Raw genomic sequence first — 55,800 nt, forward strand, 5'->3', positions numbered from 1 at the left:
CGCTCAGGACGGCGCTGGCCGACGCTCAGGACGGCGCTGGCCGACGCTCAGGACGGCGCTGGCCGACGCTCAGGACGGCGCTGGCCGACGCTCAGGACGGCGCTGGCCGACGCTCAGGACGGCGCTGGCCGACGCTCAGGTCGGCGTCGCCGCGGCTGAGGCCGTCCTGACCGGCGGCTCGGGTGCGGCGGCGGGCTTCAGGGCTGGCGGGCCGCCTGCAGCACCGGCTCCAGCGAGTTCACGACCCGGGTCGCGCCCGCGCCCCTGAGTGCCTTCTCCTTGCGCTCGTTACGCGCGTAGCCGAGGAAGGGCACGCCCGCCTCCCGGGCTGCCAGGAAGTCCGAGGGGGTGTCGCCGATCATCAGGGCGGTGTCGGGCGCGGAGCCCATGGCGCGCAGGGCGCGGTTCAGACAGTGCGGGTGCGGCTTGAGGTGACGCAGCTCCTGCGTGCGGCCGTAGATGTGGGGGGCGAAGCAGGAGGTGAGGCCGCGGGTGTCGAGGTAGGTGTCGACCACCCGCGGGGAGTTGTTCGTGGTGATCGCCAGGCGCAGGCCACGGGCCCTCAGCGTGCGTATCAGGGGGTCCGCGTAGGGCGTGGGCATCGCCTTGGACGTGGCCTTCAGCTCCTCCTGGGTGAGGCGTTCCTCCAGCTCCGTGACCAGGTCGCTGCCCTGGTGCCGGCGGTCCACCGCGCGCAGCACGACGTGCGGGTCGAGCGACTCCCGCTCGGACTCCGTGAGCAGGCCGTGCAGGCCCCGGCCTTCGAGCCACCGCACCAGCCCCTCGGCCACGCTCTCCGCCGAGTGACCGGCGAAGAGGCGACAGATGGGCCCGTCGAAGTCCCACAGGACGACCCGCGCCTGCCTGATCACTTCCCGCAGATCCGCCGCCTCGGTCTCGGTGACGGGGGGCGCGGGAAGCGCCTGTTGAGTCTGCTGCGTATCAGAGGTCACTAGGAGAGTGTCAGGTCCGTGGTGATGGTTTCCCAGAGGGCGTCGAACCACTTCTGGGATTCCTCCACGAACGCGGCGTCGCGCTGACCGGCTGCCTTCTCGAAGGAGAAGAGGAGGGACTCGGTGCCCAGCACGTCGTACATGTCGAGCGTTCCGGTCTCGGTGGGCTCCTCCCGGCGCGCGATCGTGTAGTACGCGATCAGCGCCTCCCGGCCGTTGAGGAGGTACAGCTTCATCGGCGGGGTGAACGGCAGCGCGCGGAAGGTGACGTTGACCTCGATGCCGTGCGTGCGCAGGGTCTGGAGGTTGTGGCGCAGCACCTGCCCCTGGGCGTTGCGCATCGACAGCCAGCGCTGGTGGACGGGGTCGTCCTCGCTGCGGCCGTCGACCGGGACCGGGAAGGCGAGGGCGATGTTCCGGGACGGCAGCAGGATCCGGAAGTCGATCTTCCGGGGGCGGGCCTCGCCCCCGTGGACCAGGCGCAGGGGCTCGCTCAGGGCCAGCAGCAGGCTCTCGGCGGTGAGACAGGCCGCGTCGACGCGTACGTCGGCGGCGGCGAAGGCCGCGGTGAGCCGGGGGGCCAGGCTGACCATCGTGGGCTGGGGCTCGTCGCGCCCCGGGGCCGGCGGTTGCGCGACCCGGGGCGGGCTGCCCTTGCTCACGTTGCTGAGGAGCCCGTCGTTCTGCAGTTCGCGCAGGGCCTGGCGCACGGCGCCGCGTTCCACGCCGAACTCGTCGGCGAGCTCGGCCTGGGTGGGCAGGCGGTCACCGGCCTTGAGCTCCCCGGCGCGGATGCGTTCGCGCAGGGCGTCGGCGATCTGCTGGGGCGTGACGCTTCTGCTGCCGTTCACTGCCACGTTCTCCTGAGTCACGACCAAACGTTACAACTTCCACCCATCTGACGGGAGTTGCTTGAAAGTTGTTTAGCTGTTGCTGCCAAGTGGGGACAACATAGTTGTAGTTGGTTGCCAACTTTATCAAGTTGGCGGAAGGTTTGCTTCCCGCTCCCCACCTCCGAAGGGGGGAACCACCCATGCCCGTCCTCGTCCTCCTCTGCGCCGCCTTCGTCGTCGGCGTCGAGCAGACCATCCAGTGGAAGTACGGCACCGCCGGCGCCGTCGGTCTGCTCCTGCTCAGCGTCGGCATCAAGGCCAAGAGCCCCGTGATCAGCTCTGTCGGGGCCGTGATCCTCGCCCTCCTCGCCAGCGGGCCGGCCGTCAGCTCGTGAGCACCAGCTCCGAACTGATCGTCTCCCACAGCGCGTTGAACCACAGGCGGGACTGTTCCACGAACGTCGTGTCACGCGGTCCGGCTCCCTGTTCAAAGGCGAACAGCACCGACCGCGTGCCCTCGGCGTCGTACATCTCCAGGTGCTCCTGGTCGATCGTCTGCTCGCCCCGCTTCACCGTGTAGTAGGCGAACAGCGCTTCCGTCCCGTTGAGGAGGTACAGCTTGACGGGCGGGGTGAACGGCAGTGCGCGGAAGGTGACGTGCACGTCGATGCCGTGCGTGGAGCGCAGGGTGAGCAGGTTGTGCCGCAACACCTGACCCTGGGCGTTGCGATGGGCCAGCCAGCGGCGTTGCAGCCGCCCGGTGGCCGAGGTGTCCACCGGTACCGGGAAGGCGAGGTCGATGTCCCGGGACGGCAGCAGGACACGGACGTCGATCTTGGCCGGTTTCAGTCGCCCCGCGTGGATCTGACGCAGGGGTTCACCGAGCGCGGCGGTCAGCGAGACCGCTGTCAGACACAGAGCGTCGACCCTGACGTGCTCGGCCGCGAAGGCCTCGGTGATACGGGGCGGAAGCCCGACCATCGCGGGCTGCGGCGCGGCGCCGGAACCGACCGGGGGGACGAGCGCGCCCGGCCGCACGGCGACCGTCGCCGGGCTTCCCTTCGAGACGTTGGTGAGAAGCTGCTCGGACTGCAGAATGCGAAGCGCCTGGCGTACGGCACCCCGCTCGACGCCGAACTCGTCCGCCAACTTGGCCTGGGTGGGCATGCGCTGGCCCGGCCGCAGCACCCCGGTTCTGATCCGGGTGCGCAGCTCGTCGGCCACCTCGCGGTGTGACCGCTGCGGCCGCTCCGCCCCCCTCCGTGCAGTGACGGAGGCAATTTCCGGCTCCACGTCCGCACAGTACAACTTCCCGCCATCTTTGGGCAGTTCAAAGAGAGATGGTTATAGGACGCTTCCAAACGGACATAAGTACAGTGAAGTTGGTCACCAACTTCAACGACATGGTCAAGCTTCCAGACGGTTGGCCGGTCGGACTCCCTTCCGGAGGGGAGCCGGGAGCCCGAACAGCCGACACCGACGTACAGCCACAACTGAACATCCCGCACAGCCACAACTTCAGAGCGACCGCACAGCCACAACTGAACAGCTACGGATACACGAACAACACGTACATCCAGATCACGGACACTCGCTCGAAAGGAACCGTCAGAACATGTCCGGGCACCATGGACGCCCGGACGCGCGCAGCAGGGCGTCGGCCTTTCGGGCGGCGCCCTCTCGTTCTTCCCGGAGCCGGCCCAGCGCCGCCAGCCGTCCCGCCGACTCGTCGCCCAGCCACAGCGTCGCCAGCTCGGCGACGTCCAGGGTGAGGTCGGCGCTGCGGGTGGTCGGCGTGCAGGAGGCGCCGTCGGGGGTCGCGTCCAGCAGGAAGCGGCCGTCGGCCAGGCCGGCCCGGTCCACCACCTCCAGCACCAACGTGCCCGCCGCGTCGTACGTACGCGTCTCGAGGGCCCGTACGACGTCCAGGATCCGCACCCACAGCCAGTCCGCCTGGGTGGTGACGCGCGCCGCACGCGGGTCGGGCAGGTAGAGGGGAACCAGGTCGTCGGGGCCACGCCACCCCGTCTTCACCCGCGTGATCCAGTCGATGGAGCACAGGTAGTTCCACAGGGCGCGCTCCGCGGCCGGGTTCACGGCGATCAGCCAGTGCGCCTTCGCCGTGTTCACCGGCTGCTTGCCGTCACTCCACTCGTCGTCCGTCTCGTACGAGACCAGACCCTCCACCGTGCCGTCCGCCGCGCGGTACACCGCGAAGAAGGGCTCGGTCCAGGAGTCGTCGTACTGCCGCAGCAGCCCGGTCTGCGCCGTCCACCAGTGCTCGTCCCGGCTGACCGCGCCGGGCTGGGCGCGCCGCAGCCGCTCGTGCAGCTCGGGGCCGACCTTGCGGACCTCCTCGCCGTCCACGAGGTCGATACGGCCGCCGTCGCCGGGGACCGGCCGGCGTGGGTCGAAGCCGGCGCGCGGCACGTCGATCGTCCACTCGGTCATCGTGGTGGCCGGGCCGAAGCCGTACCGCCCGTAGATCCGGTACTCGGCGGCGATCAGGGTGGCGACGACGTCCCCGCGTTCCTTCGCGGCCGTGAGGTCGTCGTTCATCAGGCGGGTGAGGAGGCCGCGGCGGCGATGGGTGGCCACGACGGAGACGTTGGAGATGGCGTCGGCGGGGACGGGGGCGCCGCCCACCGCGGTGAGCTCCTGCGGGAACGAGCGGAACGTCGCCACGCACCTGCCCTCGTCGAAGGCGCCCGAGGTGCGGGAGTCCACGGTGGCCGTCCGGCGGTCGGCCACGGCTCGGTCGGTGACGGTGGGTGGGCGCAGGAAGCCGGTGCGCAGGGCGCGTATCCAGTCGGGGAGCTCGGCGTCGGTGATGAGGCGTACGTCGGTCATGAGGCCACGGTAGGCAGGTGGTGGGTGAGTGTGCGGGGATTTTTTTCCGCCCCCGCCGCCCCTGCCCGTCCCGTCCCTGGGGGCTGCGCCCCCGGACGGGCTGGAGCGCTCACACCAAGAGGTCCTCCACCTGGGCCTCGCCCTCCCGGTATCGCCTGCTGATCTCCGCGCCCGATTCGTCGGCCGTTCGCTGGAGGTGCTGGCGGCGGCTGGAGACCTGCTGTTCGTAGCGGATCAGGCGGGCCATCGCCTCGTGCAGCTCCGGGTCGGTGCGCGCGTCGAGGTCGGAGAGCTCGACGTCGGCGAGCATGTCGGCGGCCAGCCGACGGTACTCCTCGCTGTGCGGGGTGCCCAGCGTGACGTGCCGGGCCGAGGAGCGGTGCCGGGCCGGGGCGTCGGTGAGGATCTCCGGCAGCCGGTCGACCACGGAGGCCGCACCCGTCGGAGACCGCCTGGCCAGCTCCGCGCGCAGGATGTCGATGCGGCCCTGGAGCAGCCGTCGTACGTAGCTCAGGTCGGCCTCGTCGCGCTGGGCGTCCCGGCGCAGGGTGCGCACTTCGGGCAGGCTCAGCCGGGCCAGGTCGGGCTCCGATGGTTGTGCGGGCAGCACGGGGCTGTCGCTGCGCTGTGCCGGCGGCCTGTGGGTAGCAGGCCGCCCGGTACTCGGTGTGCTCATGTGCCTCTACCGTCCCCTCGACCGGCGTGTGGTGGAAGCATCGTGCCACCCCAAGTCGCCGCGATGTGACCGAGACCCCCCGAACGGCCCAGACAGGGGCTTAAGGATCAAAAATGGGCCCCCTTCGAGTGCGCGCCGGGGACCCTGCATCATGGTCCGCATGCGAGCGGTGGTGCAGAGAGTGGACGGCGCGAGCGTCGTCGTGGACGGCGAGACGGTCGGGGAGATCGACGGCGAGGGCCTGTGCGTCCTGGTCGGGGTCACCCACGAGGACACCAAGGAGAAGGCGGCCCAGCTCGCCCGCAAACTCTTCTCGATCCGCATGCTGCAGGACGAGAAGTCGTGCAGCGACATCGACGCCCCACTGCTGGTGATCAGCCAGTTCACGCTCTACGGGGACGCCCGCAAGGGCCGTCGCCCCACCTGGAACGCGGCCGCCCCCGGCGAGATCGCCGAGCCCCTCGTCGACGAGGTCGTCGCCCAGCTGCGCGCCCTGGGCGCGACGGTGGCCACGGGCCGGTTCGGGGCGCGGATGCGCGTGTCACTGACGAACGACGGCCCGTTCACCGTCCTGATCGAGATGTAGCGAGCGGGATGCGGCGAGCCGGCGGACCGGGCTCGCAGGGCAATACAACTAGGGCCTGTCCGGCGGATCAAGTCGCAGGAAAGCAGCGGTGCCTGATCGATGCAGGTGAGCGGGGGATGGTGCGTCCACCTGCAAGGCGGAGGAGGGCGTCGACGCGATGGGGGTCCCCCCGCTCGAGCGCAGCCGAGAGTGGGGGAGTCGGCAACCGACGACAACGCCGGTGGGGGCACCTCCCGCTCGAGCGAAGCCGAGAGTGGGGAAGGGCGTGCCATCCCCCGCGTCTGCGGCATGATCCGCCGGACAGGCCCTAGGGTTCGACGACGACTTCCTGGGCCGCCGCCGTCGTGCCGGCCAGCAGCGGGGCATCCACCGGAACGTTGCGCTTCACCAGGGCCAGGGCCACCGGGCCCAGCTCGTGGTGGCGGGCGGACGTGGTGATGAAGCCGATCTTGCGGCCGTCGGGGTCCTCGTCGGCGACCCGGAGCTCGGTGCCGGCGACCGGAAGGTGCACCTCGCTGCCGTCGAGATGCAGGAAGACCAGGCGCCGGGGCGGCTTGCCCAGGTTCTGCACCCGGGCGACGGTCTCCTGCCCCCGGTAGCAGCCCTTCTGCAGATGCACCGCCGAGCCGATCCAGCCCAGCTCGTGCGGGATGGTGCGGTGGTCGGTCTCGAAGCCGAGGCGCGGACGGTGCTGCTCGACGCGCAGCGCCTCCAGGGCGAGGATCCCGACCGGCGGACCGGCCTGGCCGGCGTACGACTCCAGGTCGACGCGGGGGAGGAAGAGGTCGCGGCCGTAGGCGGTCTCGCGGACGACGACGCCGGGCGGGACCGGCACGATGGACCCTGCCGGGAGGTGGACGACCGCGAAGTCCGCCGTCCGGTCGGCGACCTCGACCCGGTAGAAGAACTTCATCGACTCCAGGTACGCGATCAGTGCGTCCTGGGTGCCGGGCTCGACGTGCGCCCAGACCGTCTCCCCGTCGTCCACCAGGTAGAGCGCGTGCTCGATGTGGCCGTGCGCGGAGAGGATCAGCGCCTCGGTGGCCTGGCCTACGGGCAGGTCGGTGACGTGCTGGGTGAGCAGCAGGTGCAGCCAGCTCAGCCGGTCGTCGCCGGTGACGGCGACGACCCCGCGGTGCGAGAGGTCGACGAAACCGGTGCCGTCGGCGAGGGCACGCTGCTCGCGGAACAGGTCGCCGTAGTGACCGGCGACGCCTTCGTCCACACCCTCGGCGGGGACGGCGCCGGGCAGGGACAGCAGAGGGCTCTTCATACGCCTAAGCCTACGACTCGGTAGTTGAAGCCTTGAGGGAGCAGTCCTTGCAGCGGCCGAAGATCGCGAAGTGCTTCATGTCGGTCTCGAAGCCGAACGTCCCCCGCAGCTTGGCCGTGAACTCGGCGGCCACCTGGACGTCCGCCTCGATGACGTTCTGGCAGTCCCGGCAGACCAGATGGAGGTGGTGGTGCCGGTCGGCCAGGTGATAGGTAGGCGCGCCGTGCCCCAGGTGGGCGTGGCTGACCAGCCCGAGCTCCTCAAGCAGCTCCAGGGTCCGGTACACGGTGGAAATGTTGACCCCCGACGCCGTCCTCCTCACTTCCACGAGGATGTCGTCGGGGGTCGCGTGCTCCAGGGTGTCCACGGCTTCGAGCACGAGTTGCCGCTGCGGCGTCAGCCGGTAGCCACGCTGCCGCAGATCGCTCTTCCAGTCGGTGCTTCCAGTGTTCACCACACCGAAGAGTCTAGGACCGTCCAGGACTACTTGAAGAAGGCGATTCCGTCGTCCGGCATGTCGTCCGGGAGGGCCTTCGCCCAGCGTTCGACGTCTTCCGGGGTGACGACCTTCTTCAGGTGGGCCGACATGTAGGGGCGCAGCTCGACCTCGGGGGTCTGCTTCTCGCCGACCCACATGAGGTCGCTCTTGACGTAGCCGTACAGCCGCTTGCCGCCGGTGTAGGGGCCGGAGGCGGCCGTGCGGGCCACCGCGTCCGTGACCAGGTCGATCTGCGGCTTCTTGGCGGCCAGGTCGCCGTACCAGATCTCGACCACGCCGTCGTCGCGGACCATGGTCACCTCGACCTTGCGGTCGGCGTCGACGCGCCAGAAGCCGGACTCCGACTCCAGGGGCCGGACCTTGTTGCCGTCGTTGTCCAGGACCCAGGTGTGGGAGTGGTACTCCAGGAAGTCCCGGCCGTCGTGACCGAAGGCGACCTCCTGCCCGAAGTTGCACTTCTGCGAACCGGGGAAGTCGTGGACGCCCGCGCCCGCCCAGGTGCCCAGCAGAAAGGCGAGGGGGACGAGGTCCTTGTGGAGGTCGGACGGAATCTCGATCATGAGTGGCAGTTCCTCGGGGTGGATCAGCGCTGGCCCTGGTACAGCTTCTTCACGGTCAGACCGGCGAAGGCGAGAACACCGACGCAGACCAGGACCAGCAGGGTTTCGAAGAAGATCTCCACGGGGTGCTCCTCGGATGAGCGTGTCGGTTCCGTACGTACAACAAGGCCGGGCCCCAGCTTACGCGGCCGGGAACCGGCCCTCCTTGTGAGGTACACCCTCGCGGTGGTCGCGGGGTTGGCCGGCGGGGTGGGTCGGCGGGGTCAGTCCAGCAGCTGGCTCTGCAGGGCGACGGTCTGCTGGAAGGGGATGGCCGCCGCGGCCCCCTTGCGGGACTGCAGGACGACGGCGACGACGTCGCCCGCGCGGAGGTAGGCCTGCCGGAGGTGCTCCGCGCCGTACGGCTTCACCTCGTTGTAGACGTAGCGCGTGACGTCCGGGAGGTCGGCCTCGGTCGGGTACGTCTCGTCGAACTCCGTCTCGGCGGCGCCGCGGGCCGGGTGCACGGGAGCCGCGAACGAGGTGAGCTCGCCGTACACGTGTTCGGCCACCGTCCCCGTGCCGAACTGCAGCAGGTAGATGCCGGTGCGGGTGCCGTCCGCGGTGGTCCAGCCCCGGGCCGCGATGTGCCGCAGGCCGTTGTCGGTGAGCAGCCGGGCGACCTGGTCGCGGTCGTCCTTCGCCTCGAACACCGTCAGGAAGTCCTTCGTCGGCAGCCAGCCGTCGGCGCCGCGCAGCGCCTTGTCGTCCGTGCCGCCTTCGGGCCCGGGCAGCAGCAGGCCGCGCAGGTCCGCGTAGTGGGCGGCGGCCCAGTTCCCCTTGCTGAAGGGGCCGGGGCTGCCGGAGGGCAGCGGCGGCCGGGTGATCTCCGGGTAGGCCCAGCGGCCGTCCGACTCGGTGGCGAGCCCGGGCAGGTCCGTGCGCTCCATGCGCGTGATCCCGTACGCCGTCCCCGCCCCGAGCGCGGCGAACACCGTGACGACGGCGGTCCAACGCAGCACGGCACGCAGGACCCGACGGTCCTTGGGAGGGGCGGGGGGCGAGTCGGGGGCCGCCTCGGGGAGAGTCCCGGGGGCGGCCTCGGGGGTCGCCCCAGGGGTCGCCTCGGGGGACCGGTCGGGGGCGTCGTCCGTCGACTGCGGGGCCTCCGGCTGGGGCTCCTGCCGGGCCTCCGGCTGGTCCTCCGGCTGGGGCAGCAGTTGCGGGTGCTCGGTGGTCATACGGCCTGTCCCGGGTCGTCGATGCGGTCGAGTTGCGCGGCGAAGAACTTGGCGACGAACGTGCCGTCGATCGGGTCGGGGGCCTCCGAGGTGACGCTGACCAGGACGTCTCCCACAGCGGCGATGCAGAGCCCGAGGGCCAGGTCCTCGTCCTCGCCCTTGGGCGTCACAAAGCACTGGGCGTCCGGGTGGCCCTTGATCTTCGGCCCCTTCCGGAAGACGTCCGTGGCGGCGAGGAAGCCGCTGAAGGTCTTCGCCGACTGATGTACGGCGGTCCGGTTCTCCTGCCGGGACAACGTGACGTCGAAGGTGATCGCGTCCGTGGTGTTGTAGTCCGGCCGGCCGACGACGTAGCTGCGCATCGCCATGCCCTTGATGCGCTCCTTGTCGATCTCCTTCTCCAGCTTCCGGCGCGAGGCGCTGGGCAGGTTCTTGATCGACTCCTTGCGCAGGGCGATGGCCTGCGGCCCGCTGAACTCGGAGTCCGGGCCGAACTCGTCGAGATCGGGGCCGCGTTGGTAGCCGTCGGTGCCGAAGGGCAGCATCAGGCCGCTCAGCCCGGACCCCGCCGCACCGGCCTTCTTCCCGGCCTTGTCGTCGCCCTCGGCGGCCGCGGCCGGGAACTTCCAGGTGGGCTTGCCGGAGGCGCGGTCGGCGTCCTGGACGGTCACGACGGTGTACCCGACACCGCCGACGACCGCGCAGGCCAGCAGCACGGAGCCGGCCACGGCGACGACCCGACCGGCCCGACGGGCACCACGTGCCTTGGGAGCGGCGGGCTCCACGACGACGGCCTCGGCGGCCTCGGCGGCCTCGGGCTTGTCAACGCCCTCGGGGTTCTCAGTACTCTCGCTCACAGCTTCCCCACCTGCCGCTGGGCCAGGTCCATGATCTTCGCCTTGGAGATCGGCTTGGTGTCGCTGACGTAGATCGCCATGTAGATGTCCCCCCGCCAGGCGTGCGCCTCGGCCGTGTACACCCCGAGGTAGCCCTTCGCGCCCTCCGGGGTGTCGTGCACGTACGCCATCCCGTTGCCGTCCCCGGTGCCGGGGACGGGCCAGCTGCGGGTGTCGTCCTGCTCCTCGGCCCAGTGGCGGCCGTTCTCGGCCCACTCGGTCGCCGCCGGCTTACTCTCCTGGCGGAACTGCACGAGCTGGATCTTGACGAAGTACGACTCCCCCACCCGCCAGGCGGAGGTGGCCGCGCGCCGGAACTCGTCGTCCACGAGGTTGTCGAACGTCGTGGCCGGCCGGTTGTACCCCTCCGCGAACCGTGCCAGGTCCTCCCAGCCGTCGCCGCCCCTCGCGAGCGGGCTGTCCTTCGCTCCCTTTGGTCGCTCGACCAGCAGCTTGCGCAGGTCGCCGTCCGTCCTGACCCGCCGGTCCTGCGCCGCCGACAGCGGCTCGACCTCGCCCTTGGCCTGTCCGACGACGGGCTGGGAGAGCGGCGGCAGTGCGGTGGGCGCGCGGCCGGCCTGGATCAGGTAACCGGTGCAGGCGCCGGCGACGATGCCGAGCACGGCGGCTCCGGCGATCATCAGCGTCGTACGGCCTCGGGGTCGGGGACCGGGGCGAGGGCTGGACGGTTCAGCCCCTTCGACCCTTTCCGGACCTTCCACAACATCCCCCTCAGAAGTGTGAAGCGCGCGTTCCGCGACGCGCTTCACCGGAGACTCATGGTCAACACCGGCAGTTGTAAGGGAGTTGATTACGATTCAGCCATGTCGAAGAAGCTCGTGATCAAGGTGACGGCGGGGGCCGATGCCCCCGAGCGGTGCTCTCAGGCGTTCACAGTGGCGGCGGTGGCCGTGGCCAGCGGGGTCGAGGTCTCCCTGTGGCTGACCGGGGAGTCCTCCTGGTTCGCGCTGCCGGGGCGGGCCGCCGAGTTCGAGCTTCCGCACGCGGCCCCGCTGCCCGACCTGATCGACTCGATCCTCGCGGGCGGCCGCCTCACCCTGTGCACCCAGTGCGCGGCCCGCCGGGACATCACGGAGAAGGACGTCATCGAGGGCGTACGGATCGCGGGCGCACAGGTGTTCGTACAGGAGGCGCTGGGAGACGAGACGCAGGCCCTCGTGTACTAGGCCCTGTCGTCAAATTCCCGTCGTCCGCCCGGAGGGCGGGCCTCGCGGCGTCAGGTGTGTGCTCTCGGCGTGCCGGGCGCAGGCCCCCGTACTGGTTGTACGTGGGTCTGCGCCCGGTGCGGCGAGAGTGCGTGATGGCGTCGCGAGGCAGGCGGGAATTTGACGACAGGGCCTAGGGCCTGTCCTGGGGGCGGCGTTTCTTGCCGTCCAGCTCGTCCCACCACTCGTCGGACTTGGGGTCGCCCGAGGGGTCGTCCCACCAGCGGTCCTCGGGCCCTCGCCGGTTGGCGATCACCGCGGCGACCGGCGGGATGACCATGGCCACCACACACATCCCGACGGCCACGGGGATCGACCAGATGCGCACGACTCCCCAGGCCAGGACGAACAACCCGATGCAGGTCCCCATCATGGCGAAGTAGACGTGCCGACGGCGGGCGTACATACCTCCAGGGTAGGCCTGTACACGCCGGAAGGGCCGTACCCCGGGGTGTCCCACCCGTGGGTACGGCCCTTCCGTCGTGCTCAGACCGCGATCGCGACCTCCGCGAGGCCGCCCTGCTGGGCGACGACCGTGCGGTCGGCGGTGGCGCCGGGAACGAGGGCGCGGACGGTCCAGGTGCCCTCGGCCGCGTAGAAGCGGAACTGTCCGGTGGCGGAGGTGGGGACCTCCGCGGTGAACTCGCCGGTCGAGTCCAGGAGGCGGACGTAGCCCACCACCGGCTCGCCGTCGCGGGTCACCTGGCCCTGGATCGTGGTCTCACCGGGCTTTATCGTCGAGGCGTCGGGGCCGCCGGCCTTCGCTCCACACATGTGCTTCTCCAGAGGTCGTTGAAAAGGGGCGGTCTTACTTGTTGGCGCCGAGCTCGATCGGGACGCCGACCAGGGAGCCGTACTCGGTCCAGGAGCCGTCGTAGTTCTTGACGTTCTCCACGCCCAGCAGCTCGTGCAGCACGAACCAGGTCAGGGCCGAGCGCTCGCCGATGCGGCAGTAGGCGATCGTGTCCTTGGCCAGGTCGACCTGCTCGTCGGCGTAGAGCTCCTTGAGCTCGTCGTCCGACTTGAAGGTGCCGTCGTCGTTGGCGTTCTTCGACCACGGGATGTTGCGGGCGGACGGGACGTGACCCGGACGCTGCGACTGCTCCTGCGGGAGGTGGGCCGGCGCGAGCAGCTTGCCGCTGAACTCGTCGGGCGAACGCACGTCGACCAGGTTCTGCGAACCGATCGCCGCCACGACGTCGTCGCGGAAGGCGCGGATGGACTTGTCCTGCGGCTTGGCCGTGTAGGAGGTCTCGGCGCGCTCGGGCACCTCTTCGACCAGCTCGCGGGCGTCCAGCTCCCACTTCTTGCGGCCGCCGTCGAGAAGCTTGACGTTCTCGTGGCCGTACAGCTTGAAGTACCAGTAGGCGTAGGACGCGAACCAGTTGTTGTTGCCGCCGTACAGGATCACCAGCGTGTCGTTGGCGATGCCCTTCGCCGACAGGAGCTTCTCGAAGCCCTCCTGGTCGATGAAGTCACGGCGGACCGGGTCCTGCAGGTCCTTGGTCCAGTCGATCCGGATGGCGTTCCGGATGTGGTTCTTCTCGTACGCGGACGTGTCCTCGTCGACCTCGACGATGGCGATGTCGGCGTTGTCGAGGTTGGCCTCGACCCAATCGGCGTCGACCAGGACGTCGCTGCGGCTCATGCTCGTTCTCCTCCGGGGCAGTTGCGGCGGGGGTGTGCAAGAAAGGGGGTGCGCGACCGGGTCTCGCCGGCGGCCGGCGCACGGATGCCCTCGGGTGAGGGCGCCGGGAGGCGCGGAAGGCCGGCGGCGCTTCCGCTCAGAAGGGGCGACAGAGCATGGCGGCGACGCGGCACAGGTCTACTGCCCGCCGCTTCGTGAGATCCGCCTGTCGCTGCATCATGCCGTCGATCGTAGGGACGGACAGGCGGGCGTGTCACCAGTGCTCCGAATGGTGAGATGCGATCGTCCGGATAGTGGGACACGAGAAGCGCCCGGGCCGTCGGTGCACGGCTTCCGGGCGCTTGCATCCGTCATCACATCTACGGTGCGGACGACCTCGTCTCGCCTGTCGGACACCTGCCGTCCACCAAGGGGTCGGCCGGGCATCGCTCCGTCAAGCATCGGCCGGACGAGGATCAGCCTTACCCGGCCAGCCTGACGTTCGAACCCTTCACCGAGATCTCCACACCGTTCTTCGCGGCCACGACCTTGTCGAGCTTGATCCCGCCGGGCAGGTCGTCGATCTTCTGCTCGAAGTCGGTGATCGAGCGCACCTCGTTCTCGGCGGCGCGGACCCCGCCGAAGCTGGGCAGCGAGTCGGCGTGCACCCGGACGGTGTCGCCGGAGACGGTGACCGTGCTGAGGACGTACACGGGCTGCGGCAGCCTGCTGCCGAGGACGGTGGCCTCGACGGCGACCTTGATCTTGCCGTTGCCGCCGTCGGAGAGGCCGATGACATTGGCGGTGACGCCCTGCACCACCTGCGTCGGCTCGGACTTCGCCGTCTTCAGCAGCTCGGCGTAGGTGATGGACGCGGTGCCGGTGGCGCTGGCCGCGGTGGCGGAGCTGTAGTCGCCGGAGAAGTCGACGCCCTTCATGTCGGCCTGGAGGTCATCGATGCGGATCGTCCGGGAGCTGGTGCCGGTGGCCGCCTCGTAGTCCTTGATGCCGATCTCGACGTCGTCCAGCGAGCCGCCGACGACCTGGGTGAGGAACGGGAAGCCCTTGATGGACACGTCCGGGGTGGTGGCGAGGCCCTCGTGGGCCTTCAGCTTGTCGGCCACCTCGCCCTCCGCGAAGTTCACGGCCAGCCGGTCCGCGAGCACGAACAGGCCGCCCAGAATCACGACGACGACCAGCAGTATTCGAAGCGCACGCATGCGGTGGTTCCCCCTTGACATCACTGACATCACTGACTCGGGTTCAAGGTAACCCGTCATGGAAGGGCGTCCGCCGCCGAATTGTCGATCACCTTTGAATCCTCCCCCTCGTGAGCGAGGGGGATTCCTGGCTCAGGCAGCCTCCGGGAGCGGCGCTCCCGGGGGTCTTGTGCCCTCTGCGCCAGCCGGGTTGAGACCAGCCCGGACGAGCATCACGCGGGCGGAGTTCTTGTCTCGGGGTGAGACGGTTCCGCACGCGGTGCAGGTGTAGGTGCGTTCGGACAGCGGCAGGGCGTGCTTGGCTCTCGCTCCGCAGTTGGCGCAGTCCATGGTGGTGTGGGCCGGGTGCACCAGGTGCACGATCCGGCCGTGCTTGCGGGCCATCTCCAGCATGGCCTTTTTGGTGGCGCCGATCGCCGCGTCGGCGGCCTTGCGGGCCATCGCCGACTTCGCGAGGAACCTGGGCCTGAAGTCCTCCACAGCGATCGCGTCGTGGTCGCGGACCACGCTCTTGGCCCATTTGCGGCCGGTGTCCTGACGCTGCCGGGCGATCTTCGCGTAGGTCTTCGCCCGCCACTTCTTCGCCTGGCAGTAGCCCTTCGATCCGGCCTGCCCCTTCTTCGGCTTGCGGCGGGCCATCATGCGGTCGTACCGGCCCAGCTTGGCCTGGGCCTTCTTCCCGTGCTGCGGATGCGGGAGATCGTGGGCGTCGGACGTGGTGGTCGCGATCTCGCGTACGCCCCAGTCGATGCCGAGCACCCGGCCGGTCTCCGGCAGCGGCCGCACCTCGGCGGGGACCACGAAGCTCGCATACCAGTGCCCCAGACTGTCCTGGTACACACGCACCGAGGAGGGCTCGGCGGGCAACTCACGGGACCACACCGGGGTCAGGACGATGCCCCCGGCCAGATGCAGACGGCCCTCCTTCAGCCGGAACCCGCGCCGGGTGTAGTTCAGGCTCGCCAGCGCCTCGCGCTTTGTCTTCCAGCCCGGCATCCCGGCCCGCTGCCGCTGCGCAAGCCCCTCACGGATGTCCTTCAGCGCCTTCGCCCGGGACTTCCCGAAGTCGCGGATGATCTGCTGCTGCGGCACCGAACTGCCCGCCCGCAGCCACGGCGTACCGGCACGGGCCTCGGTCAGCATCCTGTCGAGCTGGGCCGGACCGCACGTCTCCTTGTCAGCACCGTCGGGCCGGGTCTGGTTGCGGGCGTGGACCTGCTTGGACTTGGCCACACTCTCGTTCCACAGCCACCGGCACCGGCCCCACTCCGCCGTCAGCGCGGCGAGCGCGGTGGACGACACACGCAGCCGGAACGTCCACCGGGCATGGCCGGCCTCCTCCGTCACCGCCCCCACTACTCCGGCCACGCCCTCACCCCCTCACGCCCCCGGACCGAACGTCCGCAGCCTGCCCACGCCTTGGAATGAGACCGTACGTGCGACGGCCGCACATCCGTACCCCGATCACGCGATCAGGCACTCCAACCGGCGATCACCGGCACACGCGTTCGTATCCATGCGGCTCCGCCGGCAGCCATACGGGCGCTCCGCACCCCACGGACCAGAAGCGGCGGCGCTCCGCGCCGCAACACCAGGAGGCGATTCTCCCCCGCAAGCGGGAGGTACCCCCACCCCGGCGTGAACGCCGGGGCATCCTCGCAAGAAGGAGGTGACAGACCCTTACCGCCTCTTGCTTCCCTACGCCAGCGCGCGCCCCAGCACGTACACCGCCGGCGCCGCGGCGGCCAGCGGCAGGGCCACGCCCGCCGTGAAGTGGACGAAACGGGAGGGGTAGTCGTAGCTCGCGACCCGGTGGCCGATGAGCGCGCAGACCGCCGCGCCCGCGCCGAGCAGCGCACCCTTGGCCCCCAGCCCGGTCATCTGGCCCACCGCGATGCCCGCGCCCGCCGCGGCGAGCAGGGCCACGACGACGGAGGCCGGGGTGGGCAGCGGCAGCGCACGGGCCAGTACGGCGACGGCGACCGCGGCCGCGCCGACCGTCACCGCGTCCGGCTCCGCGCCGAGGTGCCCGGTGGCGAGGATGGCGAGCGCGGAGGAGGCGACGGTCGCCATCAGGCCGTACATGCGCTCGTCGGGGTCGGCGTGCGAGCGCAGTTGGAGGACGAGACAGAGCAGCACCCAGACGCCGAGGGAGCCGAGGATCGCGGCGGGCGCGTTCTCGCGGCCGGCCACCAGGAGCGCGACGTCCGAGACCAGCGCGCCCAGGAAGGCCAGCGCGATGCCCTGCCGGGCCGGCCACATGCCGTTCAGCCGGAACCAGCCCGCCGCCGTGACGGCCTGTAGGACGACGAGCGGGACGAGCAGTGCGTACGAGCCGATCGCCGCCGTGCCGGAGAGGAGCAGTCCGAGGAGCGCGGTGAGCGCCGCGGGCTGCATCCCCGGCTCGATGATCGGCGAACGGCCCTCCTGGCGGGCCCGCTGGGCGTCGGTGATGCGGGCGTTGCCGGCGAGGGTGGCGGGACCGTAGGTCGCGGCGGTATCGCCGGGCGCCTGCGCCTGTGCCTGTGCGTGTGCCTGTGCCTGCGGGGGTGCAGGTGCCGGTGGTGTGTAGGCGGACGGTTGCTGTGCCTGGAGGGGTGCCTGCTGTTGCCAGTTGCCGTCGGGCGGGTAGCCGTCGGCGTAGTCGCCGTATGCGGACTGCGGGTTGCCGTAGGCCGTCCGGGCCGGGTCGGCCGCGGTGACCGGCGGCTGGACGCTCGTCTCCCAGGTCTGGCCCTGCCACTGCTGCGTGTACTGGAGGTGGGCCTGCGGGCCCGGGTCGCCGTAGCCCTGTGCCTGTGCCTGTGCCTGCGCCTGTGCCTGCGCCTGTGCCTGTGCCTGCTGATGCCCGGGCCACTCCGGCTGGTCGTAGCCCTGATGGGCCGGGGAACCCTGGTAGTCCTGGTAGCCCTGTTGTGGCTGGTGCTCCTGATGCGGCTGGTGCCCCTGGTGCCCCTGGTGTGGCTGATACGGCTGATACGGCTGCTGGTCGGTCATCGTCACCCTCCTGCGAACGGCGGGAGCACCTCGACCGTGCCGCCGTCGGCCAGCCGTACCGTCTCATGTTCGCGGGTGCCCACGGGGTCACCGTCGACGAGGAACGAGCACCGCTGCAGGACACGCACGAGTTCGCCGGGGTGTCGCGCACGCGCGGCGTCGAGGGCCTCGGCGAGGGTGTCCGCGTCCAGCGGCTCCTCGGCGACCCCGGCCGCGGCTTTGGCGGCCGCCCAGTAGCGCACCGTGACCTTGGGCATCTCGTTCCTTTGTCGATCGGCTGTGTACACGGTCAGGCTAGCCCGCCCGCGTGACCGCCCAGTCCCCGATCCGGGCCAGCAGGCCGTCGCCGGCCGCGTGTTCGGCGTGGCCCATGCCGGGCTCCAGCCAGAGTTCGCCGTGGTCACCGGCGGCCTCGGCGAGCATCCGCGGGTGGTCGAGGGGGAAGTAGCCGTCCTGGTCGCCGTGCACGATCAGCAAAGGGGTGGGGGCGATCTTCGGGACCGCCTCGACCGGAGAGAGCGGTATGGGGTCCCAGTCGCGGTGGTGGATACGGGTGCGGAAGCCGTAGCGGCCGACCAGACGGCCCTCGGGGCGGGTGACCAGCCAGTGCAGCCGTCGCATGGGGGCCGTGCCGCGGTAGTACCAGCGGGCGGGGGAGCTCACGGAGACGACGGCGTCCACCGTCCCCGCGTGCAGCGCCGCGTGCCGCAGGACCACCGAACCCCCCTCCCCCACTGCCTTAAGGGCGTGGGAGGTGCCCCCAGAACCCGACGGTCGCCACGCGCGCGTGCCCGAGCGAGCGCGCCCACCGCACGGCGGCGTCGAGGTCGAGCACCTCGCGGTCGCCGACGGTGGAGTGCCCGCCGGAGCGGCCGTGCCCGCGGAAGGAGAAGGTGACGACGGCCCCGTGCCGGGCGAACGCGGACGCCACGCGCCGCACATGCGGGCGGTCCACGTCCCCCGTGAACCCGTGGGCGATCACGAACGCGGGATGACCGGCAGATGGCGCGGAGGCGTCGTATACGACCTCACCCGGTTCGTATACGGAATCGATGGAAATCCCGTCGCCGACGGGCAGAAACGTCCGCAATGAGGCGTGTGTGCCCGTCTCGGGATTCGGACGAACGGTGGAACGTGCCACATGACCTGCCGGACTGCTGCTCATGTGGGCTATTCTGCTGGACAGAGGACTCGGGCAGCGTAGCCCCCGGGTCCTTTTGTGCTTTCGGAAGCGTTGTATACAAAGCGGCGACCGGGCGGGAAACGCCAGGTGGACGCGGGTGTACGGCCCCCGGGAACGCAGCGCGGACAGCGCAGACCCAGTGCAGTGCCGCAGTGCCCACGTCCTCGCAGGGACCGAGGAGGAACCAGACGTATGAGTTCTCTGCTGCTCCTGACCAACGCCCTCCAGCCGTCGACGGAGGTGCTCCCCGCCCTCGGCCTGCTCCTGCACAACGTGCGAGTGGCCCCGGCGGAGGGCCCCGCCCTCGTCGACACCCCAGGCGCCGACGTCATCCTCATCGACGGACGCCGTGACCTGCCCCAGGTCCGCAGCCTGTGCCAGCTGCTGCGCTCCACCGGCCCCGGCTGTCCGCTCATCCTCGTCGTCACCGAGGGCGGCCTCGCCGCCGTCACCGCCGACTGGGGCATCGACGACGTCCTCCTCGACACCGCCGGCCCGGCCGAGGTCGAGGCGCGGCTGCGGCTGGCCATGGGCCGGCAGCAGATCGTCAACGACGACTCCCCGATGGAGATCCGCAACGGCGACCTGTCGGTCGACGAGGCGACGTACAGCGCGAAACTGAAGGGGCGGGTCCTCGACCTCACCTTCAAGGAGTTCGAGCTGCTGAAGTACCTCGCCCAGCACCCGGGCCGGGTGTTCACACGTGCACAGCTGCTCCAGGAGGTCTGGGGCTACGACTACTTCGGCGGCACCCGCACGGTCGACGTCCACGTACGACGGCTGCGCGCGAAGCTCGGCCCGGAGCACGAGTCGCTGATCGGGACCGTGCGGAACGTGGGTTATCGATTCGTTACCCCTGAGAAGGGGGAGCGGGCCACGGACGAGGCCAAGGCCAAGACGGACCGGTCGGAGCGGTCAAACACGGAGGATGCGGACAACGCGGCCGCCCGGGACGCCGAAGAGGTCTCGGCGGAGGCGTAGTACCCGCCGGTAGGCCCGAGCACCCGCTCAGGAAGGGCGTTGCTCCCGCACAGGAAGCTTCCGTACGCCCTGCCCGGGGCGGGTCCATCCGCGTAGACTCCGCGCGTGGCCAAGGTGACTCGGGATGATGTGGCGCGACTGGCGGGGACTTCCACCGCCGTCGTCAGCTATGTCATCAACAACGGACCCCGGCCGGTCGCCCCGGCCACGCGCGAGCGTGTCCTCGCCGCCATCAAGGAGCTGGGGTACCGGCCCGACCGGGTCGCCCAGGCGATGGCCTCCCGGCGCACCGACCTCATAGGCCTGATCATCCCGGACGCCCGTCAGCCGTTCTTCGGCGAGATGGCGCACGCGGTCGAGCAGGCCGCCTCCGAGCGCGGAAAGATGGTGCTGGTCGGCAACACCGACTACGTCGCCGAGCGTGAGGTCCACTATCTGCGGGCGTTCCTCGGCATGCGCGTCTCCGGCCTCATCCTCGTCAGCCACGCGCTGAACGACCAGGCGGCCGCCGAGATCGACGCGTGGGACGCCCGGGTGGTGCTGCTGCACGAACGCCCCGAGGCGATCGACGACGTCGCCGTCGTCACCGACGACCTGGGCGGCGCCCACCTCGCCGTCCGCCACCTTCTGGAGCACGGCCACCCGTACGTGGCCTGTGTCGGCGGCACCGCCGAGACCCCCTCGGTCGGCGACCCCGTCTCCGACCACGTCGAGGGCTGGCGGCGCGCGATGGACGAGGCCGGGCTGAGCACGGAGGGCCGCCTCTTCGAGGCGCCGTACAACCGCTACGACGCCTACCAGGTCGCCCTGAAGATCCTCGCCGGCCCCCAGCGGCCGCCCGCGATCTTCTGCTCCACCGACGACCAGGCCATCGGCATGCTGCGCGCGGCGCGCGAACTGCGCATCGACGTGCCGGGCGAGCTCGCGGTCATCGGCTTCGACGACATCAAGGAGGCGGGCCTCGCGGACCCGCCGATGACAACGATCGCATCGGACCGCCCGGCGATGGCCCGCGCGGCGGTCGACCTCGTCCTGGACGACGGGCTGCGGGTCGTGGGCTCGCGGCGCGAGCGGCTGAAGGTGTTCCCGTCGCGGCTGGTGATCCGCAGGTCCTGCGGCTGTCAGTAGCCTCCGGCGGCCTTGGACAGGCTCCGACGGGCTTTTGGGCAGCCTCCGGCCTGTGGGCAGGCTTTATGAGGCTTGTCTGAGAGACCTGCGCGGACGCGCGGAGCCGTCTTTATTTCGGACGAACGAGGTTCTGGCGGCGTTCTCAGGGAGCACTCAGGAACCTCTCATGGTTGAGCGGGAAGCTTCTTTCCATGACCGAGAGCATCCGCCGCAGCGGCGAGTACGAGAACTTCGAGAACCCGTACCAGGCCCCGTACGAGGGCGCCCAGCAGCACGCCTCCTCCATGAGCTCCTCTCCGGTGAACCCGGAGTGGCCGCCTCCGCCGGCTTACCAGCCCGCCGGGGGCGACGGTCACGGCGGCTATGGCGGCCACGGCGGCCAGGGCGGAACCGGTCACCCGATGCCGGTCGCCGCCGAACCCGCCCCCCGCAAGAAGCGCACCCGCGGTCCGCTCGCGCTGCTCGCCGCCGTGGCGATCGTCGCGGCGGCGATAGGCGGCGGCACGGCCTACGGCATCCAGGAGCTGACCGGCAAGGACCAGGTGGTCTCCTCGTCCACCACCACCAACGTGGTGCCCTCCAGCAAGACGGGTGACGTGGCGACCATCGCGGCGGCGGTCAGCCCGAGCGTCGTCGAGGTCAGCGCCACGCTCAGCAACGGGACGTCCACCGGCTCCGGGGTGATCATCACCAGCGGCGGCGAGGTCGTCACCAACAACCACGTCATCTCGGGCGCGAACTCGATCAAGGTGACGACCACCGACGGCAAGTCGTACACCGCGAAGGTCGTCGGCACCGACAGCAAGAAGGACCTCGCGCTGATCAAGCTGGAGAACGCCTCCGGCCTGAAGGCGGCGACCCTCGGCAACTCCGACGGCGTCAAGGTCGGCGACACGGTCGTGGCGATCGGCTCCCCCGAGGGCCTGAGCGGCACCGTCACCAGCGGCATCATCTCCGCGCTGAGCCGTGACGTGACCGTCTCGACCGACGAGAGCCAGGGCCAGCAGCAGGGCGGCGGGGACGGCAACTGGCCGTTCCAGTTCGGCGGCCAGCAGTTCAACGGCGACACGGGCACGTCCACGACCACGTACAAGGCCCTCCAGACGGACGCCTCCCTCAACCCCGGCAACTCCGGCGGCGCGCTCATCGACGCGGGCGGCAACATCATCGGCATCAACTCCGCGATGTACTCCGCAGCGGCCGACTCGTCCTCCTCCTCCGACGCCGGCAGCGTCGGCCTCGGCTTCGCCATCCCCATCAACACCGTCAAGGCCGACCTCGCCACGCTGCGGGCCGGCGGATCCGACAGCTGACAACCCACCACCCAGGCAGGGAGTACGTCATGATCAAGCAGGTTTCGCACACGGTGACCGGTTTCAGCGCGGCCGACCTCGGCCTGGCCCTTGACGTGGCGTACGAGCTGAACCCGCCGGTCGCGCCGGCCCGCGCGCCGGAGGTGGCGATCCCGCAGCTCACGGTCCCCACGGTCCCGCAGCTGATGGGCCTGCGCACCACTGCCGCCCGCCCGCACCTGCGCAAGGTTCAGCTGAACCGGCTCGCGTCACTGCGCGGCTGATCCCGCCCCGACCCGCTCTCTACGCGCCCGTCGGGAACCGTGCGAGGCTTGAGGACCCTCAGGCACGATCAGCAGGTCCAGCCTCCCGTCGTCCCACCGCACCCTAGGAATCCACGCCCATGAGCCCCGCCGAAGGCGACCGTGACACCCAGCGCATCCTGATCGTCGACGACGAGCCGGCGGTGCGCGAAGCACTCCAGCGCAGCCTCGTCTTCGAGGGCTACGACACGGAGGTCGCGGTCGACGGCGCCGACGCCCTGGACAAGGCGACGGCCTACCGCCCCGACCTGGTGGTCCTCGACATCCAGATGCCCCGCATGGACGGCCTCACCGCGGCCCGCCGCATCCGGGGCGCGGGCGACACCACCCCCATCCTGATGCTGACGGCCCGCGACACCGTCGGCGACCGCGTCACGGGACTGGACGCCGGCGCGGACGACTACCTGGTCAAGCCGTTCGAACTGGACGAGCTGTTCGCCCGGGTGCGTGCGTTGCTCCGCCGCAGCTCCTACGCGGCGGCGGCCGGCGCGGTCGCGGTCGAGGAGGACGAGGCCCTCACCTTCGGCGACCTGCGCATGGACCTCGCGACGCGGGAGGTGACGCGGGGCGGGCGCGCGGTCGAACTGACCCGCACGGAGTTCACCCTCCTGGAGATGTTCATGGCACACCCGCGCCAGGTCCTCACCCGGGAGCAGATCCTGAAGGCGGTCTGGGGCTTCGACTTCGAGCCGTCGTCCAACTCGCTGGACGTGTATGTGATGTACCTGCGGCGCAAGACGGAGGCAGGCGGTGAGCCGCGTCTCGTGCACACCGTGCGGGGCGTGGGTTACGTCCTGCGACAGGGCGGCGTGGAGTGAACAGGGTCCTACGACGGTTGCGGACCCTTCCCATTCGGGCCCGGCTGTCGATGCTGGTCGCTGCCGCTGTGGCTTTCGCGGTGGCGGCGGTTTCGGTGACGTGCTGGTTCATCGTCCAGGGGAAGCTGTACGACCAGGTGGACACGCAGCTCGGCAGCGCCAACGGGAGACTGAGCCAGGACGAGGTTTCGGCTCTGCTGACGGCTTGTCCGAAGACCGCGAGCAACTCGTCCGACAGCATGCGCCCCAGGGACTACTACGTACAGGTGGTGAAGTCGGACGGCACTGTCTGCGTGTTCAGCGACTCGGAGGGTGTCGTCAAGGCCACGGCGCAGGACATGAGCGTCGCGGCAAACCCCGTCCCTGGCGTGAACACCTTCCACAGCACCACCGACTCCGACGGCAACGACGTGCGGGTACGCACCACTCCCCTCATGGTGAGGGGATTCGGGCCGACCACCCAGCTCTACCCCGACTACGCGCTCGTCCTCGGCATCTCCCTCAAGGAAACCCAGAAGACCCTCAACGACCTGGCCCTGATCCTGCTGCTCGTCTCCGGCGTCGGAGTCCTCGGCGCGGGGGCCGCCGGCCTCGCGGTCGCCCGGGCGGGGCTGCGTCCCGTCGACAAGCTCACCGAGGCTGTCGAGCATGTGGCCCGGACGGAGGACCTTGGCATCCGCATCCCCGTCGAAGACGACAGCGACGACGAGGTGGCCCGGCTCTCCCGGTCCTTCAACTCGATGACCGCTTCTCTGGCCAACTCCCGTGAGCTGCAGCAGCAGTTGATCGCGGACGCCGGGCACGAGCTGCGTACCCCGCTCACCTCCCTGCGCACCAACATCGAGCTCCTCACCCGCAGCGAGGAGACGGGCCGTCCGATCCCCGAGGCGGACCGCAAGGCGCTGCTCGCCTCCGTGAAGGCGCAGATGACGGAGCTGGCGGCTCTCATCGGCGACCTGCAGGAACTCTCCCGCTCGGAAGGCCAGCGCGGCGAACGCGTGCAGGTCATCTCGCTGGAGGACACGGTCGAGTCCGCCCTGCGCCGGGCACGGCTGCGCGGCCCGGAGCTCACGATCAACGCGTCCCTCGACCCCTGGTACAGCCGGGCGGAACCGGCCGCCCTGGAGCGCGCGGTGGTCAACATCCTGGACAACGCGGTGAAGTTCAGCCCGGAGGGCGGGACAATCGACGTCCATCTGACGGACGGCACCCTGACGGTCCGCGACCACGGCCCCGGCATCCCCGAGGACGAACTCCCCCACGTCTTCGACCGCTTCTGGCGCTCCCCCAGCGCGCGGGCCCTCCCGGGCTCGGGCCTCGGCCTCTCGATCGTCGCCCGCACGGTCCAGCAGGCGGGCGGCCAGATCACCCTGTCCCGCGCGGACGGCGGCGGCACGGTGGCGACCGTACGGCTGCCGGGGGCGCCTACCCCTCCGCCGGAGGTTCCTTAGGCGGATCGTCACCCAGCCAGAAGACCTCTTCCACCACGATCTGGGGATCTTCGGTTCGGCGGACGAAGGTGTACTTCAGCCAGCCCTTGCCGTTGTCGAACAAGCAGACGTGGCGGCCCTTCGGATCGGTAGACCAAGTCGGCATGACCTGCATGCCCTCGGGAAGCCCGGCAGCGGCGTCGATCCCTCGAAAATACGGGTCTTTCGCGGTGACCAGTTCGCCGCGCACGACTAAAACGATCTCACGAACGTGGTCGGGCAGTGCCTCGAAGCCAGCAAGAGCATCGAGCCGCCAATCCATCTGCCAGGGCGGCCCCATGAACCCATCAGTCACTCGCCGGGCTCCAGTTCCCGGACCCGGTAGTGAATCTTGGACGCCTCTTCCAGGAGTGCCCTGGCCTCGGCGATGTCGGCGCACTCGTACGCAGCTCGGTATTCGAGATCGCGCACGTGCGCGTCCAACTCAGGGTCGCGGGCGATGGCGTACTCACCCCACCAAAGGGCCATGAAAGCCGGCACGGGGCCGCGGTCGTTTCTGTCGGCGATCGCCCACTTCCAGTGCTCGTCGAAACTCGGAAGAAGCTCGGGGGCGTGCTGGGCGATGGCCGCGCGCAGCGCCTTCGGCGTCCGCTCGGGCATGGGGGGGACGACCTGGTCGTTTTCCGTGGCGTGAGCAGTCATGACCGATGCCCTCCTTCGACGCTTCGTCTCTACGACCATAGCCGCCTCGCACTTCGTGGATCAGTCGTTCCTGTCGTGGTCACGAGACCCAGCATGTCGGCGGCGATGCCTCGAACATCAGGACTTCCGGCATATGTCACCCGAACGTGCGCAGGCTGGCCCCTATCACTATCCCTTGACCGCCGCCACGAACCGGGACCAGGACGGCCCCGAAAAGACCAGCGGGCGGACGGCCGGGGCCTTGCTATCGCGGACGGGGACTATGCCGGGGTAGTCGTCGGCGACCTCGACGCAGTTGTTGGCTCCTCCATCGCTGTAGCTCGACTTGCGCCACACGGCGGTGCTGAGATCAGGGGTGTGCGTCATGGTGTCTGTGCTCCTCCAGTACGTCCCTGATGAAAGTGAGCGAGTCCGACGGGGACAACGCCAGGTCGCGGAGCCGATCGTAGGACAACCGCTGCTTCAGAACCTCGTCCGGATCCTCGATCAGCAGACCGCTGCTGTTGCCTTCCGTGTAGGCAACAGCGCTGCCGTCCGTCTGCCAGAGCAGCGTCAGCGATCCGTTCATATGGTGATGCGCGCCCGCTGAGAACGGGAGTACCTGCAACGCCACATTGGGCCACATCGCAGCCGCCTCAAGATGGAGCAGCTGGTCGTGCCACGTCTTGCCCCGGGCCGCGGGACGCCGCAGCGCGAACTCGTCCATGATGACGCGGACGTCGGGCGCGGGTTTCTGCCGCAGGAGGTACTGGCGTCCGAGCCGTGCCGCCACCTGCTCCTCGACAGCATCGTCGCCGTCAGGTGTTGTCTGGGCCCCAGACAACACCTCCCGCGCGAAATCCTCTGTCTGCAGAAGCCCGGGCATCCCTGGCGTGAACAGCCGCATGACCCGCGCTGTCGCCTCCCGCTTCATGTACTCCTTGTACTGGTCTCTGAACGCGTCCAACCGCGCCGCGCGCCAGTGCCGAACCAGCAGGTCACCGGCCCCGTAGTACCCGTCCAGGTCCTCCATGACGGTCACCTTGGACAGGCGCTCGCCCGACTCCAGACGGCTCAGGTAGCTCTTGTCGTACCCGGTGTCGTCGGCCAGTTGCCCGAGTGTCTTTCCGGCCTTCTCCCGGAGGAACCTCAGCGTTCGGCCCAGCACGACCCGCCCCGACTCCCGCTCTCCGTCAACGACTTCGGCCACGTCACCCCTCCCCGTTGCCTGGCGCGCCAGACAACACCGAACCTCTTCCGCAGGGTACGTCGCGTCAGTGACGATGAGGGCACGAACGGTAATCACCGCTCGTCAGGCCATCGCCACGACAGACGACGGAAGCCCCCGCGGCCGATCGCACTCGGCCCGGGGGCGTGGCTGACGTATTCAAAGGGACCGCCAACATGAGGGAACGTATCGCGGGTTTTCGCGAGTCGCTATTGCGCGCACTCGTGCGAGTCCTGCTGCCCGCCCGGCACCGGTGTCGGCACTGTGCCGTCGCCGTCCAGCCCGAACCTCCCCGCCAGGAACCGCCCGGCCAGGAGCCGCCGACAGTCCCCGGCGACGCCCCGCCCCCTCGGGTCCCGCACCTCCTCAGCCTCCAAAGGATCTTCGAGCTGAACGAAATCGAGAGGCGCAGGCAAGAGGAGGCCTCCGCATGACCGCCGGCGGCCTGCGCCTGCTGCCCTGGACCAACCTCGACGGCAGACCCTGCTACCTCGACACCGACGACGATCACAGCCGTCTCTCCCTCCTCGCCGACAACGTCGAGGCAGCTCAACTCGCCTCGGCGGAACACGTACTGGGAGGGGCCGGTGCCGTGCTCGCCGACGCCAAGGCGGGTGAGCGGGCGGTGCGTTTCGCGCTCGCCAGAGCGGTGGAGTCGCTGGGGGACGTTCTCCGTATCGCGGTCAGTCGGGGAGACCGGCTCTCGTGAACCCCTGAACTCCTGAAGAGCGGCAACCTTTTCGTGCGGAGCGGCGACTGACCCGCAGTCAAATCCCCCCGCACGGAAAGGTTTGCCGTATGAGCGACCACCGCCGCAAGTCGCCCGAGTCGACCGTGAAGCCCCGGCACCGGAGAAGCAGGAGGGCTCTGGCCGTCGGCGTTCCCCTCGTCCTCACCGCCGCCGGCACCCTCGCCTATGGCACGGACCTCGGGCTGTTCGGCGCGGGCGGGCAGGCGAACGCCTCGGCCGCGACCGCCGCCGCGCCCGTCTGGGCCACCGCCGTCGCCGACGGCTTCGCCTCCGTCAACGCGCTTGGTCAGAACGGCACTTACGGCGGCCGGGACGGCCAGACCGTGACGGTGAAGACCCTCGCCGATCTCGAGAAGTACGCGACCGCCAGTGAGCCGTACGTCATCGTCGTGGCGGCCACGATCAACATGAACCCGGTCGGGAAAGAGATCAAGGTCCAGTCGAACAAGACGATCGTGGGGTCCGGGACGTCCGGGCAGATCGTCGGCGGCGGCTTCTTCCTCGGGCAGGGCGTCCACAACGTCATCATCCGGAACCTGACGATCCGGGACGCGTACCAGGGTGTCTGGAACGACAAGGAGCACGACTTCGACGGCATCCAGATGGATGGCGCGCACCATGTGTGGATCGATCACAACGACATCCGGCACATGGCCGACGGGCTCATCGACAGCCGGAAGGACACGACCTACCTGACCGTCTCCTGGAACAAGCTGAGCCAGGAGAACAAGGCGTTCGGCATCGGCTGGACCGACAACGTCACCGCCGACATCACGATCCACCACAACTGGATCCGCGAGACCGAGCAGCGCAACCCTTCCACGGACAACGTCGCCCACGCGCACCTGTACAACAACTTCCTGGAGGACGTGGCGGGGACGGACATCAAGTCGTCCTACGGCAACTACTCGCGCGGCAGGACGAACATGGTCCTGGAGAACTCCTACTTCCAGGGCATGACCAACCCCGTCGTCCGGGACGTCACCGCCACCCTCGTCCAGCGCGGCAACGTGTTCTCCGGGACCAGCGGGAAGAACGAGAGCGGCGGCAGCGGCGCGGTCTGGGACCCGAAGACGTACTACGGCTACTCCCTCGACAAGGCAGCGGACGTGCCCGCCCTCCTCAAGTCGGGGGCCGGGCCGCGCAGTTCGATCGGCACGACGACCGCCACCACGACGACCACGCCGAAGGCCGCCGCGGCCACCACGCTCACGGTCGCCAAGGACGGCAGCGGGCAGTACTCGACCGTGCAGGCCGCCGTGAACGCCGTACCGGCGAACAACCCCTCGCGCGTGGTGATCGCCGTCAAGCCGGGAACGTACCGCGAGCTGGTCAAGGTCCCGGCGAACAAGCCGCACGTCACCATCCAGGGCACCGGCGGCAGCCGCAAGGACACCACGATCGTCTACAACAACGCGTCGGGCACGCCCAAGCCCGGCGGGGGCACGTACGGCACCGGCGGCAGCGCCACCGTCGCCGTCGACGCGGACGACTTCCAGGCCCGCAACCTGACCGTCTCCAACGACTTCGACGAGGCCGCCCACCAGGACATCGCCCAGCAGGCGGTGGCCCTGCGCACCTCCGCCGACCGGATCTTCCTCGACGGCGTCATCGTCAGCGGCGACCAGGACACCCTGCTGGTGGACACCGCGTCGAAGGACAGGCTGGGCCGTGTCTACATCACCAACTCCTACGTCGTCGGCAACACCGACTTCATCTTCGGACGCGCCACCGCGGTGATCGACAAGTCCGTCATCACCCTGAAGAAGCGCTTCAACGGCACCTCGGCCGGCTATGTCACGGCCCCGAGCACGGCCGCGAACCGCAAGGGCATCCTGATCGCCAACTCCACGGTGAACGGCGACGTGTCCGACCGCAGCTTCTACCTCGGCCGCCCCTGGCACGCGGGCGGCGACGCGAGCCTCGACCCGCAGACCACCGTCCGCAACACCTCCCTGAGCGCCGCGATCAGGACCACGCCGTGGACCGACATGAGCGGCTTCTCCTGGAAGGACGACCGGTTCGCCGAGTACAAGAACACCGGCGCCGGGGCCGGGGCCGCGAGCGGCGACCGGCCCCAGTTGACCGACGCGCAGGCCGCCGGCCAGGAGGTCGCGGACTGGCTGGGAGACTGGACGCCCAGCCAGTCCTGACGTGACCGGCGTCGGCTACACGCCCACCGCGTAGCCGACGCCGACCGCGGTCAACATGACCACCCCCGAGACGGTGATCCAGACCATCGCGCCCTTGCTGGCCTTCGTCGTCGGGTCCTCGACCCACCGGTAGTGGTCCCGGGTGATCGTGGAGCGGATCGGGGCCAGCATGAGGGGCATCATGACCATGACCGCTGCATAGAGATACAGGGTCGCGGGCAGTGCGTTGTGCTGCGCCAGACCCCGGACGCCCAGGATGCCGATGCCGATGACCGGCATCCAGTACTGCTTCTTCTTGTATTTCGGAATCTGGATGATCCACTGCATCGCGGCGAGGTTGACGATCGTCGCCCCCGCCGCGATGAGGATCCAGACGCTGGTGGACAGCGACAGGAACATGAGCGGTCCTAGAAGAGTGAGTCCCAGCCGTCGGAGATGGTGTCTCCGAGGTCCGACACGGCGTCACCCGCTGAATCCCACGCCGTGGTCGCGTAGGTGACGGCCGGGCCCACCATCTCATGGCCGAGCCGGCTGGCGGTCACCAGACCGCTCTTCAGGCCGTCGGCACCCCACTCGATGGCGCCGGACAGGCCCGGCACCTTGATCTTTCCGAGGACGAAGCCGCCGGTGAGGAACCCGACCGCGAGACCCGCGACGGAGCCGTAGAACGCGTCTGACGTCCAGCCGTCGGTGAAGCCGGTGATGACGGCCGAGCCGATGCCGGTGACCCACGAGATGGTGCCCGCGACACCGGCGATCGCCTCACCGGCGGGCGGGGGGATGAGCAGGGCGAACGCGGCGACGGTGCCGGAGACGGCGCTGACGGCGTTCAGTGCCTGCGCGACGTTCCGCCAGTCGTCCTTGCTGCCCCAGCCCTCCGGGTTGTCGACCTTGTCGTTGCCGCTGCTGTCGGCGGGGTCGACGCCGTTCTGCTTGTTCTGCTTGGCCGCCTCCGCCGCCTTGCGCGCGGCCTCGGCGAGCTCCTGCTGTCGCTTCGCGACCGCCGTCGCGCGGGCCTCGGTGGCGGCCTTGGCGGCGGCCGCGGCGTCCTTGCCGGCCGCGTCGGCGGAGGCGCGTGCCGCGCTCGCCGACGCCTGGGCCTGGGCGGCGGAGGCGACGGCGGAAGCGGCGGAGGCGACGGCCTGGTTCGCCGAGTAGTTCGCCCGCCGCGCCGCCGTGCGCGCGGAGGCGGCGGCGGTCTTCGCCTTGTCCGCGGACGCCTGCGCGTCCTTCGCGGACTGCTCGGCGTCGGTCGCGTTGGCGTCGGCCTGCTTGGCGTAGACGTCGGCCTGCTTGGAGGACGCCTTCGCCTTGTCCGCCCACTTCGCCGCCTCCGCCGACGCCTTGCGGGCGTCGGCCGCGGCCTTGGACGCCTCGTAGGCGTCCTTCTGCGCGTCCTGGGCGATCTTCGCGGCGCGGGCGATGGAGGCCCTGATGGCCGCGACGTGTGTGGCGGAGTCGTAGTCGAGCTGCGCCGTGCGGTGGCACACGGTGGTGACGAAGTCGCGGCGCATCCACGTCGGGCCCTCGAGGGCCACCTGGGCGGCGGCCTTGGTGTAGGGGCCGGCCGTGTTGAGGATGGTGAAGACGGCGACTTCGTCGTCCTGCCTGATGTTGTCGGCGTACGTGGTGAAGAAGCCGTGCAGGGCCTGGGGCGAGCCGTCGTTCAGCGCGGCCTGCGCCGACGCCGAGACCGCCTTGCCGGGGTTGCCGTTGAGGATCTTCAGCAGGGCGACGCGGTTGTCCTCCGCGGCGGCTGCCTTGATCCCGGTGGTCAGGAAGGCGCCCACGGCCCCCGCGTCGGTGGCGGCCAGTGCCGCCTGGGCGGCGTTCGCGACGTTCTCGGTGGACACCTTCGCCACGGCCAGGAGCGTTTCGCGGTCGTCCTGGTTCTGCGCGATCTGCCGGTCGGCGGCGACCCAGGCCAGGACGTCCTCTTCGGCTCCGGCGAGGGCGTGCTCGGCGGCGTCCCGGCTCCAGGTGCCGATCGTGGTGGAGATCAGGTTCATCGCGGCCTGGCGGCCGACGGAGACGGCCTGCGCGGTGTCCCCGGCGGCGTAGGCCTTCTCGGCCTTGGCGATGAGGTCCTTGGTCGAGGAGTCCAGGGCGTCGGACTGGGTGGCGGCCTTGCCGGCCTTCTCCCGGTCCTCCGCCTCCGCCTTGGCCATCTCCCGGGCCTCGGTGAGGGACTGCTCGGTGTCGTCGGCCAGCTTCTGCGCCTCGGAGTCGCGGGCGGCCTTCTCGACGGCCTCGGCGTCCTGGACGGCCTTCACCGCGGCCTCGGCGGCCGTGACCGACTCGTTCGCCCACTTGGTGGCCGTCGCGGCGAACTCGGCCGCCTTGACGGCGCCGTCCGCCGCGGCCTTGGCCGCCTTCGCCGCGTTCTCGGCGTGGGTGGCGGCGGAGTTGGCCGCGTCGCGGGCGGCGGCGGCAGCCTGGGCTGCGGTGTTGGCCAGCGACTGCGCGGTGTTCGCGGCGCGGGTGGCGCGGGCCGCCTGAGCGTCGGCCTCGGCGGCGGCGGCCTTGGCGGCGGCGGCCTCGGACTGGGCGGCGCCCGAGGCCGCGGCGGCGGTGGCGGCGGCCTGGGCCGCGGCGGCGGAGTTGCGGGCCGCGCCGGCGGCGGCCGAACCGGCCGCCGCCGCCTGGTTGGAGGCGGTCGCCGCCGCGTCGGCGGCCTTGGCGGCCGTACGGGCCTGGGACGCCGCCTTGTTCGCCCCCTCGGCGGCCAGGCGAGCGGCCTTGGCCTTGGTGGCGTCGTTCGCCGCGGCGATGGCGGCGGAGTAGGCGGTGGACGCGGCCCGTCCGGCGGTCGCCGCGGCCTGGGCGGCAGCGGTGGCGGCGTACGAGGCTCGGCGGGCGGCGGAGTGCGCGGCGGCCGAGGCCTGGATGGCGGTGCGGGACGCGGCGGCGGCGCCCTGCGCGGCGGACGCGGCCTTGCGGGCCGCCTTGCCGGACTTGGCGACGTCGTCGCGGGCCGCGGCGGCCTCGGCGGCGGCCTCCTGGGCTGCCTCCTTCGCCTTGTCGGCGGCCTCCTTGGCCTTGGCGGAGGCGGCGACGGCCCGGTCGGAGGTGAGCTGGGCCCGCTTGCCCTCGCGTTCCACGATCGCCACCAGCTGTTCGATGGTGGCGGTCTCCTGGTCCCGGGCGCGCGCGATGTACTGGCCGGTGTTCAGGAACCAGTGGATCGCGGAGGGGCTGCCGTCTTCCAGGGCGCGCTCGGCGTACTTCTTCACCTCCGGGGAGGCGGTGGCGAGGACCTTGAAGACCTCGGCCCGCTCGTCCTCCCGGCGGGCGGTGATCTGGGTGTTCAGCAGGAAGCCGGTCAGGGCGTCGCCGGTGCCGGCGTCCAGGGCCTTCTGCGCCTCGCGCTTCACGCCCGTGCCACCGCTGTTCAGGATGGTCAGGGTAGTGACGCGAAGGTCTTCCAGCTCGGCCGTCTTGAAGCCGCCGGAGAGGAAGGCGGCGACGGCGTCGTCGCCGGCCGTGAGCGCGGCGGCGGCGTCACGGGCGGTGCCCTTGCCGGTGGCGGGCAGCGCCTTGAGGAGGGCGAAGCGGTTGTCCTCGGCCGTGGCCTGCGCCAGATCCACCGTCAGGAAGCGGTCGATGTCGGCGGCGGTGCCGGTCAGTGCCTGGGTCGCCGCGCTCTTGACGGACCGTCCGCCGATCTTCCACGCGGTGACGACCTTCGCGCGGGCGGTGTCCGGGAGTTGAGGGAGCCTCGGCAGGTCCGTGGACCCTGCGGAGGCGACGGCCGCGGCGGCCAGGGCACGGGAAGGCGCCGCGAGCGAGACGGCGGTGGCGGCGGTGGCGGCGCCGGCGACGGTGAGAAGACGGCGCCTGCTCCAGTACGTGGTGTCCAAGAATCCCCCATGGATATGCACCCGGTGGCGGTGGCGCCCTGGTCATGGGCGGGCCGCCGGGTGTCGTCGGCTGAACCTGTGCGGGTCCGTGCCGCCGCGGAACGGGCTGGTCGGGCCCCGACGCACACGGCGGCTGCTGCCGCACATATCAACAGATGATGTTGTTGCAAGGGCGAACTTATGGGATCCGTGTGTAAATTGACCAGTGCTCAGTTCCACGGGGAAGCAATGAGAAGAACCACACGACCCGTCTGTCCGCATTCGTGCGGGATCCATCGGTTAAATCAGTGGCGCTCGACTCGCACACCTGTTTGAATGCACCGTCCTCTGTGACCGTCTGACCCGCGGTCGCACGCCGGATGCCCTCTTGGCATCCCTCAGGCGGCACACGGACACAACTCACCCTTCCCTAAAGGGAACGCAAAGGGCGGGCAAGGAAACTCTCATCAGGGGGACAACCATGAAACTCACACGGCGGATCATCGCCACCGGTGCGGTCGCCGCGGCCTGCGCGGGCGCGGTCGCCTTCGCGTCGACGTCCAGCACCTCCCACCACACCTCCGCTCACCACACCTCCGCCGACCGCGCCTCCGCCGACCGCACGGCCACGGTCGTCGACGGCGCACCCGGCTACCTGGCCGAGGACTTCAACTACCCGGGCGCCGACGCCATCAAGGCGCAGAAGGGCATCACCCTCAAGCGCGGCGACGGCCACATCACGCTCGCCGACTGCGCCTCCGGCACCGGTCTGATGGAGGTGTACTCCCGCAGGACCGAGAAGATCTGCTTCCGCGCCACCGGCCCCTCCGGCTACCTCAGCCTCGAAATCCCCTCCGTCTACGGCGTGAAGGGCGAGGCCGACCACGAGGCGGCCGTGAAGCTCACCACCGACGGCGCCACGCAGAGCATCGACGTCGGCAAGAGCGAGTGGAAGGCAGCGGGCGAGGCCGCCGACCCGGACGGACGCGCCTTCGTCCTGGTCGAGATACGCACGAGCAAGTGACGCCAAACCACCAAAACGGGGAAGACGACCACACCACCATGACCTCAACCGGCAAGCGATCCACCGCGCTCGCAGCCCTCGTGACCGCCGCCGTCATCGGCGCACCGGCCCTCTCCGCGCACGCCGTGTCCGGCAAGCCCGAGAACGACACCAGCCACGCCTACACCGCCCGCCTCGACATCGGCGGCGGCGCCAAGTCCTGTTCCGCGGCCCTGATCGCCCCCCAGTGGCTCGCCACCTCCGCGTCCTGCTTCGCCGACAACCCGGCCGAGTCCATCAAGATCCCCGCCGGGGCGCCGAAGCTGAAGACCACGGCGACCATCGGACGCACCGACCTGACCACCACCGCGGGCACCGTCCGCGAAGTGGTGCAGCTCGTCCCGCGTGACGACCGCGACCTGGTTCTGGCCCGGCTGTCCGCGCCCGTCGCCGACATCGCCCTGCCCGGCCTCGCCACCGCCGCGCCCGCCAAGGACTCCGCCGTGTCGGTCACCGGCTACGGACGCACCAAGGACGAGTGGGCGCCGCTGAAGCTGCACGGCGACAGCTTCCAGGTCGACCAGGTCAACACCACCGACCTCACCGTCCACGGCACCTCGGGCGCGGCGATCTGCGCCGGCGACTCGGGCGCGCCCGTGTTCGCCTCCACCGGACTGCTCGGCGTCGCCTCCCGCTCCGACCAGGGCGGCTGCTTCGGCACCGACCCCGCGCAGACCTCCACGGCCGGCGTCGTCACCCGCACCGACGACATCGCCGCCTGGGTGAAGTCCACCACCGAATCGGCCCCGTTCGCCGACTTCAACGGCGACGGCGTCGAGGACACCGCCGTCGGCGACCCCAAGGCCGTCATCGGCGGCGACGCCGAGGCCGGCGCCGTCCACGTCGTCTACGGCGGCGGCAAGGGCACCGCCGAGCTGGACCAGGACCAGGACGTCGTGCCCGGCGGCGCGGAGCCCGGCGACCGCTTCGGCTACGCCCTGGCCGCCGTCGACTACGACAAGGACGGCTACACCGACCTCGCCGTCTCCAGCCCGTACGAGGACGCCGACTCCATCGCCGACGTCGGCATGGTCTCCGTGATCTACGGCTCCCCGAACGGCCTGGGCAAGGGGCGCGCCTCCGACAACTACGCCCAGGGCGAGGGCAACGGCGGCCTGAAGGACGCGGGCAAGGAGAAGGGCGACACGCTCGGCTACTCCCTGGCCGCCGGGATCACCCGCGACAACGAGCCGTTCATCGTGATCGGCGACCCGGGCGAGGACGTCGGCTCCGTCGTCGACGCGGGCTCCGTGGTGTACGTGCACGGCAACACCAACGTCTACCTCTCCCAGAACGCCGGCCTGCCCGGCTCCCCGGAGGCCGGCGACAAGGTGGGCACCGCCGTCGCGGCCGACATGACCAACATCGTGATCGGCATACCGGGCGAGGACATCGGCGACAAGGCCGACGCGGGCGGCGTCGCCGTCCTGACCCACAACCTGGGCCCGAACGGCAAGCCGATCGTGCGCGCGGGCATCGACCAGGACCTCGACAAGATCTCCGGCGGTGCGGAGAAGGGCGACGAGATGGGCAAGTCCGTCGCCATCGTCCCGAAGGGAACGAACGGCGACTCGATCATCGCCGTGGGCGCCCCGGGCGAGTCGATCGTCCCGTCCGGCAGCACCACGAACGTGGCGAACGCCGGAACGGTCTTCGTCCTCGACTTCCCCGCCAAAAGCGACTGGAAGCAGCAGACGGTGATCAACCAGGACCAGGCGAACGTGGCCGGCGGCGTCGAGACCGGCGACCGGTTCGGTGAGACCCTCGCCGCCGTCGACCTCGCCCCCGGCAAGGCCACTCCGGGCTGGGCCGACCTGCAGCTCACGGTGGGCGTTCCCGGCGAGTCCCAGGGCACGGTGGCCGGCGCCGGCTCCGTGCAGACCTTCTCCCTGGTGGGCGCGCCCGGCGACCACGACGACGTCCTGTACGCCGGCTACAACAAGGTGCCCGGCACGCCGGGCGCGAACCAGCACCTGGGCCAGTACCTCGCGGTGTCCCCGACGCACGTCTCCATCGGCATGCCGAACGGCCCGCAGGCCGGCGGCGCGGTCTACCAGGTGCCGTGGAACAACGTGACCTCGCACGCGAGCAGCCCCGACGCGGACGAGAACGTCACGGTGCTCCGGCCGGGCACGGGCGGCATCCCGGCAGGCGGCAAGGCGTTCGGCTGGGCCATCCAGTGACCTGCTGACGGCCTGCTGACGGCCTGCTGACGGCCCACCGATGGGCTGGACCACACGGCGGACAGCCGAACACCTCGCCCCGCCCACGCACGCGCCGTGGGCGGGGCGAGGTGCGTTCACCACCCGTGCATCGGTGTGGCCGTGGGCTACTGCACGATCGTGATCCGGTTCGGGACCGGCGGGGCGATCGGGGCCGTGGCCGAGGAGCTCGCCGTGAGGTACTGCTGCAGGGCCGTCAGGTCGTCGGTGCCGACGAGGTCGTTCGTGCCCTGGCCCAGGGTGGTGAAGCCGTCGCCGCCGCCCGCGAGGAAGCTGTTCGTCGAGACGCGGTAGGTCGCGGCCGGGTCGATCGCCGCGCCGTTCAGCCGGATGGAGTCCGTGACGACGCGGTCGGCGCCGCTCTTCGTCAGATCCAGCGTGTACGTCAGGTTGGCGGACGGCTGCAGGATCTTCGGCGCGCTCGCGTTCGTGCCGCTCACCTGCTCCTTGAGCACCTGGATCAGCTGGGCGCCGGTGAAGTTCTGCAGGTTCACCGTGTTGGAGAACGGCTGCACGGTGAAGCCCTCGGCGTAGGTGACCACGCCGTCGCCCTCACTGCCCTTGGCCGCGTAGGTGAGGCCCGCCCGGACGCCTCCCGGGTTCATCAGCGCGAGGTCCGTCTCCGGGTCGAGCTCACGGCCGTACCAGAGCTGGGCGTCCGCGATCAGGTCGCCCATCGGGGACTCGGTGCCCGTGTTGGGAACGTCCGCGGATATGTAGCCGATCGCGCGGTTGCCGACCGGCGCCGCCAGCGTGTTCCACCTGCTGATCAGCTCGGTCATGTCGGGCGCCTTGGCGACGGTCCGGGTGACCACGTGGTTCGCCGACTTGACCGCCGTGCGGGCGATGTCGCCGGTGAAACGGTCGTACGTCAGCGTGGTGTCCGTGTACAGACGACCGAAGGACGCGGCCGAGGTCACCGTGCGCGGCTTGCCCGACGGGTCCGGGATCGTGCAGGCGTACGCGGCGTGCGTGTGACCCGTCACCAGCGCGTCCACCGCCGGCGTGATGTTCTTCGCGATGTCGACGATCGGGCCGGAGATGCCGGCGCCCGCGCCCGGGGAGTCGCAGTTGTAGTTGTACGCGCCCGAGGCCGGCAGGCCGCCCTCGTGGATGAGCGCCACGATCGACTTCACGCCCTGCTTCTGCAGCACCTTGGCGTACTTGTTGATCGTCTCGACCTCGTCCTTGAACTTCAGGCCCTTGACGCCTTCGGCGGAGACGACACCGGGGGTGTCCTCCAGCGTCACACCGATGAAGCCGATCTTGACGTCCTTCTTCTTCCAGACGTAGTACGGCCTCAGGATCGGCTTGTTCGTCTTCTCGTCCAGGACGTTCGCCGCCAGGTACGGGAAGTCGGCGCCCTGGAACTTCTTGTCGGTGTAGCAGCCGGCCGTCGGGTGGCAGCCGCCGTTCTGCAGGCGGGCCAGCTCCTTGGCTCCCTCGTCGAACTCGTGGTTGCCGACGCTCGTGACATCCAGGTCGAGCTTGTTCAGCGCCTCGATCGTGGGCTCGTCGTGGAACAGGCCCGAGATCAGCGGGGACGCGCCGACCATGTCACCGCCGGCCGCGGTGATCGAGTACGCGTTGCCCTTGCGCGCCTCGCGCAGATGGGTCGCGAGGTACTCGACACCGCCCGCGTCGATCGTCTTCGTCGTGCCGTCCGCCTGCAGTTCGGTGACCCGGCCGGAGGAACCCGACGGAGGCTCCAGATTGCCGTGCAGGTCGTTGAAGGACAGCAGCTGCACGTCCTGGTAGCGGCTCGGCAGCGGCTTGCCGTGCCTGCCGTCGTGGGCGTCCGCCGGGAGAGCGGCGGCCAGGGCGCCGACGGTGGCGAGCGTGGCGGCGGTCGCGAGCAGACGGTACGTACGACGTCTGTGGCCGGGGTTCGGCTGGGAAGTGGCTGGCATGCGCCCCCCTGTGGATCGGCTGAGGTAAGTGGCAGGTAAGTGGCCCCGTTCGGGCGCAGCCTAGAGTCAACGCGCGTAGCGCGACAGGGGGTTCAGGGTTACATCCTGGTTTCCCTTTGCCCTCTCCTTTGCCCTCTCCCGTGCGCCCACTTTGCGGCGCCCTCCCCTTACCCTCGTACGCATGACCAGCGACGACACCGCACGGATCCCCGGCTCCCGAGCCATCGAGACCCACTCCGAGCTCACCCCCGAACAGGTCGAGGCCGTCCTCGATCTGCTCGCGGAGGCCGCCCGGACGGACGGCCAGCAGGCGGTGTCCGAACAGGGCCGGCTGCAGCTGCGCGGAGGCGCCCGCGAGGGCGTCTCCCACCTCGTCCTCACCCTCGGCGACGAACTCGTCGGCTACGCCCAGCTGGAGGACACCGACCCGGTCGAGGCGCCCGCCGCCGAACTGGTCGTCCACCCCTCCCACCGCGGTCACGGGCACGGACGGGCGCTCGGCTCCGCCCTCCTCGCCGCCTCCGGCAAGCGACTTCGCGTGTGGGCCCACGGCGGGCACTCCGCCGCCCGGCACCTCGCCCAGGTGCTGGGCCTGTCCCTGTTCCGCGAACTGCGCCAGATGCGGCGGACCCTGACCGACCTGGAGCTGCCCGAGCCGGGGCTGCCCGAGGGCGTCACCGTCCGCACCTTCGTGCCCGGCCAGGACGACACCGCGTGGCTCGCCGTCAACGCCGCCTCCTTCGCCCACCACCCCGAACAGGGCTCCCTCACCCAGCGCGACCTCGACGACCGCAAGGCCCAGCCCTGGTTCGACCCCGCCGGCTTCTTCCTCGCCTTCCGCGGTGAGCAGCTCATCGGCTTCCACTGGACGAAGGTCCACGCCGAGGAGCAGCTCGGCGAGGTGTACGTCCTCGGCGTCGCGCCCGGGGTGCAGGGGGGCGGCCTCGGCAAGGCCCTCACCACGATCGGCCTGCGGCATCTTGCGGGGCAGGGCTTGCCCACGGCGATGCTGTATGTCGATGCCGACAACAAGGCGGCGGTGTCGGTGTACGAGAGGTTGGGGTTCACCACGTACGAGACGGATCTGATGTACCGGACGGAGACGTGAGCGTTCGTTGTTCGGCCCTGAAGGGGCCTCGTCCTCAAACTCCCCCAGAGGGGGCACCCCCAGACGGGCTGAAGAACCAGCGCCCCTTCAAAGGCTCCGGTGTCCATATCGCGCTCAGTGTCACCGTCACGCCCAGCACCACCGCCCATCTCAGCTGGGTCTCCACCCAGTAGGGGTCGTGGGGTGTTCCCAGCAGGCCCCACCTGTTGGGGACCAGCAGTGTCACTCCGGCCGCCACCGCCAGCCAGATCGCCGTGCCTCTGCCCACCTCCGCCGTTTCGGTGAAGCGGACGGCGATCGTCGCGAGGGCGAGGGCGGCGCAGGCCATCGCCGCCGCTTCCAGAGTGGCCGGGCCGAGTTCGGGGCGGGTCGGGGCGGGGAGGAGGAGCAGGGCCGTCGCCCACCAGAGGAAGGTGAGCGGGGCCACGAGGGCCAGGCGCAGGACGGTTCGCCGGGCGCGGCCCACCGGTGTCGCCGCGGTCGTGTTGCGGGCGGGGTCGTCCAGGAGAAAGGCCAGGCCCAGAGCTCCGGTGAGCGCGGTGAGGCGCAGCACCAGCCGGCCCAGGTCGGCGTCCGGTGCGTGCTCCGGCAGACGTACCGTCGCCGCCAGCAGCAGGCCCGTCCCACCGGTCGTGGCCAGCGCCGGCCAGGGGAGACTGCGCCACACCGACGGCAACAGAGACCGGAGCAGGACCGCGCGCATCCTTCTCGCTTCGACTGCGACTCCGGCTCCCTCCTCGACTCCGGCTCCCTCCTCGACTCCGGTTTCTGCTTCTCCGCTCACATTCAGTCCTCGGCCCTCTGCTTCTCGTCCTCCTACTCCTCGCACTTCTCCGCCTCCTTCGGCACCGCGACGCCCAGCAGCTTCGCGGCCTGGGCGGTCGTCGTGCTCGCGGACGTCAGTTCCGCCCAGTGGGCCTTGACGCGGGCCGTCATCTCGGCGCGCGGGCCGGCAAGGAGTTCGCGGACCACCGTCGTCTGCGTCGCCGTCATGCTCAGTCCGTTCGTCGGGGCCAGGACCTGGTCCCGACCGCTGGTGGTGTCGTTCAGCCGCACGTTCTGGAACGTGGCCATCGGAGTGGGGTCGGCGCCCAGGACCAGCCACATGACGGTCACCGTGCGGGCGTCGCACATCTCCTGAAGCGTCACGTTCTCCGAGCCGCCCACCAAAACCGAGGCGGCACCGACCGCGAACTCGGGGACGCGGTTGCCGCCCCAGCGTGTGCCGACGGTCACCTCGCCCGGAGTGGAGGAGGGGTCCAGGGCGGCGTCGACCTCCTCACCGTTGTAGATGCGCTGGCGGACCGTCAGCGGAGCCTGCGCCGCCGAACCTCCCGCCAGGGACTGGAGCCGGTCGACGATCTCGGCCCATTCCGGCCGCACGCCCTTCCACTCGGGGAACGAGCAGTACGTCGAGCCGCCGTACCGCGTGCACGACTGGACCTTCTGCGGGGTCTCGGACGCCGTCTTGCGGGCCGTGTCCAGGGCCGCCGTGTCACGCGGGAGCTGGCCGATCACGCCGGCCGCGGTGGCCGCGAGGGCGAGGGCGGTCGCCGCCTTGACGGCTCGGGTACGCCCGCCCGAGAGCAGTAGTGCCGCGCAGGCCAGCAGGACGCACGCCGCCGTCACATACAGCGCGTGCCAGCCGGCGGGGCGACCGAGGAGGTCGGCCGGTACCGGGTCGCCGCCGCTGGAATCGGAGAACAGGATCGGGGAGAGCCAGCCCATCCACTTGCCGTCGATGCCGACGACGGCGGAAGCCAAGGTGATCAGCACGTACAGGGCGATGACGAAGAGTATGGGGATGAAGGGGGAGGGCAGCAGGCGGGCCAGCAGCACGCCCGTGATGCCCGCCATCAGGACGCTCAGCGGCCCGACGGCCAGTTCCCCGAGGGAGCCGTGGCCGATCGCGCCCGGCTTCAGGGCCTCCCGGGTGAACTCGGCCGCGACGACGAGTGCGGTGAGTGCCGCGTAGGGGATCACGGACAGCACATGGGCGAGGGTGCGCCGCCAGGGTTCCATGGGCAGCACGTCGAACTGCTGGACCGTGCCGTGCTTGCGGGAGCGCAGTGCGGCGGAGTTGGTGCAGATGAGCAGGGCGACGGCGAAGAGGAGGGGTGCCACCTGCGTCCGGCGGTCGACCGTGTTGAGGACGGGGAAGTCGTCCATGCCGTCCCTGCTCATCAGCCGCAGGACGACGAAGCCGACGTAGAGGGCGAAGAAGAACAGCACCGGGACCTGTTGGAGCAGTTCGCGGGTCTCGAAGCGGGCAAGGGCGAGGACCGCACTGGCGCGGTGGCCCTCGCGTGGGGGCTCGGTGCGCATGGAGGCCGGCTCGCCGGCCGTCGGGGTGCCGGTGCTCATGCCGGCGCGCATGTCGGCGCTCATGCCGACGCCTCCGCGCTCTCGCCGTCGAGGGCGAGCAGATAGCCGTCCTCCAGGGTGGGTTCGAGGAGGTCGGCGCCGGTCGGCGGGTCGCCGATGTTACGGAAGGCGCCGGTGCCGGTGCGCCAGCCGGCCAGGGCCTTCGGGTCGCGTTGCGCGCTGCTCCAGACCCGGCCGGCCGCGCGGGCCGTCAGGTCGGCCGGGGTGCCCTCGAAGCGGACCCGGCCGCGGGCCAGGACCACGACACGGTGGCAGAGCATCGCCACGTCCTCGGTCTGGTGGGTGGACAGCAGCACCGTGCGGCCCTCGCCCGCCTGGGCGATCAACTCACGGAATCTCATGCGCTGTTCGGGGTCGAGGCCGACGGTCGGCTCGTCCAGCACTAGGAAGCCGGGGTCGCCGACGAGGGCGGCGGCCAGGGCGACGCGCTGCCGCATGCCGCCGGACAACCGCTTGATGCGCTTGCCGCGCACCTCCGAGAGGTCGACGGCCTCCAGCACGCGCCGCACCTCACGCAGCCGGGCGGCGCGGTCGGTGAGCTCCTTCAGGATCGCCACGTAGTCGACGAACTCGAAGGCGGTGAAGTCCGGGTGGAATCCCGGGCTTTGGGGGAGGTAGCCCAGAGTGCGGCGCAGGTTGAGACGGCCGGTGGCGGTGCCCGGGTCGTGGCCGAGGGCCGTGAACGAGCCCCCGTCGGGCGGCGCGGCCGTGGCCAGCACCCGCAACAGGGTGGTCTTTCCGGCGCCGTTGGGTCCGAGCAGCCCGGTGACACCAGGACCCAGCCGCAGCGACACCCCGTCGAGGGCGCGGGTGCCGCCGAAACGCAGGGAGAGGTCGGTGACCGTCACGGTGGTGGAGCCGGAGACAGAGGCCGTGGTCATGTGGAACTCCTGAAGGCCGGGCCGAGAGACGCCGGAGCCGAGGTCATTGGAACGCGGGCCGCGCGGGTAGGGGGCGTCGGGGTGAGGGGTGTCGGGGTGAGGGGTGTCGGGGTCGGGGGGTGGGTCATCGTGTGCCGCCTTCTGGGAAGCCGGCCAGGGGGCGGGCGTCGAAGCGGTCTCGGGACTGGTAGAGCAGCAGGGCGGCCAGGGCCGCCACCGCTGCCGCGGCCGACTGACCCGCCGCCGTGAAGGGGGCGAGTGTGTCGTGCTCGGGCGTCCGGGCCGTCGCCACCACCAGCAGGGTCAGCCAGCCGCCGCCGACCAGGGCGGCCGCGACGACCGGGCCCAGCCGCGCGGTCAGCGCGAGGCCCGTCGCGGTCAGGGCGAGCGCGGGCAGCAGCCAGGACAGGGCCAGCAGCCCGTACCCCGGAAGGGCCAGCGTCGCCAGGCCGTTGAAGACCAGCCCCGCGGTGAGCACCGCGACCGTACGGATCATCAGCAGCCGGAAGCCGTGCAGCGGGGCCACGACGGCCATCTCGTACGTCGGGTCCAGGGACGGTCCGTAGGACAGGGCGACGCCTGCGAGCGGGAGCAGCGGGGCGAGTGCGAGGAACAGCGCGGGCTGGTCCGCCACGCGCACCGCCAGCACCGTCATGACCAGCAGGAACAGCACCGACAGCAGCCAGGAGCGGCGCAGTACCGGCGTCGCCGCGAGCAGCCGCGCGGTGTGGTCGGCCACGCCGAGCCGCACCAGCAGCCGTTCGAGCAGGCTCGGGCGCGGCGCGTCCAGCTCGGCGTCCAGCCGCTCCCAGCCGGCGTCCAGCGCGACCGGGTCGGTGGTCGCCGCCAGCCGGGCCCGGCACTGCGCGCACCCGGTGAGGTGGGTGTCGGCGGACCACAGCAGGGGGGGCGCCAACTCGCCGTGCGCGTAGGCGCGCAGGTCTTCTTCCGCCACGTGCCACGTCATGCCAGGTCCTCCCTCGACTGCTCGTCGCCCACGCGAGCGCGCGAGCCCACTCCGCACACGTACCGCCTCATGCCAGCGCCTCCCGCAGTTGCTTGCGGGCACGCTGGGCCCGCGTCTTGACGGTGCCGGGCGGGATGCCGAGCAGAACGGCCGCCTCCCGGGTGGTGAGCCCGTCGATGACGGTCGCCTGCAGGACGGCCCGCAGCTCCGGCGAGAGCCGGACGAGGGCCCCGGCGAGGTCTCCGTGCTCCACCCCCGCGAGCACGCGTTCCTCCGCCGAGGCCTCGTCGCGGTGGCGCAGACGGGCCAGTGCCTGGCGCAGCCGGCCGCGCGCCCCGTCGCCGCGCACGGCGTCAACCAGGCGCCGCGCGCCGATGCGCCACAGCCAGCCGGCGGCGTCGCCGGAGGCGCTCTCCTCGCGGTAGCGGGCGGTGCCGCGCCACACCGCGAGGAACGTCTCCTGAACGACGTCGTCGACTATCCCGGCGTCGGCGCAGCGGCCGCGCAGGCGCGCGGTCAGCCACGGTGCGTACCGCCGGTACAGCTCCTCGAAGGCGTGACGGTCCCGGTCCGCCGCGATGGCCCGCAGCAGCTCCCCGTCGCTTCTCGTTTCGCTCACAACCCCTCATCGGACGAGCCCCGCCGATCGGTTCACGATTCCCCACACGATTTTTTCGGGCTCACCGGCACCGCCCGCACATCCCCCACCGACCCCCACCGACCCCCACCGACCCCCGCTCCCTCCACCTGCCCCCACCTGCCCCCCACTTGCCCCACCTGCCGATCTTGACTTCCGCGCCGCGTTCCACCACCCTTTCACTACTTAATTAGTGAAAGGGTGGTTGTCCAGTGGTCGAATACCACATCGACCGGCACAGCGGCGTCGCCACCTACGTCCAGATCGTCCAGCAGACGAAGCAGGCGCTGCGCCTGGGCATGCTGCAGGCCGGCGACAAGCTGCCCACCGCACGCGAGGTCGTCGAGGCGACCGCCATCAACCCGAACACCGTGTTGAAGGCGTACCGCGAGCTGGAGCGCGACGGGCTGGTGGAGGCCCGGCGCGGCCTCGGCACCTTCGTGCGGCGCGGGCTGAGCACCGCCCCGGCCGACTCGCCCCTGCGCACCGAACTGGACGGCTGGGCGGTCCGGGCCCGAGCGGCCGGGCTGGACCGCGACGACGTCTCCGCGCTCTTCACAGCCGTACTCGACGAACAGTTCTCCGTACCGGCGGCACCCGCCGTGCCTGCCGTATCCGACACCCTCACCGCCCATGCAGAGCGAGAGCACCTTCAGGGAGATCCCTCATGACCGACACCGCCATGGCGGCAACCGCGCTCGGCAAGCGCTTCGGCCGACGCGGGGGCTGGGCGTTGCGTGACTGCACGTTCCGGCTCCCCGCCGGGCGCGTCTGTGCCGTCGTCGGGCCCAACGGCGCGGGCAAGTCCACGCTCCTCGCCCTCGCCACCGGTCTGCTGGCCCCCACCGAGGGCCGGATCACCGTCCTGGGGACGGACCCGGCGTCCGCACGCGCGCGTGTCGCCTACGTCGCCCAGGACAAACCTCTGTACCCGCAGCTCACCGTCGCCGAGACGCTGCTCGTGGGCGCCGACCTCAACCCGGGCCGCTGGGACGCCACCACCGCCGAGCGGATCGTTTCCGCGGGCGATCTCGACCGCAAGAAGAGGATCCGTTCCCTCTCCGGCGGCCAGCGCACCCGCGTCGCACTCGCCCTGGCCCTGGCCAAGCAGCCCGAACTGCTCCTCCTCGACGAGCCGATGGCCGACCTCGACCCGCTGGCCCGGCACGACCTGATGGGCACCCTGATGGCCTGCGCGGCGCAGTACGGCACGACGATCGTGATGTCGTCGCACGTGGTGGCCGAACTGGAGGACTCCTGCGACCACCTGCTGCTGGTGGGCGGCGGTCGGGTGCGCCTCGCCGGTGAGATCGACGACCTGCTCGCCGCCCACACGCGCGTGAGCGCACCGACGCAGTCCAGCGCGTCGGACCTCGCCCGGGACCCCGGCCGGGATCTCGCCCCGCACACGGTCGTCGAGTCGCGTATCACGGGCCGTCAGCTCTCCGCCCTGGTCCGGCCGGCGGGCCCGCTCGCCGACGAATGGCGCACCTCGACGCCCTCCCTGGAGGACCTCCTCCTCGCCTACCTGCGCAACCCGCAGGCCGCTCCGCTCACCCCCGCCGTGCCCGAGGAGGCCGCCGTATGACCGCACTCGCCCTCTCCCCGGCCGCCTCGAAGGGCACCCCCGAACGCCGTCCCGGACCGCGCTGGCTGCTGCGGCTGCACCGGGGCGCCCTGTACGCCTGGACCGGCCTCGTCGTCGTCCTCGCCGTCGCCCTGGTGTGGCTGTGGGGGCCGCTCACCGACAGTGCGGCCGACGCCTGGCGGCAGTATCGCGCCTGCCCCGACGACGGCCTCTGCCAGTACGACCAGGACGCGATCGTCCGCTTCAAGAGCGTGTACATGTACACGACCGGCGCGCTGACCGCGCTCCCCTTCGCGGTCGCCGCCTGGGCGGGTGCCTCGCTGTTCGGCCGCGAGCTGGAGCACGGCACCGCACAGCTCGCCTGGACGCAGGGGGTGTCCCCGACCCGCTGGCTGGCCACCAAGCTGGCCGTGCCGACCGTCCTGGTCGCCGCGGGCACCGGCCTGCTGGTCGCGCTGCACCGCCTCATGTGGTCGGCGGGCGTCCACCGCATCGACACCACCAAGAGCTGGTACGACAACCTCACCCTGCACACCAACGGCCCCACCACGGTCGCCTTCGCCCTGCTCGGCCTGGCCGGCGGCGCCCTGGCCGGCCTGCTGCTGCGCCGCACCCTGCCCGCGCTGGTCCTCGCCCTCGGCGTCGTCGGCGCCGCGCGCGTGCTCGCCGACCAGGCCCTGCCGCACCTGTGGCCGGGCGTCACCAAGATCTCCAGCCTCAGCACCGGCCCCGACGGGGTGGGCATCTTGGTCGACTCGGGCCTGGTCACCTCCACCGGCGCGCACATCCCGGACATCGGCTGCGCGTCGGTCCTCCCGGACGGCTGTGCCGATGCGTACGCAAAGGTCGACGCGACCGGCTACTACGCCACCTACCACCCCGAGTCGCACTACTGGCCGCTCCAGCTGACCACGACCGCCCTCCTGCTGACAGTCGCCGCCGCCCTCACCGTGGCCGCGTTCGTCCTCCTCAGGCGCACGACCGCGACCACCCCGCGCGCGGGCGAGGGGACCGCCGTATGACCGCGGCCGACTGCACCGCATGCGCCGGACCCGGCGCCCCGGCCGCCCCCGGCGGCGCCCGGACGCGGCCCGGAGCCCCGCCCACCGCCCGCACCCGCCACCACCCCCACCTGACACCCCTCCTTTCCAGCCAGGAGAACCCCGTATGACCACCGCCGTCGATGCGAGCCGGCGTGCCACCGTCGGCCGGCCCGGACCGTTGCCCCGTGCCTGGGGCACCGCCCGCACGGTGCTGCGCGTGCACCGCGCCGCCCTCGTCGTCTGGGCCGGCCTCGTGGTGGTCCTGTGCGGCTGGCTGGTATGGGCCACCGAGGCCGCCGACAGGGACGCGCGCGCCGCCGCGGAGGCCTGTGACCGTGCGGGCCAGGACCTGTGCGACAGCGCCATCGACTGGGTCGGCCACAGCGCGTCGGTCGACTGGATCGGCCTGCTGACCTCATACCTCTTCCTCGCCGTGGCCGCGTACGCGGGCGGCGCGCTGGTCGGGCGCGAGCTGGAGAGCGGCACCACGCGCTTGGCCTGGACCCAGGGCGTCTCCCCCGCCCGCTGGCTGGCCGCCAAGCTGGCCGTCCCCGCGCTCGTCGTGACCGTCGGCGCCACCGCCCTGGTCCTCGTGTACCGCTGGGCCTGGAGCGCCACCCAGGACCCGCAGTACCACGGCTGGATGTCCGACGACGCGTACCTCTCCCGCGGCCCGGCCACCGTCGCGTACGCCCTGTGCGCCCTCGCCGTCGGCGCGGTCACCGCGCTCCTGACACGCCGTGCACTGCCCGCCCTCGCCGTCTCCGTGGCCGCGACCGGGCTGCTCGGCTACATCGTGGCGCAGTTGCGCGCGTCCTTCTGGCCCGCCGTGACCATCACCGCGTCGCCCGAGGAGCTCGACTATCCCGCGTCCGCGTGGGTGGTGGAGAGCGGCGCCGTCGTCCACGGGCGACATGTCCGGGACCTCGACGTCACCCGGTGCTACGGCGGCTCGACCGCCAGGACGCAGGGTTGCCTCGACGACCTGGGCGTCCAAGGCTCGTACCTGACCTACCACCCCGAGTCCCACTACTGGCCGCTCCACCTCGTGGAGACCGGCATCGTGCTCGCCCTCACGGCCGCCGTGACCGCCGCCGCCTTCTGGCTGCTGCGCCGCCGCACCGCCTGAACCCGCGAGCCCAGGGGTGCGTACGTCCCTCCACGGGGGGAAGGACGTACGCACCCCTTGCGTTTCCCGGCCGCCACCCCGCGAGCACCCTCCGCGCCACCCCACGAGACACCGCGAGACACCCGCGAGACACCCCCGCGAGCCGCCCCCCGATATCCCGCACGCCATGTCGCCGTAACCGTCGGTTCAGATGACCTTGCGACGCTCGCTGAATGAACCCCGCCGTGCCCGAGCCTTCGCCGCCCCCCGAGGGGGATCAGCCCCCCAAAGGGTCCGCCGCGATCCCGCCCGCACGTTCCGACGCGCCTGTCACGCTGCTGGCGCGGAAGAATGGGTTTATGAGCCAGTCAGACGCCACGGCACAGGTCCAGCACGCACAGCCCTCAGTGGGCTCCATAGCCGCGCACCGCCCGCACACCGTGTCGGCCGCGGTCTCCGACCTGGAACCCGACATCGACGCGGACCTCGACGCCTACGAGGAGTCGCCGTACGACGGGCCCGAGCTGCCCCAGGGTCGTTTCCTCGACCGGGAGCGCAGCTGGCTCGCGTTCAACGAGCGGGTCCTGGAGCTCGCCGAGGACCCGAACACCCCCCTCCTCGAACGCGCGAACTTCCTCGCCATCTTCGCCAGCAACCTGGACGAGTTCTTCATGGTCCGGGTGGCCGGACTGAAGCGCCGCATCGCCACCGGCGTCGCCACCCGCTCCGCCTCCGGTCTCCAGCCGCGCGAGGTGCTGGAGATGATCTGGGCCCGCTCGCGCGAGCTCATGGCCCGGCACGCCGCGACCTACCACGAGGACATCGCCCCCGCCCTCGCGGAGGAGGGCATCCACCTGGTCCGCTGGAGCGAGCTGACGGAGAAGGAGCAGGCCCGCCTCTTCACGCTGTTCCGGCACCAGATCTTCCCCGTGCTCACCCCCCTCGCCGTGGACCCCGCGCACCCCTTCCCGTACATCTCGGGGCTCTCCCTGAACCTCGCGGTCGTCGTGCGCAACCCGGTCAGCGGCCACCCGCACTTCGCGCGCGTCAAGGTGCCGCCGCTGCTCTCCCGCTTCCTGGAGAGCTCTCCCGGCCGCTACGTCCCCATCGAGGACGTCATCGCCGCGCACCTGGAAGAGCTCTTCCCGGGCATGGAGGTGCTGGAGCACCACGCCTTCCGGCTCACCCGCAACGAGGACCTCGAGGTCGAGGAGGACGACGCCGAGAACCTCCTGCAGGCCCTGGAGAAGGAACTCATGCGGCGTCGCTTCGGTCCGCCGGTGCGCCTGGAGGTCGAGGAGTCCATCAACCGCGAGGTGCTGGACCTGCTGGTACGCGAGCTGAAGATCTCCGAGGCCGAGGTCTACCCGCTGCCCGGCCCCCTCGACCTCACCGGTCTCTTCCGCATCCACGGCCTCGACCGTCCCGAGCTGAAGTACAAGAAGTTCATCGCCGGCACCCACCGCGACCTCGCCGAGGTCGAGTCGGCGTCCGCGCCCGACGTCTTCGCGGCGCTGCGCTCCCGGGACGTGCTCCTGCACCACCCCTACGACAGCTTCTCCACCTCCGTCCAGGCCTTCCTGGAGCAGGCGGCCGCCGACCCGGACGTCCTCGCCATCAAGCAGACCCTGTACCGGACCTCGGGCGACTCCCCGATCGTCGACGCGCTCATCGAGGCCGCCGAGTCCGGCAAGCAGGTCCTCGTCCTGGTCGAGATCAAGGCCCGCTTCGACGAGCACGCCAACATCAAGTGGGCGCGCAAGCTGGAGGAGGCCGGCTGCCACGTCGTCTACGGCCTGGTCGGCCTGAAGACGCACTGCAAGCTGTCGCTGGTGGTCCGGCAGGAAGGCGACACCCTGCGCCGCTACTGCCACGTCGGCACCGGCAACTACCACCCCAAGACGGCCCGGCTCTACGAGGACCTCGGTCTGCTCACCGCGGACCCGCAGGTCGGCGCGGACCTCTCCGACCTGTTCAACCGGCTCTCCGGCTACTCCCGCCGCGAGACCTACCGCAGGCTGCTCGTCGCCCCCAAGTCGCTGCGCGACGGCCTGATCTCGCGCGTCGACAAGGAAGTCCAGCACCACCGCGCCGGACGTCCCGCGCACATCCGCATCAAGGTCAACTCGATCGTCGACGAAGCGCTCATCGACTCCCTCTACCGCGCGTCCCAGGCGGGCGTGCCGGTCGATGTGTGGGTGCGTGGCATCTGCGCGGTGCGCCCGGGCGTGCCGGGGCTGTCGGAGAACATCCGGGTCCGCTCGATACTCGGCCGCTTCCTCGAACACTCCCGTGTCTTCGGCTTCGGCAACGGCGGCGAGCCCGAGGTGTGGATCGGCAGCGCCGACATGATGCACCGCAACCTCGACCGGCGTATCGAGGCCCTGGTCAGGGTCATCGACCCGGCCCACCGGGCGTCTTTGAACCGGATGCTGGAGACCGGTATGTCCGACTCCACCGCCTCCTGGCACCTCGGCCCGGACGGCGACTGGATCCGGCACGCGACGGACACGGACGGTGCGCCCCTGCGCAACATCCAGGAGATGCTCATAGACGCGCGGAGGCGCCGGCGTGGCACAGCGACACCATGACCTGACGGACCCCCAGGCCGGGCCCGTGACCACGGGGGACGCCCTCGCGGGCTACCTCCGTGACCAGGCCACGGAATTCCTGCGCGCCCTGCGCCTGCACCGCGAGAGCGGGGGCGCGACGGCGAACGGCTCGTCGAGCGGCGCGGCGAACGGCACCGCGGGCGGCGCTCAGGAGCGCGTCGACGCGGTGCGCGCCCTGCGCCGCTCGGCCCGCCGCATCAGCGGCAGTCTGCACACCTTCCGGCCGCTCCTCGACGCCGAGTGGTCGGAGGGCATCCGCCCCGAACTGGCTTGGCTGTCGGGCACGTTGGCCCTGGAGCACGCGTACGGGGCCCGGCTGGAGCGGCTGCTGCTGGCGCTGAACCGGCTGTCGGGCACCGCCCCGACGCCGGCACCGGCGCCCGCGCCGACGCCCGTACCGGCCCAGCCGGCCGGCCGGAGCGCGGGTGGCCGGGCCACCGACCGGGCCGCGGACCGGGTGGCCGACCGGGTGGCCGACCGGGCCGCCGCCCATCGGCCGACGGCGGTCCCGGACCGCGGCAACCTGACCGTGGGCGCGGCGAAGGCGGGCGCCCTGCTGGACCGTCAGCTCACCCTCGCCCGCACCCGGGCCCACTCCACCGCCCTGCAGGCCCTCGGCTCCTCCCGCTTCCACGCCGTCGCGGACCAGGTCGCCGTCCTCGCCAGCGAGGTCCCCCTCACCCCCGTCGCCCCCACGACCGACCTGCGCCCGCTCGCCGGGGCGGCCGAGGAGCGCCTGTCCGACGCGGTCGCCGCGCTCCCGCTGGTCACCGCGGGCAGCCCGTACAACGCGGAGGCCCTGATCCACGGCCTCTCCCCGGAGCCGGCCCCGCATCCGCAGGACGCGCCCTGGCACCAGGTCCGTCTGCTGCTGCGCCTGCACCGGTACGCCTGCGAGGTCGTGCACGGCCGCGGCGCCCCACTGGAAGTCCGCCTGCTCTCGGCCGGCCAGGCCCTCGACCGGCACCGCGACGCCTCGGAGGCGGCGTCCGCGGCGGCCCAGGCGGCCCGTACGCCCCGGATCGCGCCGGCGACGGCGTACGCGCTCGGGGTGCTGCACGCCGACCAGCGGCATGAGGTGGAGGCGGCGCGGTACGCGTTCCAACGTTCCTGGCAGAAGCAGACGATCGGCACACCCTGAGCCACCAGGCGGTGAGTACCGGATGAGCACGGCGAAGAATCCCGATGGCACCACCGACACCACCGACACCACTGGCACCACCGACACCACTGGCACCACCGACACCACTGGCACCACCGACACCACTGGCACCACCGACCCGAGCCACACCAGCAACCCGACCGACACCACTGGCCCCACTGAAACAGCTGGCCCCACTGAAACAGCCGGCCTCACCGACACCGTCGTCCGGGCCGCCGGCTGCGTGCTGTGGCGGCGCTCCCCGTCGGGGGGTGAACTGGAGGTGTGCCTCGTTCACCGCCCCAAGTACGACGACTGGTCGCACCCCAAGGGGAAGCTGAAACGCGGTGAGGAGCCGCTCGCGGGCGCGCTGCGGGAGGTCGAGGAGGAGACGGGCCACCGGGCCGCGCCCGGCGCCCGGCTGCCCACCATGGAGTACGAGGCGAACGGCCGTCCCAAACAGGTCCACTACTGGGCGGCCGAGGCCGTCTCCGGCACGTTCACGCCGAACCACGAGGTCGACCGGGTCCTCTGGCTCGCGCCGCAGGCCGCCCGCGACCGGCTGACCCAGCCGAGGGACCGCACGCTCGTGGACGCCCTGCTGGACGTTCTCCACCTGGCATGACGGAGGCGGAGGACCCGGCAGGACAGGGACGGAGGATCGGGTGGCCGCCGGAACCGGGCCGTGTCCTCGACGTGAGCGTTCCGTGACCTAACCGCACCGCCGCCAGGGGTTCACCCGCCGTTCACCCGCGCCCGTAAGCGCCTTCACCTGATCTGCCTAATTTCGGCCTTACGCGGTGCGGTGCGCGACCCAGGCGGTCACGTCCGTTCCGACCAGACTTCGCACAGTCCGCACGCCGCCGAATTCAGGACGGCGGCTCCAGGAAGGATCTTCCCCAAGTGAAGCTTCAGCGCATGAACCGGCGGGCTCTCTCCCTCGGTGCTCTCGCCGTCTCCGGCGCCCTGGCCCTCACGGCGTGCGGCTCCGACGACACCGGCTCCAGCAGTGGCAGCAGCAGCTCGTCCTCCGCCACCGCCGCCGCCGGGTCCATCAAGTGCGACGACGCCAAGGGCCAGCTCCTCGCCGACGGCTCCTCCGCGCAGAAGAACGCGATCGACGCCTGGGTGAAGAACTTCACGCAGGCCTGCAACGGCGTCCAGGTCAACTACAAGGGCTCCGGCTCCGGCGCGGGCGTCACCGCGTTCACGCAGGGTCAGATCGCCTTCGCCGGCTCCGACTCCGCCCTGAAGGACGACGCCGTCGCCGCGTCGAAGTCGGTCTGCTCCGGCGGCCAGGGCATCGACCTGCCGATGGTCGCGGGCCCGATCGCCGTCGCCTACAACGTCGAGGGCGTCGACAACCTCGTCCTGGACGCCTCCACCATCGCCAAGATCTTCAACGGCAAGATCACCAACTGGAACGACGCGGCGATCAAGAAGCTGAACCCGACCGCCAAGCTGCCCGACCAGAAGATCCAGCCGTACCACCGCTCGGACGAGTCCGGCACCACGGACAACTTCACCAAGTACCTGATCGCCGCCGCCAAGACCGACTGGCCCTACTCCGGCGGCAAGGCCTGGCAGGCCAAGGGCGGCCAGTCCGCGGCCGGTTCCTCCGGTGTCGCCCAGGGCGTCAAGTCGACCCCCGGCGCGATCGGCTACATGGAGCTGTCGTACGCCAAGGACGGTCTGGGCACCGTCGCCGTCAACACCGGCGCCGCGGCCCCGGTGAAGGCCTCCTCCGACGGCGCCACCAAGGCCGTCGCCGCCGCGCAGGTCGTCGGCACCGGCAGCGACCTGTCGCTGAAGCTGGACTACAACACCAAGGCCGACGGCGCCTACCCGCTCACCCTGGTCACGTACGAGATCGTCTGCGACAAGGGCAACAAGGCCGCCACCCTGCCCGCCACCAAGGCGTTCCTGCGCTACATCGCCAGCACGGACGGCCAGGGCATCCTCTCGGGCATCGACTACGCGCCGATCCCCGACGCCATCATCTCCAAGGTCCGCACCACCATCGAGGGCCTGAGCTGATCTGAGCGGTGCGGTCCGGCACCGGGGAGCCCCCGGTCCGGACCGCACCCGTCCGGTGCACCGCCGCCAGGGGCCGTCCGCAAACCCGGCCCCACCCGAGCCGCCCACACATCCGCGAGGCGGCTCCGCAGACCGGAGACCCCCATGGACATATCGACGCAGAAGTCAGACACGGACGACACCCCTCCCCCCACGGTCCCGCCGGCCGCGACCGCCGAGCAGAAGCGCGCGGCCCGCGCCGCCACCCGACCCGGTGACCGCATCTTCCTGGCGCTCTCCCGCGGCTCGGGCATCTTCCTGTTGGTGATCATGGCCGCCATCGCGGCCTTCCTCACCTACCGGGCCTACCTCGCCATCAGCAAGGACGACGCCAACTTCCTCACTACCTTCGAGTGGAACACCGGCCTCGTCCCGCCGAAGTTCGGCATCGCGGTCCTGGCCTTCGGCACGGTGGTCTCGTCGATCATCGCCATGGTCATCGCCGTTCCGATCGCGGTGGCCATCGCCCTGTTCATCACGCACTACGCCCCGCGCAGGCTGAGCGGCCCGATCGCATACGTGATCGACCTGCTCGCCGCCGTGCCGTCCATCGTGTACGGCCTGTGGGGCGCCCTGGTCCTCGTACCGCACATGGACGGTCTGTTCGGCTGGCTCAACGACTACTTCGGCTGGACCGGCGTCTTCTCCTGGGACGAGGGCGCCCCGCGCTCGATGCTCACGGTGGGCGTCCTGCTGGCCGTGATGGTCCTGCCGGTCATCACCAACGTCAGCCGCGAGGTGTTCCGCCAGGTCCCGCAGATGCACGAGGAGGCGGCCCTGGCGCTCGGCGCCACCCGCTGGGAGGTCATCCGCATGTCGGTGATCCCCTTCGGCCGCTCCGGAGTGATCTCGGCGTCGATGCTGGGTCTCGGCCGCGCACTGGGCGAGACGATGGCGGTGGCCACGGTCCTGTCTCCCGACTTCGACATCCACGCCAGCCTGCTCAACCCGGGCGGCGGCACCTTCGCCCAGAACATCGCCAGCAAGTTCAACGAGGCGACGGAGTTCGGCCGTGACGCGCTCATCGCCTCCGGTCTGGTCCTGTTCGTCATCACCTTGCTGGTCAATGGCGCGGCACGCATGATCATCGCCCGGCGCGCGGAGTACTCGGGGGCCAACGCATGAGCCACACAGCAGCAGTAGCAGACAAGGCCCCCAGCACGCTCCGCGGCGCCAGCCTCCCGCGCTGGTCCCCCTGGGCCATCGCCGGCGGTTCGATCGCCCTCGCGATCCTCATCGGCCTCGTCGGCGGCCTGGACAGCAAGGTCCAGTGGGGTCTGATCGCCGGCCTGCTCTTCGTCTTCGGCACATACGGCATCGCCGCGAAGGTGGAAGGCAAGCGCCAGGCGAAGGACCGGGTCGCGACCAGCCTGGTCTGGGTGGCGTTCATCCTGGCGGTCATCCCGCTGGTGTCCCTGCTGTGGACGACGATCCAGCGCGGCACGAAGGTCCTCGACGTCTACTTCCTCACCCACTCGATGGGCGTGGTCGCCGACTCCGAGCCCGGCGGCGGCATCTACCACGCCATCATCGGCAGCCTGGAGCAGGTGGGCCTCGCCACGGCGATCGGCGCCCCGGTCGGCATCCTGACGGCGATCTACCTGGTGGAGTACGGGCGCGGCAAGCTGGCGAAGGCCGTCACGTTCTTCGTGGACGTCATGACCGGCATCCCGTCCATCGTCGCGGGCCTGTTCATCCTCAGCCTCATGCTGATGCTGGACATGCAGCCGTTCGGCTTCGCCGGCTCGCTGGCGCTGGCGATCCTGATGATGCCGGTCGTCGTACGCTCGACAGAGGAAATGCTGAAGCTGGTCCCGAACGAGCTGCGCGAGGCGT

Annotated in this window: 54 protein-coding genes and 2 pseudogenes (1 of these 56 cut by a window edge); 24 read left to right on the forward strand and 32 right to left on the reverse strand. The window is 70.9% G+C overall.

All coding sequences use genetic code 11. The features are described 5' to 3' along the window. Positions 1-197: 197 nt before the first annotated feature. Together ACIBTS_RS39310 and ACIBTS_RS39315 are read right to left on the reverse strand one after the other, a co-directional pair. Positions 198-953, reverse strand: a complete 756-nt coding sequence (locus ACIBTS_RS39310) for an HAD family hydrolase (RefSeq protein WP_399325440.1) — start codon at positions 951-953, stop codon at positions 198-200. Then, complete coding sequence (locus tag ACIBTS_RS39315) at positions 953-1,831, reverse strand: GntR family transcriptional regulator (protein WP_399325441.1); 879 nt, start codon at positions 1,829-1,831, stop codon at positions 953-955. The genes ACIBTS_RS39310 and ACIBTS_RS39315 overlap by 1 nt, the downstream gene beginning before the upstream one ends. Before the next feature lie 155 nt (positions 1,832-1,986). Between ACIBTS_RS39315 and ACIBTS_RS39320 the strand changes: the two genes are divergently transcribed. Then, positions 1,987-2,181, forward strand: a complete 195-nt coding sequence (locus ACIBTS_RS39320) for a hypothetical protein (RefSeq protein ID WP_319340575.1) — start codon at positions 1,987-1,989, stop codon at positions 2,179-2,181. On the opposite strand, the gene ACIBTS_RS39325 is transcribed toward ACIBTS_RS39320, so the two are convergent. From ACIBTS_RS39325 to ACIBTS_RS39335, 3 genes are all read right to left on the reverse strand, one after another. Beyond that, a complete protein-coding gene (locus tag ACIBTS_RS39325; RefSeq protein ID WP_399325442.1) occupies positions 2,171-3,079 on the reverse strand; it encodes a winged helix-turn-helix domain-containing protein in 909 nt (302 codons plus the stop codon). The two genes, ACIBTS_RS39320 and ACIBTS_RS39325, sit on opposite strands and share 11 nt — an antisense overlap. Before the next feature lie 315 nt (positions 3,080-3,394). Beyond that, positions 3,395-4,636, reverse strand: a complete 1,242-nt coding sequence (locus ACIBTS_RS39330; protein ID WP_399325443.1) for a GNAT family N-acetyltransferase — start codon at positions 4,634-4,636, stop codon at positions 3,395-3,397. Positions 4,637-4,745: 109 nt separating this feature from the next. After that, positions 4,746-5,312, reverse strand: coding sequence for an aerial mycelium formation protein (locus ACIBTS_RS39335; protein ID WP_319677426.1), 567 nt, complete (start codon positions 5,310-5,312; stop codon positions 4,746-4,748). A gap of 160 nt (positions 5,313-5,472) precedes the next feature. Between ACIBTS_RS39335 and dtd the strand changes: the two genes are divergently transcribed. Next, on the forward strand, positions 5,473-5,898 hold the full coding sequence (gene dtd, locus ACIBTS_RS39340) for a D-aminoacyl-tRNA deacylase (RefSeq protein ID WP_079664962.1): 426 nt from the start codon (positions 5,473-5,475) through the stop codon (positions 5,896-5,898). 307 nt (positions 5,899-6,205) lie between these two features. On the opposite strand, the gene ACIBTS_RS39345 is transcribed toward dtd, so the two are convergent. The 6 genes from ACIBTS_RS39345 to ACIBTS_RS39370 form a co-directional block, all read right to left on the reverse strand. After that, entirely contained in the window at positions 6,206-7,171 is a 966-nt protein-coding gene (locus ACIBTS_RS39345; RefSeq protein ID WP_399325444.1) for a YgfZ/GcvT domain-containing protein, read from the reverse strand. A 10-nt stretch (positions 7,172-7,181) separates the two neighbouring features. Further along, the gene (locus ACIBTS_RS39350; protein ID WP_173877724.1) at positions 7,182-7,628 is read right to left on the reverse strand and encodes a Fur family transcriptional regulator; all 447 of its coding nucleotides are present in this window, start codon (positions 7,626-7,628) and stop codon (positions 7,182-7,184) included. A 26-nt stretch (positions 7,629-7,654) separates the two neighbouring features. Then, positions 7,655-8,230: an FABP family protein gene (locus ACIBTS_RS39355; RefSeq protein ID WP_399325445.1), complete on the reverse strand. Its 576-nt coding sequence runs from the start codon at positions 8,228-8,230 to the stop codon at positions 7,655-7,657. 263 nt (positions 8,231-8,493) lie between these two features. After that, entirely contained in the window at positions 8,494-9,450 is a 957-nt protein-coding gene (locus ACIBTS_RS39360) for a hypothetical protein (RefSeq protein ID WP_399325446.1), read from the reverse strand. Continuing rightward, the gene (locus tag ACIBTS_RS39365) at positions 9,447-10,307 is read right to left on the reverse strand and encodes a hypothetical protein (protein WP_399325447.1); all 861 of its coding nucleotides are present in this window, start codon (positions 10,305-10,307) and stop codon (positions 9,447-9,449) included. Before ACIBTS_RS39365 ends, ACIBTS_RS39360 begins: the two co-directional genes overlap by 4 nt. Further along, positions 10,304-10,987 carry a hypothetical protein gene (locus ACIBTS_RS39370; RefSeq protein ID WP_399325448.1) on the reverse strand — a complete coding sequence of 228 codons (684 nt, stop codon included), beginning with the start codon at positions 10,985-10,987 and terminating at the stop codon, positions 10,304-10,306. The genes ACIBTS_RS39365 and ACIBTS_RS39370 overlap by 4 nt, the downstream gene beginning before the upstream one ends. Positions 10,988-11,170: 183 nt before the next feature. Here ACIBTS_RS39370 and ACIBTS_RS39375 point away from each other — a divergent pair, with 183 nt between their 5' ends. Next, complete coding sequence (locus tag ACIBTS_RS39375; RefSeq protein ID WP_319673103.1) at positions 11,171-11,533, forward strand: DsrE family protein; 363 nt, start codon at positions 11,171-11,173, stop codon at positions 11,531-11,533. A gap of 172 nt (positions 11,534-11,705) precedes the next feature. On the opposite strand, the gene ACIBTS_RS39380 is transcribed toward ACIBTS_RS39375, so the two are convergent. From ACIBTS_RS39380 to ACIBTS_RS39420, 9 genes and pseudogenes are all read right to left on the reverse strand, one after another. Further along, positions 11,706-11,978, reverse strand: a complete 273-nt coding sequence (locus tag ACIBTS_RS39380; protein ID WP_319673104.1) for a DUF3099 domain-containing protein — start codon at positions 11,976-11,978, stop codon at positions 11,706-11,708. Between the two features lie 80 nt (positions 11,979-12,058). Next, positions 12,059-12,346 carry a DUF1416 domain-containing protein gene (locus tag ACIBTS_RS39385; RefSeq protein ID WP_020122955.1) on the reverse strand — a complete coding sequence of 96 codons (288 nt, stop codon included), beginning with the start codon at positions 12,344-12,346 and terminating at the stop codon, positions 12,059-12,061. A 34-nt stretch (positions 12,347-12,380) separates the two neighbouring features. Further along, complete coding sequence (locus ACIBTS_RS39390) at positions 12,381-13,220, reverse strand: sulfurtransferase (protein ID WP_079661416.1); 840 nt, start codon at positions 13,218-13,220, stop codon at positions 12,381-12,383. 136 nt (positions 13,221-13,356) lie between these two features. Beyond that, positions 13,357-13,440: an Ms5788A family Cys-rich leader peptide gene (locus ACIBTS_RS39395; protein ID WP_350818853.1), complete on the reverse strand. Its 84-nt coding sequence runs from the start codon at positions 13,438-13,440 to the stop codon at positions 13,357-13,359. A gap of 241 nt (positions 13,441-13,681) precedes the next feature. Then, positions 13,682-14,419, reverse strand: a complete 738-nt coding sequence (locus ACIBTS_RS39400) for a DUF2993 domain-containing protein (protein WP_399325449.1) — start codon at positions 14,417-14,419, stop codon at positions 13,682-13,684. A gap of 132 nt (positions 14,420-14,551) precedes the next feature. After that, complete coding sequence (locus tag ACIBTS_RS39405) at positions 14,552-15,787, reverse strand: RNA-guided endonuclease InsQ/TnpB family protein (RefSeq protein ID WP_399325450.1); 1,236 nt, start codon at positions 15,785-15,787, stop codon at positions 14,552-14,554. A 330-nt stretch (positions 15,788-16,117) separates the two neighbouring features. Continuing rightward, positions 16,118-17,416, reverse strand: a complete 1,299-nt coding sequence (locus tag ACIBTS_RS39410) for a hypothetical protein (protein WP_399325451.1) — start codon at positions 17,414-17,416, stop codon at positions 16,118-16,120. Between the two features lie 2 nt (positions 17,417-17,418). Then, entirely contained in the window at positions 17,419-17,673 is a 255-nt protein-coding gene (locus ACIBTS_RS39415) for a MoaD/ThiS family protein (RefSeq protein WP_319340558.1), read from the reverse strand. A gap of 37 nt (positions 17,674-17,710) precedes the next feature. Beyond that, positions 17,711-18,581: pseudogene (locus tag ACIBTS_RS39420) on the reverse strand (alpha/beta hydrolase). 210 nt (positions 18,582-18,791) lie between these two features. Here ACIBTS_RS39420 and ACIBTS_RS39425 point away from each other — a divergent pair. From ACIBTS_RS39425 to ACIBTS_RS39450, 6 genes are all read left to right on the forward strand, one after another. Then, positions 18,792-19,580 carry a response regulator transcription factor gene (locus ACIBTS_RS39425; RefSeq protein WP_319673108.1) on the forward strand — a complete coding sequence of 263 codons (789 nt, stop codon included), beginning with the start codon at positions 18,792-18,794 and terminating at the stop codon, positions 19,578-19,580. A 105-nt stretch (positions 19,581-19,685) separates the two neighbouring features. Next, positions 19,686-20,708 carry a LacI family DNA-binding transcriptional regulator gene (locus tag ACIBTS_RS39430; RefSeq protein WP_399325452.1) on the forward strand — a complete coding sequence of 341 codons (1,023 nt, stop codon included), beginning with the start codon at positions 19,686-19,688 and terminating at the stop codon, positions 20,706-20,708. A 191-nt stretch (positions 20,709-20,899) separates the two neighbouring features. Beyond that, a complete protein-coding gene (locus ACIBTS_RS39435) occupies positions 20,900-22,021 on the forward strand; it encodes a S1C family serine protease (RefSeq protein WP_399325453.1) in 1,122 nt (373 codons plus the stop codon). A gap of 29 nt (positions 22,022-22,050) precedes the next feature. Beyond that, entirely contained in the window at positions 22,051-22,284 is a 234-nt protein-coding gene (locus ACIBTS_RS39440) for a hypothetical protein (protein ID WP_399325454.1), read from the forward strand. Between the two features lie 119 nt (positions 22,285-22,403). Next, positions 22,404-23,141, forward strand: coding sequence for a response regulator transcription factor (locus tag ACIBTS_RS39445; RefSeq protein ID WP_399325455.1), 738 nt, complete (start codon positions 22,404-22,406; stop codon positions 23,139-23,141). Next, positions 23,138-24,592: an ATP-binding protein gene (locus ACIBTS_RS39450; protein ID WP_399325456.1), complete on the forward strand. Its 1,455-nt coding sequence runs from the start codon at positions 23,138-23,140 to the stop codon at positions 24,590-24,592. Before ACIBTS_RS39445 ends, ACIBTS_RS39450 begins: the two co-directional genes overlap by 4 nt. On the opposite strand, the gene ACIBTS_RS39455 is transcribed toward ACIBTS_RS39450, so the two are convergent. The 4 genes from ACIBTS_RS39455 to ACIBTS_RS39470 form a co-directional block, all read right to left on the reverse strand. Then, a complete protein-coding gene (locus ACIBTS_RS39455; protein WP_399325457.1) occupies positions 24,567-24,926 on the reverse strand; it encodes a hypothetical protein in 360 nt (119 codons plus the stop codon). The genes ACIBTS_RS39450 and ACIBTS_RS39455 overlap by 26 nt on opposite strands. Next, positions 24,923-25,273: a hypothetical protein gene (locus tag ACIBTS_RS39460; protein ID WP_399325458.1), complete on the reverse strand. Its 351-nt coding sequence runs from the start codon at positions 25,271-25,273 to the stop codon at positions 24,923-24,925. The genes ACIBTS_RS39455 and ACIBTS_RS39460 overlap by 4 nt, the downstream gene beginning before the upstream one ends. Positions 25,274-25,441: 168 nt before the next feature. Next, entirely contained in the window at positions 25,442-25,639 is a 198-nt protein-coding gene (locus ACIBTS_RS39465; RefSeq protein WP_399325459.1) for a DUF397 domain-containing protein, read from the reverse strand. Further along, entirely contained in the window at positions 25,623-26,462 is an 840-nt protein-coding gene (locus ACIBTS_RS39470) for a helix-turn-helix domain-containing protein (RefSeq protein ID WP_399325526.1), read from the reverse strand. The genes ACIBTS_RS39465 and ACIBTS_RS39470 overlap by 17 nt, the downstream gene beginning before the upstream one ends. 448 nt (positions 26,463-26,910) lie before the next feature. Here ACIBTS_RS39470 and ACIBTS_RS39475 point away from each other — a divergent pair, with 448 nt between their 5' ends. Both ACIBTS_RS39475 and ACIBTS_RS39480 read left to right on the forward strand, forming a co-directional pair. Continuing rightward, positions 26,911-27,189: a hypothetical protein gene (locus ACIBTS_RS39475; RefSeq protein ID WP_399325460.1), complete on the forward strand. Its 279-nt coding sequence runs from the start codon at positions 26,911-26,913 to the stop codon at positions 27,187-27,189. 89 nt (positions 27,190-27,278) lie between these two features. Then, on the forward strand, positions 27,279-29,384 hold the full coding sequence (locus ACIBTS_RS39480; protein WP_399325461.1) for a pectinesterase family protein: 2,106 nt from the start codon (positions 27,279-27,281) through the stop codon (positions 29,382-29,384). 15 nt (positions 29,385-29,399) lie between these two features. On the opposite strand, the gene ACIBTS_RS39485 is transcribed toward ACIBTS_RS39480, so the two are convergent. Then, positions 29,400-29,783: a hypothetical protein gene (locus tag ACIBTS_RS39485; RefSeq protein WP_399325462.1), complete on the reverse strand. Its 384-nt coding sequence runs from the start codon at positions 29,781-29,783 to the stop codon at positions 29,400-29,402. A gap of 8 nt (positions 29,784-29,791) precedes the next feature. Beyond that, positions 29,792-33,244, reverse strand: a complete 3,453-nt coding sequence (locus ACIBTS_RS39490; RefSeq protein ID WP_399325463.1) for a hypothetical protein — start codon at positions 33,242-33,244, stop codon at positions 29,792-29,794. 460 nt (positions 33,245-33,704) lie between these two features. Here ACIBTS_RS39490 and ACIBTS_RS39495 point away from each other — a divergent pair, with 460 nt between their 5' ends. Together ACIBTS_RS39495 and ACIBTS_RS39500 are read left to right on the forward strand one after the other, a co-directional pair. After that, entirely contained in the window at positions 33,705-34,247 is a 543-nt protein-coding gene (locus ACIBTS_RS39495; protein ID WP_399325464.1) for a hypothetical protein, read from the forward strand. Positions 34,248-34,285: 38 nt separating this feature from the next. Then, complete coding sequence (locus ACIBTS_RS39500) at positions 34,286-36,469, forward strand: trypsin-like serine protease (RefSeq protein WP_399325466.1); 2,184 nt, start codon at positions 34,286-34,288, stop codon at positions 36,467-36,469. A gap of 146 nt (positions 36,470-36,615) precedes the next feature. On the opposite strand, the gene ACIBTS_RS39505 is transcribed toward ACIBTS_RS39500, so the two are convergent. Further along, the gene (locus ACIBTS_RS39505; RefSeq protein WP_399325469.1) at positions 36,616-38,418 is read right to left on the reverse strand and encodes a bifunctional metallophosphatase/5'-nucleotidase; all 1,803 of its coding nucleotides are present in this window, start codon (positions 38,416-38,418) and stop codon (positions 36,616-36,618) included. 181 nt (positions 38,419-38,599) lie between these two features. On the opposite strand from ACIBTS_RS39505, the gene mshD reads away from it, so the two are divergent. Beyond that, the gene (mshD, locus tag ACIBTS_RS39510) at positions 38,600-39,526 is read left to right on the forward strand and encodes a mycothiol synthase (RefSeq protein WP_399325471.1); all 927 of its coding nucleotides are present in this window, start codon (positions 38,600-38,602) and stop codon (positions 39,524-39,526) included. 34 nt (positions 39,527-39,560) lie between these two features. On the opposite strand, the gene ACIBTS_RS39515 is transcribed toward mshD, so the two are convergent. The 5 genes from ACIBTS_RS39515 to ACIBTS_RS39535 form a co-directional block, all read right to left on the reverse strand. Continuing rightward, positions 39,561-40,310, reverse strand: coding sequence for an ABC transporter (locus ACIBTS_RS39515; RefSeq protein WP_399325473.1), 750 nt, complete (start codon positions 40,308-40,310; stop codon positions 39,561-39,563). 32 nt (positions 40,311-40,342) lie between these two features. Beyond that, entirely contained in the window at positions 40,343-41,914 is a 1,572-nt protein-coding gene (locus ACIBTS_RS39520; protein ID WP_399325475.1) for an ABC transporter permease, read from the reverse strand. Then, on the reverse strand, positions 41,911-42,792 hold the full coding sequence (locus tag ACIBTS_RS39525) for an ABC transporter ATP-binding protein (RefSeq protein ID WP_399325477.1): 882 nt from the start codon (positions 42,790-42,792) through the stop codon (positions 41,911-41,913). Before ACIBTS_RS39525 ends, ACIBTS_RS39520 begins: the two co-directional genes overlap by 4 nt. Positions 42,793-42,916: 124 nt before the next feature. Continuing rightward, positions 42,917-43,759 carry a zf-HC2 domain-containing protein gene (locus tag ACIBTS_RS39530; protein WP_399325478.1) on the reverse strand — a complete coding sequence of 281 codons (843 nt, stop codon included), beginning with the start codon at positions 43,757-43,759 and terminating at the stop codon, positions 42,917-42,919. Positions 43,760-43,826: 67 nt separating this feature from the next. After that, positions 43,827-44,378 carry an RNA polymerase sigma factor gene (locus ACIBTS_RS39535; RefSeq protein WP_319677857.1) on the reverse strand — a complete coding sequence of 184 codons (552 nt, stop codon included), beginning with the start codon at positions 44,376-44,378 and terminating at the stop codon, positions 43,827-43,829. Between the two features lie 230 nt (positions 44,379-44,608). Between ACIBTS_RS39535 and ACIBTS_RS39540 the strand changes: the two genes are divergently transcribed. From ACIBTS_RS39540 to pstA, 10 genes and pseudogenes are all read left to right on the forward strand, one after another. Beyond that, positions 44,609-45,067 carry a GntR family transcriptional regulator gene (locus ACIBTS_RS39540; RefSeq protein ID WP_399325481.1) on the forward strand — a complete coding sequence of 153 codons (459 nt, stop codon included), beginning with the start codon at positions 44,609-44,611 and terminating at the stop codon, positions 45,065-45,067. Then, positions 45,064-45,984, forward strand: coding sequence for an ABC transporter ATP-binding protein (locus tag ACIBTS_RS39545; protein WP_399325482.1), 921 nt, complete (start codon positions 45,064-45,066; stop codon positions 45,982-45,984). The genes ACIBTS_RS39540 and ACIBTS_RS39545 overlap by 4 nt, the downstream gene beginning before the upstream one ends. Continuing rightward, positions 45,981-47,006 carry an ABC transporter permease gene (locus tag ACIBTS_RS39550; protein WP_399325484.1) on the forward strand — a complete coding sequence of 342 codons (1,026 nt, stop codon included), beginning with the start codon at positions 45,981-45,983 and terminating at the stop codon, positions 47,004-47,006. The genes ACIBTS_RS39545 and ACIBTS_RS39550 overlap by 4 nt, the downstream gene beginning before the upstream one ends. Positions 47,007-47,151: 145 nt before the next feature. Continuing rightward, entirely contained in the window at positions 47,152-48,156 is a 1,005-nt protein-coding gene (locus ACIBTS_RS39555; protein WP_399325487.1) for a hypothetical protein, read from the forward strand. 212 nt (positions 48,157-48,368) lie between these two features. After that, positions 48,369-50,726, forward strand: a complete 2,358-nt coding sequence (locus ACIBTS_RS39560; RefSeq protein WP_399325489.1) for an RNA degradosome polyphosphate kinase — start codon at positions 48,369-48,371, stop codon at positions 50,724-50,726. Beyond that, a complete protein-coding gene (locus ACIBTS_RS39565) occupies positions 50,707-51,888 on the forward strand; it encodes a CHAD domain-containing protein (RefSeq protein WP_399325491.1) in 1,182 nt (393 codons plus the stop codon). Before ACIBTS_RS39560 ends, ACIBTS_RS39565 begins: the two co-directional genes overlap by 20 nt. Positions 51,889-52,105: 217 nt before the next feature. Next, a pseudogene (locus tag ACIBTS_RS39570) lies at positions 52,106-52,513 on the forward strand (NUDIX hydrolase); the annotation flags it as partial. Between the two features lie 278 nt (positions 52,514-52,791). Continuing rightward, complete coding sequence (gene pstS / locus ACIBTS_RS39575; RefSeq protein WP_399325492.1) at positions 52,792-53,925, forward strand: phosphate ABC transporter substrate-binding protein PstS; 1,134 nt, start codon at positions 52,792-52,794, stop codon at positions 53,923-53,925. 144 nt (positions 53,926-54,069) lie between these two features. Then, the gene (gene pstC / locus ACIBTS_RS39580; RefSeq protein WP_399325494.1) at positions 54,070-55,089 is read left to right on the forward strand and encodes a phosphate ABC transporter permease subunit PstC; all 1,020 of its coding nucleotides are present in this window, start codon (positions 54,070-54,072) and stop codon (positions 55,087-55,089) included. Further along, a protein-coding gene (gene pstA, locus ACIBTS_RS39585; RefSeq protein WP_399325496.1) for a phosphate ABC transporter permease PstA crosses the window boundary here: on the forward strand, positions 55,086-55,800 show its 5' portion. The gene runs 350 nt beyond the window's last position; only the first 715 of its 1,065 coding nucleotides appear in the window; it begins with the start codon at positions 55,086-55,088; its stop codon lies beyond the right edge, outside the window. Before pstC ends, pstA begins: the two co-directional genes overlap by 4 nt.

The sequence above is a fragment of the Streptomyces sp. NPDC050121 genome (assembly GCF_044460385.1).
GTDB lineage: Bacteria > Actinomycetota > Actinomycetes > Streptomycetales > Streptomycetaceae > Streptomyces > Streptomyces soliscabiei.

Excerpts from the sequence above, each read along its gene's own strand:
- ACIBTS_RS39320 (WP_319340575.1), top strand. The coding sequence starts at position 1,987 with ATGCCCGTCCTCGTCCTCCTCTGCGCCGCCTTCGTCGTCGGCGTCGAG.
- ACIBTS_RS39330 (WP_399325443.1), bottom strand. The coding sequence starts at position 4,636 with ATGACCGACGTACGCCTCATCACCGACGCCGAGCTCCCCGACTGGATA.
- ACIBTS_RS39335 (WP_319677426.1), bottom strand. The coding sequence starts at position 5,312 with ATGAGCACACCGAGTACCGGGCGGCCTGCTACCCACAGGCCGCCGGCA.
- dtd (WP_079664962.1), top strand. The coding sequence starts at position 5,473 with ATGCGAGCGGTGGTGCAGAGAGTGGACGGCGCGAGCGTCGTCGTGGAC.
- ACIBTS_RS39345 (WP_399325444.1), bottom strand. The coding sequence starts at position 7,171 with ATGAAGAGCCCTCTGCTGTCCCTGCCCGGCGCCGTCCCCGCCGAGGGT.
- ACIBTS_RS39355 (WP_399325445.1), bottom strand. The coding sequence starts at position 8,230 with ATGATCGAGATTCCGTCCGACCTCCACAAGGACCTCGTCCCCCTCGCC.
- ACIBTS_RS39360 (WP_399325446.1), bottom strand. The coding sequence starts at position 9,450 with ATGACCACCGAGCACCCGCAACTGCTGCCCCAGCCGGAGGACCAGCCG.
- ACIBTS_RS39370 (WP_399325448.1), bottom strand. The coding sequence starts at position 10,987 with ATGATCGCCGGAGCCGCCGTGCTCGGCATCGTCGCCGGCGCCTGCACC.
- ACIBTS_RS39375 (WP_319673103.1), top strand. The coding sequence starts at position 11,171 with ATGTCGAAGAAGCTCGTGATCAAGGTGACGGCGGGGGCCGATGCCCCC.
- ACIBTS_RS39380 (WP_319673104.1), bottom strand. The coding sequence starts at position 11,978 with ATGTACGCCCGCCGTCGGCACGTCTACTTCGCCATGATGGGGACCTGC.
- ACIBTS_RS39385 (WP_020122955.1), bottom strand. The coding sequence starts at position 12,346 with ATGTGTGGAGCGAAGGCCGGCGGCCCCGACGCCTCGACGATAAAGCCC.
- ACIBTS_RS39390 (WP_079661416.1), bottom strand. The coding sequence starts at position 13,220 with ATGAGCCGCAGCGACGTCCTGGTCGACGCCGATTGGGTCGAGGCCAAC.
- ACIBTS_RS39395 (WP_350818853.1), bottom strand. The coding sequence starts at position 13,440 with ATGATGCAGCGACAGGCGGATCTCACGAAGCGGCGGGCAGTAGACCTG.
- ACIBTS_RS39400 (WP_399325449.1), bottom strand. The coding sequence starts at position 14,419 with ATGCGTGCGCTTCGAATACTGCTGGTCGTCGTCGTGATTCTGGGCGGC.
- ACIBTS_RS39410 (WP_399325451.1), bottom strand. The coding sequence starts at position 17,416 with ATGACCGACCAGCAGCCGTATCAGCCGTATCAGCCACACCAGGGGCAC.
- ACIBTS_RS39415 (WP_319340558.1), bottom strand. The coding sequence starts at position 17,673 with ATGCCCAAGGTCACGGTGCGCTACTGGGCGGCCGCCAAAGCCGCGGCC.
- ACIBTS_RS39425 (WP_319673108.1), top strand. The coding sequence starts at position 18,792 with ATGAGTTCTCTGCTGCTCCTGACCAACGCCCTCCAGCCGTCGACGGAG.
- ACIBTS_RS39435 (WP_399325453.1), top strand. The coding sequence starts at position 20,900 with ATGACCGAGAGCATCCGCCGCAGCGGCGAGTACGAGAACTTCGAGAAC.
- ACIBTS_RS39440 (WP_399325454.1), top strand. The coding sequence starts at position 22,051 with ATGATCAAGCAGGTTTCGCACACGGTGACCGGTTTCAGCGCGGCCGAC.
- ACIBTS_RS39445 (WP_399325455.1), top strand. The coding sequence starts at position 22,404 with ATGAGCCCCGCCGAAGGCGACCGTGACACCCAGCGCATCCTGATCGTC.
- ACIBTS_RS39460 (WP_399325458.1), bottom strand. The coding sequence starts at position 25,273 with ATGACTGCTCACGCCACGGAAAACGACCAGGTCGTCCCCCCCATGCCC.
- ACIBTS_RS39465 (WP_399325459.1), bottom strand. The coding sequence starts at position 25,639 with ATGACGCACACCCCTGATCTCAGCACCGCCGTGTGGCGCAAGTCGAGC.
- ACIBTS_RS39475 (WP_399325460.1), top strand. The coding sequence starts at position 26,911 with ATGACCGCCGGCGGCCTGCGCCTGCTGCCCTGGACCAACCTCGACGGC.
- ACIBTS_RS39480 (WP_399325461.1), top strand. The coding sequence starts at position 27,279 with ATGAGCGACCACCGCCGCAAGTCGCCCGAGTCGACCGTGAAGCCCCGG.
- ACIBTS_RS39485 (WP_399325462.1), bottom strand. The coding sequence starts at position 29,783 with ATGTTCCTGTCGCTGTCCACCAGCGTCTGGATCCTCATCGCGGCGGGG.
- ACIBTS_RS39495 (WP_399325464.1), top strand. The coding sequence starts at position 33,705 with ATGAAACTCACACGGCGGATCATCGCCACCGGTGCGGTCGCCGCGGCC.
- ACIBTS_RS39500 (WP_399325466.1), top strand. The coding sequence starts at position 34,286 with ATGACCTCAACCGGCAAGCGATCCACCGCGCTCGCAGCCCTCGTGACC.
- ACIBTS_RS39505 (WP_399325469.1), bottom strand. The coding sequence starts at position 38,418 with ATGCCAGCCACTTCCCAGCCGAACCCCGGCCACAGACGTCGTACGTAC.
- mshD (WP_399325471.1), top strand. The coding sequence starts at position 38,600 with ATGACCAGCGACGACACCGCACGGATCCCCGGCTCCCGAGCCATCGAG.
- ACIBTS_RS39520 (WP_399325475.1), bottom strand. The coding sequence starts at position 41,914 with ATGAGCGCCGACATGCGCGCCGGCATGAGCACCGGCACCCCGACGGCC.
- ACIBTS_RS39525 (WP_399325477.1), bottom strand. The coding sequence starts at position 42,792 with ATGACCACGGCCTCTGTCTCCGGCTCCACCACCGTGACGGTCACCGAC.
- ACIBTS_RS39530 (WP_399325478.1), bottom strand. The coding sequence starts at position 43,759 with ATGACGTGGCACGTGGCGGAAGAAGACCTGCGCGCCTACGCGCACGGC.
- ACIBTS_RS39545 (WP_399325482.1), top strand. The coding sequence starts at position 45,064 with ATGACCGACACCGCCATGGCGGCAACCGCGCTCGGCAAGCGCTTCGGC.
- ACIBTS_RS39550 (WP_399325484.1), top strand. The coding sequence starts at position 45,981 with ATGACCGCACTCGCCCTCTCCCCGGCCGCCTCGAAGGGCACCCCCGAA.
- ACIBTS_RS39555 (WP_399325487.1), top strand. The coding sequence starts at position 47,152 with ATGACCACCGCCGTCGATGCGAGCCGGCGTGCCACCGTCGGCCGGCCC.
- ACIBTS_RS39560 (WP_399325489.1), top strand. The coding sequence starts at position 48,369 with ATGAACCCCGCCGTGCCCGAGCCTTCGCCGCCCCCCGAGGGGGATCAG.
- pstC (WP_399325494.1), top strand. The coding sequence starts at position 54,070 with ATGGACATATCGACGCAGAAGTCAGACACGGACGACACCCCTCCCCCC.